Source organism: Pseudomonas sp. DWP3-1-3b3 (assembly GCF_049896305.1).
GTDB classification, from domain to species: domain Bacteria; phylum Pseudomonadota; class Gammaproteobacteria; order Pseudomonadales; family Pseudomonadaceae; genus Aquipseudomonas; species Aquipseudomonas azotoformans_A.
This window is the reverse complement of record NZ_JAFCUA010000006.1, coordinates 171,939-229,609: the sequence shown is the minus strand read 5'-3', so window position 1 is coordinate 229,609 and position 57,671 is coordinate 171,939. Positions and strand designations below refer to the sequence as shown.

Below are 57,671 nucleotides of genomic sequence, written 5' to 3'. Positions count from 1 at the left end.
CTCGACCGCCTGGGCGAGCAGGCGCGGAATAAATGCATCCAGCCGCTCACGCCCCAAACGCTGCATGGCGCGCAATTGCGGGCTGTTGCGCAGGCCGGCCAACGCCTTGAGCGCCTTGGTCGCATCAGTAAAGCCGCCTTCAGCCAATTGGCGGCAAGCCGCTTCTTCATCTTGGGATTCTTCCCACAGCGGCAACCACTCACCGCCCACCACCAACTCGCTTTCTTCGCCCTCTTCTTCATCAGGATCGGCGATCACCTGACGGAAATGCCAATCCACCCGACCGCGCCAGTACGTCAGGCGCTCGTGGAAGGCGGTCCAGTCGGCAAAGCCCAACATAAAGGCTATGCGCGCCTGATCTTCCGGGCTGTCCGGGAGCATTTGCGTCTGCCGGTCGGCAATCGCCTGGATCGCGTGTTCGGTGTAACGCAGGAATTCGTAGCCATTGCGCAACTCGGCGATCACCGCCGGCGGCAGGTAGCCCTGGCCTTCCAGGGTGCCGAGCACCTTGAGCAACGGGCGTTGTTGCAGGCTCAGGTCACGACCGCCGTGGATCAGTTGGAAGGCCTGGGCGATGAATTCCACTTCACGGATACCGCCCGAGCCCAGCTTGATGTTGTCGGCCATGCCCTTGCGCCGCACTTCCTGCTGGATCAACTGCTTCATGGTGCGCAGCGCTTCGATGGCGGAGAAGTCCAGGTAGCGGCGATAGACAAACGGTCGCAGCATGTCCAGCAACTGCGCACCCGCCACCTGATCGCCAGCCACCACGCGCGCCTTGATCATGGCGTAGCGTTCCCAGTCGCGGCCCTGGTCCTGGTAGTACTGCTCCAGCGCATTGAAACTGAGCACCAGCGCACCCGCTGAACCGTAAGGCCGCAGGCGCATGTCGACGCGGAACACAAAGCCGTCGACGGTCATCGGGTCGAGGGCCTTGATCAGCTTTTGACCCAGGCGGATGAAAAACTCCTGGTTGTCCAGGGAGCGCTTCACTCCGACCGTTTCGCCGCCCTCGGGGTAGGCGAAGATCAGGTCGATATCCGACGACAGGTTCAGCTCCACCGCGCCGAGCTTGCCCATGCCCAGGATCACCATGTGCTGCGGCTCGCCGCTGCGCCGGCCGGTGGGCGTGCCGAACTGCACGCAGTGGCGTTGGTACAGCCATTGGTAGGCCTGGTCGATGCTGGCGTCGGCCATGTCGGAGAGGTCGCGGCAGGTTTGCACCAGGTCCGCCTGGCGGGTCAGGTCGCGCCAGATGATGCGCACCTGCTGGCGCGTACGCTGGCGACGCAGCACACGGCCCAGCTCATCTTCTGTTTCGGCTTGTTGCACGGCGCCAGCAATTTGCCCGCACAGCTCATCAGGGGCGAAACCACGGTCCAACTCGCCCCAGGCCACCAGTTCGAGCAACATCAAAGGGTCACGAACACTCTGTTCAATGACGAAATCACTGGCCGCGCACACGCGGGCGAAGTCGGCCCACCGTTGCGGCGTCCACGCAGAAAGTCCATGATCGTCGTCCAGCGCGGCCACTGCGTCACGAAATGACTGCTCGGCCCGCTGGGCTTTTGGCAAGAGAATCGCCGGTAGTTCGGCGAGTGTTGGAAGGCTCATGGTCTATCCTTGTTCGGCGCGTAAATGGCGTGTGGCTGTGAACGCAAGAACCACGCTCTATGAAGGACTGTCGAACAAAGGTTAGAAATAGCTGAAATTAATTTCATTTTGGCAGCCAACATCAAACATTCACCTTTTCTTGTTCGCAAAAGATCAACAATAACGATTATGCTCACCAGCCAGACCGAGCCATACGCTCAGTCTTGTGTAGTTTTACTACTCGTATATACATTCGAAAGGCTGAAATGGCCGACGATTTGTAGTAAAACTACAGGACGCCGAAGCAACCTTCGGCCATCCAAGAATTTATGTCGTCTGCCCACAAGGCCAGTCGCAAACTTCAGGCAACCGATTCTGGTAGCCTTTCCGCCCTGGAGCAAGCCATGCAAGACCTCGATCCCGTCGAAACCCAGGAATGGCTGGACGCCCTGGAATCGGTTCTCGACAAAGAAGGCGAAGACCGTGCTCACTACCTGATGACCCGTATGGGCGAACTCGCGACCCGCAGCGGCTCGCAACTGCCTTACGCCATCACTACGCCATACCGCAACACCATCCCTGTTACCCACGAAGCACGCATGCCTGGCGACCTGTTCATGGAACGCCGCATTCGCTCGCTGGTACGTTGGAACGCCATGGCGATGGTAATGCGCACGAACTTGAAAGATTCGGACCTGGGCGGTCACATCTCCAGCTTCGCTTCCAGCGCAACCCTGTATGACATCGGCTTCAACTACTTCTTCCAGGCCCCGACCGACGAACACGGCGGCGACCTGATCTACTTCCAGGGCCACACTTCTCCAGGCGTTTACGCCCGTGCGTTCATGGAAGGCCGCATCACCGAAGAACACATGAACAACTTCCGCCAGGAAGTGGACGGTAACGGCCTGTCGTCGTACCCGCACCCTTGGCTGATGCCTGATTTCTGGCAGTTCCCGACCGTTTCCATGGGTCTGGGCCCAATCCAGGCGATCTACCAGGCGCGCTTCATGAAGTACCTGGAAGCCCGTGGCTTCATCCCTGAAGGCAAGCAGAAAGTCTGGTGCTTCCTGGGCGACGGCGAGTGTGACGAGCCGGAATCCCTGGGCGCCATCTCCCTGGCTGGCCGCGAGAAGCTGGACAACCTGATCTTCGTCATCAACTGCAACCTGCAGCGCCTCGACGGCCCGGTTCGCGGCAACGGCAAGATCATCCAGGAACTCGAAGGCGTGTTCCGCGGTGCTCAGTGGAACGTGACCAAAGTCATCTGGGGCCGCTTCTGGGACCCACTGCTGGCCAAGGACGTCGACGGCATCCTGCAACGTCGCATGGACGAAGTCATCGACGGCGAGTACCAGAACTACAAAGCCAAAGACGGCGCGTTCGTGCGTGAACACTTCTTCAACACGCCTGAACTCAAGGCAATGGTTGCAGACCTGTCCGACGACGAGATCTGGAAGCTCAACCGTGGCGGCCACGACCCGTACAAGGTCTACGCGGCGTACCACGAAGCGGTCAACCACAAAGAACAACCGACCGTCATCCTGGCCAAGACCATCAAGGGTTATGGCACCGGTGCCGGCGAAGCGAAAAACACTGCGCACAACACCAAGAAAGTCGATGTCGACAGCCTGAAGTTGTTCCGCGACCGCTTCGACATCCCGGTCAAGGACGAAGAGCTGGAGAACCTGCCGTTCTTCAAGCCGGAGCCAAACAGCGCCGAAGCCCGTTACCTGGCCGAGCGCCGCGCCGCACTGGGTGGTTTCGTGCCTCAGCGTCGCGCCAACAGCTTCAGCGTACCGACGCCAGACCTGAGCACCCTCAAGGCTATCCTCGACGGCTCGGGCGACCGTGAAATCTCCACCACCATGGCTTTCGTGCGCATCCTGGCGCAACTGGTCAAGGATAAGGAAATCGGCCCGCGCATCGTGCCGATCATCCCGGACGAAGCCCGTACCTTCGGTATGGAAGGCATGTTCCGTCAGTTGGGCATCTACTCCTCCGTCGGCCAGCTCTACGAGCCAGTCGATAAAGACCAGGTGATGTTCTACAAGGAAGACAAGAAGGGCCAGATCCTCGAAGAAGGCATCAACGAAGCGGGCGCCATGAGCTCCTTCATCGCTGCCGGTACTTCGTACTCCAGCCACAACCAGCCGATGCTGCCGTTCTACATCTTCTACTCGATGTTCGGCTTCCAGCGCATTGGCGACCTGGCGTGGGCAGCAGGCGACAGCCGTACCCGTGGCTTCCTGATCGGCGGTACTGCCGGTCGTACCACGCTGAACGGCGAAGGCCTGCAACACGAAGACGGTCACAGCCACATCCTGGCTGCCACCATCCCGAACTGCCGCACCTTTGATCCAACCTACGGCTACGAGCTGGCGGTGATCATCCAGGACGGCATGAAGAAGATGACCGAAGAGCAGCAGGACGTTTTCTACTACATCACCGTGATGAACGAGTCCTACCAGCAGCCTGCAATGCCGGCTGGCGTGGAAGAAGGCATCATCAAGGGCATGTACCTGCTCGAAGAAGACACCAAGGAAGCAGCGCACCACGTACAGCTGATGGGCTCCGGCACCATCCTGCGCGAAGTGCGTGAAGCGGCGAAGATCCTGCGTGAAGAGTTCAACGTCGGCGCTGACGTATGGAGCGTGACCAGCTTCAACGAACTGCGTCGCGACGGCCTGGCCGTAGAGCGTCACAACCGCCTGCACCCTGGCCAGAAGCCACAGCTCACCTTCGTTGAAGAGTGCCTGAATGGCCGTAAAGGCCCGGTGATCGCTTCGACCGACTACATGAAACTGTTTGCTGAACAAATTCGCCAGTGGGTCCCGTCCAAGGAATTCAAAGTCCTGGGCACCGACGGTTTCGGTCGCAGTGACAGCCGCAAGAAGCTGCGTCACTTCTTCGAAGTCGACCGTCACTTCGTGGTGTTGGCAGCCCTGGAAGCCTTGGCTGACCGTGGTGAGATCGAACCCAAGGTGGTGGCAGACGCTATCGTCAAGTTCGGGATCAACCCGGAAAAACGCAACCCACTGGACTGCTGAGGAGACTTTTTGTGAGCGAACTCATTCGCGTACCTGACATCGGCAGCGGTGAAGGTGAAGTAATCGAGCTGTTTGTGAAGGTCGGCGACACCGTCGAAGCCGACCAGAGCATCCTGACCCTGGAATCGGACAAGGCGAGCATGGAAATCCCTGCTCCCAAGGCCGGCGTGGTCAAGAGCCTGAAAGTGAAGCTGGGCGACCGCCTGAAAGAAGGCGACGAACTGCTGGAACTGGAAATCGAAGGTGCCGCTGATGCGGCCCCTGCGGCAGCGCCTGCTGCCGCTGCTGCACCTGCACCCGCTGCTGAAAAGCCGGCTGCCGAGGCCCCTGCGGCCCCGGCTGCTGCTCCGGCCGCAGCCTCTGTTCAGGACATTCACGTCCCGGACATCGGTTCGTCGGGCAAGGCCAAGATCATCGAACTGCTGGTCAAGGTCGGCGACACCGTCGAAGCCGACCAGTCGCTGATCACCCTGGAGTCCGACAAGGCCTCCATGGAAATCCCTTCGCCGGCTGCCGGCGTAGTGGAAAGCATCGCGGTCAAGCTGGAAGACGAAGTCGGCACTGGCGACTTCATCCTCAAGCTGAAAGTACAAGGCGCTGCACCTGCTGCTGCTGCGCCGGCCCCGGCCGCCGCTCCCGCCGCCAAGGCTGAAGCTGCACCGGCTGCTGCGCCTGCACCTGCTGCAAAAGCCGAGGCCGCACCGGCTCCTGCTGCTGCCGCACCTGCGCCAAGCGGTGCCAAGGTTCACGCCGGCCCTGCCGTGCGTCAGCTGGCCCGTGAGTTCGGCGTTGAGCTGAACGCTGTGTCGGCCACCGGCCCGCACGGTCGCGTGCTGAAGGAAGACGTGCAGGTCTACGTCAAGGCCATGATGCAGAAAGCCAAGGAAGCTCCGGCTGCCGGCGCTGCTACCGGTGGTTCGGGCATTCCGCCGATCCGTACCGTGGACTTCAGCCGCTTCGGTGAAATCGAAGAAGTGCCGATGACCCGCCTGATGCAAATCGGCGCGGCCGGTCTGCACGCCAGCTACCTGAACATCCCGCACGTGACCCAGTTCGACCAGGCCGACATCACCGACCTGGAAGCTTTCCGCATCGCGCAGAAAGCCGTGGCCGAAAAGGCCGGCGTGAAACTGACCGTGCTGCCGCTGCTGCTCAAGGCCTGCGCACACCTGCTCAAGGAGCTGCCGGACTTCAACGCCTCGCTGGCGCCAAGCGGCAAGGCGATCATCCGCAAGAAATACGTGCACATCGGCTTTGCCGTCGACACTCCGGATGGCTTGTTGGTACCGGTCATCAAGAACGTCGACCAGAAGAGCCTGCTGCAACTCGCTGCCGAAGCCGCTGCACTGGCTGCCAAGGCCCGCGACAAGAAGCTCACCCCGGACGACATGCAGGGCGCGTGCTTCACCATCTCCAGCCTCGGTCACATTGGCGGCACTGGCTTCACGCCAATCGTCAATGCGCCGGAAGTGGCGATCCTGGGCGTGTCCAAGGCCACCATCCAGCCTGTGTGGGACGGTAAAGCGTTCCAGCCGAAGCTGATGCTGCCACTGTCGCTTTCCTACGATCACCGTGTGATCAACGGCGCTGCTGCGGCTCGCTTCACCCAGCGCCTGAGCCAGTTGCTGAACGATATCCGCACCATCCTGCTGTAAGCACGAACAGGCCTCCCGTTCACCCGGGAGGCCTGGTTGCACCGATTTTCGAGCGCCACGCTCGTACCTCAACCCCGCCACTTGGCGGGGCTTTTTTTGCCGGTTTATTGGACAACAAAAACAGGCTTGTACACCTTCCATCACCCCGACTGTAGAAATCCCTCTCGCGGCCGATAACACCCTTATAGCACTTAGCCTTCATCCTCTCTTGTCAGCCCGCGCCGCATGATGCAACCTTGCCGCAGGCAACAGAAAAGAGGGCGTGAGCCCGGCGCCGTGCGCGTAATTTCAAGTGAGTTTCCCCCATGAAAAGCCAACCCGATGTCGCCCGTATGGCGGCCGAGGTAGTGACGCAGTTACCGGTGCCTTCGCGCCTCGGTATGCTGCGTTTCGAGCGGCTGAATGAGGCAAGCTGGGCCCTCCTTTACCTCGACCCCAATTGCGAACGCCAATTCGGCCTGCCGGCGGTCGAGCTGTGTGCCTTGATCGGCACGCCCTACGCCAGCCTGATGGAGCCCCAGGCGCGTTATCAACTGCACGACACCATCCAGCAGCAACTGACCCAGAGCCCGCATTACCTGGTGCGCTACACGCTGCACACCAGCGACGGGCCGCTGAGCCTGCTGGAGATGGGTGAAGCCTATAAACAACACAATCGTCACCTGCTGCGCGGCTACCTGATGGTGGTCGACGGCCTGTTCAGCGAGATTCCCACCGCTGCCCCGACGGCAGACCTGGAGAACCAGAACAGCCGCCTGCAGATCGCCCTGGAGCTCAACCAGCGCGCCCAGCAGGAACAATTGCAGCACCTGGAGCGGGTGCGCGCCCAGCAGGAGCTGATCCTGCTGCTGGCCCGCCAGCGCTACACAGCTAACAATTCGCTGCAAGAAGCCGCCGAGCTGATCACCCGCAGTGCCTGTGATATCTACCAGATTGACTGCGCCAGCATCTGGAACCTCGAAGGTCAGCGCCTGGTGCCGATCTCGGCCTACCACCGCGCCGACGGGCAGCACCACCTGCCTGAATCCATCGATGCCAGCTGCTTCCCGGACTATCTGGAAGCCTTGCACAGCAGCCGGGCGATCGACGCCACCAATGCGCTGCGCGACCCACGCACCCGGGAAATGGCCGACAGCCTGCGCGACAAAGACATTCACGCCATGCTCGACGCGAGCATTCGCGTCGACGGTCATGTAGTGGGCGTGCTGTGCCTGGAGCAAAGCGGCAGCACCCGCGCCTGGCAGGCTGACGAGATCGCCTTTGCCGGCGAGCTGGCCGATCAGTTCGCGCAGGTCATCAACAACCACAACCGCCGTACGGCGACCAGCGCCCTGCACCTGTTCCAGCGCGCCGTGGAACAAAGTGCCAACGCCTTTCTGCTGGTCAATTGCGACGGCGTGGTGGAGTACGTCAACCCGAGCTTTACCGCGATCACCCAGTACAGCGCCGAAGAGGTCCACGGCCATCGCCTGGCCCAGTTGCCGGCGCTGGAAAACCTCAGTGAATTGCTGTTCGACGCACCGTCAGCCCTGGCCAAGAGCAACAGCTGGCAGGGTGAATTCAAGAGCCGGCGCAAAAACCTCGAACCCTACTGGGGCCAGCTGTCGATCTCCAAGGTGTATGGCGACAACCGCGAGTTGACCCACTACATCGGCATCTACGAAGACATCACCCAGACCAAGCTGGCCCAGCAGCGCATCGAGCGCCTGGCTTACACCGACAACCTGACCAACCTGGGCAACCGCCCGGCGTTCATCCGCAACCTTGACGAACGCTTTGCCCGCGACAGCGACAGCCCGATCAGCCTGCTGCTGGTGGACATCGATAACTTCAAGCGCATCAACGACAGCCTTGGCCACCAGACCGGCGACAAGCTGCTGATCAGCCTCGCGCGGCGTCTGCGCAACAGTCTGAGTGCCGGTGGCAGCCTGGCGCGGTTTGCCAGTAACGAATTCGCGGTGCTGCTCGATGACACCGACCTGGAGAGCGGCCAGCAGGTTGCCAGCCAGTTGTTGGCGACGCTCGACAAACCGATGTTCGTCGACAACCAGTTGATCAGCGTCACCGGCTCCGTGGGCCTGGCCTGCGCACCACTGCATGGCCGTGACCCGCAGACCCTGATGCGCAACGCCGGCCTCGCCCTGCACAAGGCCAAGGCGAACGGCAAACACCAAGTCCAGGTGTTTACCGAAGCACTGAACGCCGAGGCCAGCTACAAGCTGTTCGTCGAGAACAACCTGCGACGCGCGCTCACCCAGAACGAGCTGGATGTGTTCTACCAGCCCAAGCTGTGCCTGCGCAGCGGCCGTCTGCTGGGCATGGAAGCGCTGCTGCGCTGGAACCACCCGGAAAAGGGCATGATCCGCCCCGATCAATTCATCAGCGTGGCGGAAGAGACCGGCCTGATCATTCCCATCGGCAAATGGATCGCCCGCCAGGCCTGCCGCATGAGCAAGCAACTGAGCGCCGGTGGCATGGGCAACTTGCAGGTGGCGATCAACCTGTCGCCCAAGCAGTTCTCCGACCCGGACCTGGTGGCCTCGATTGCCGCGATCCTCAAGGAAGAACAGCTGCCGGCCAACCTGCTGGAGCTGGAACTCACCGAAGGCCTGCTGCTGGAAGCCACCGAAGACACACGCCTGCAGCTTGATCAACTGAAAAGCTTTGGCCTGACCCTGGCCATGGACGACTTCGGCACCGGCTACTCGTCGCTGAGTTACCTGAAAAAATTCCCCATCGACATCATCAAGATCGATCGCAGCTTCATCCACGAAATCCCGGACAACCAGGACGACATGGAAATCACCTCGGCCGTGATCGCCATGGCCCACAACCTTAAGCTCAAGGTCGTGGCCGAAGGCATCGAGACCGCCGAGCAACTGGCGTTCCTGCGCCGGCACCGTTGCGATGTGGGCCAGGGTTACCTGTTTGACCGGCCGATCCCCGGTGCAGAGCTGCTGGCGATGCTCAAACGCTATCCGCGCGGGCCAATCGCCTGACAGCGCCGTAACACTCGGGCACACTGGCTGTCTGAATCTTTACCGCTAACTCAACCTGACGAGAGGACTGATCATGGTCTTGCGCTCGGAAATTCTGGTGAACAAAAACGTGCTGCCCACTCAAGAACAAGCTCTGCCTGGCCGTGAAACCCCGATGAACCTGCCGGAAACGCATTTCGTCAACGGCAATCCGCTGCTGGGTCCATTCCTGGACGACGTCGGCTTTGCGATCTTCGGCCTGGGCTGCTTCTGGGGTGCGGAGCGCCGGTTCTGGCAGCGCGATGGTGTGGTCAGCACCGTGGTCGGTTACGCCGGCGGCTACACGCCGAACCCAACCTACGAAGAAGTCTGCTCGGGCCTGACCGGCCACAGTGAAGTGGTGTTGGTGGTGTATGACCAAGCCAAGGTGAAGTACGAGGACCTGCTGAAGATGTTCTGGGAACTGCACAACCCGACCCAGGGCATGCGCCAGGGCAACGACATCGGCAGCCAGTACCGCTCGGTGATCTACGCGACCACGCCGGAGCAACTGGCGGCGGCGCAGGCGAGCGCCGAGGCTTATCAAGGTGAGTTGACCAAGGCTGGCCTGGGCACCATCACCACCGAAATTGACCAGGCGCCGACGGTGTACTTCGCCGAAGCGTACCACCAGCAATACCTGGCGAAGAATCCGCAGGGGTACTGCGGGATTGGCGGCACGGGCGTGACCTGCCCGATCTAAGGCCAGCGCAATTCAACATGTGGGAGCGGGCTTGCTCGCGAATGCGGAGTGTCAGCCACTAATCACCTGACTGATACACCGCATTCGCGAGCAAGCCCGCTCCCACATTTGGTTCTGTGTTTGGCTTGCGAGTTGACTACTCAGCGATCAACCAATCCATCTGCCACCCGCCCTGGGTCTGACCCAGCTTCTTGGACAGCCACGGCAGCAGCTCGCGCAACTCCTCCTCCAAGCCCCACGGCGGGTTGGCAATCGCCAGGCCCGAGCCCGTCAGGGTGTTGGGCGTGTCCAGCGGATGCACCAGCAATTCCACGCGCAGCAACTTCGGCGCACCGGTGCCGGCCAGGTCCTGGTAGAAACGGCGCAACATGCGCTGGTCTTTCACCGGGTACCAGATGGCGGCGACGGTCTGGCGCATGCGGCTCACGGCTTCCTTGAGGGAAGCGGCGCAGCGTTGCATCTCGTCGAGTTTTTCGAACGGCGGATCGATCAGCATCAAGGCGCGTTTTTCCGGCACCGGCAGCAAGGCACGCGGTACATGCCAGCCTTCACCGAGGTGAACCTTCACCCGACGATCACCCTTCATGTTGTCCTTGAGCAGCACGCCGTCTTCCGGGTGTTTTTCATTGAGCAACACGCGATCCTGGGAGCGGGTAAGGCGTCGCGCCAGTTCCGGCGAGCCAGGGTAGTAACGCAACTGGCCGTCCGGGTTCATCTCATGCAGCACGCGCATGTAATCGGCGGTCAGCGGCGGCAGGTCACTTTGGCCCCACAGGCGCGCAATGCCTTCCAGGTATTCACCGGTGCGGTTGGCCTGGTCGCCCTGTAGGTCGTACAGGCCGATCCCGGCGTGGGTATCGAGGTAGGCGAACGGCTGCTCCTTGCGCGACATCAGGGCAATGAGGCGGGTCAAGGTCAGGTGTTTGAAGACATCGGCGTGGTTGCCGGCGTGAAAGGCGTGACGATAATTCATGGTTGCTCCTGCGCAGGGGGCGAAGTTTACCTTTTACGCGGGCGTTGGTGCAGTGCGGTGTGCCGGGCGGTGCTTAAGTCGAAGGGGGGCGCTGGCTTCAACTCGACTCTGAAGCCAGATAGTCCGCCAAACCCTGATGACTGACATCCCGGCGACGCGCGAAGTAGGCGACCTTGTGCCGCAAGGTCGTCGGCAGGAACGCGGTGTGGAGGTCGGGGCGCTGCTCTTCGAGCCCTTGCAGGAGGTTATCGATCAGGGTTTGCGGCGATTGCTCGGCCAGATGTTGCAGTAACGGCGCAGGCACTCGCCACCACGGGCTCGCTTTGGCGGCAGTGACCGGGCCGGTGGCAACGGTCAGCGACTGGCCGTTGATCACGTAGCGCTGGAACACCGGCAATAGCTCATTGCCCGCCTGCTGAAGCGTCGGCAGAAATTGAGCACCATCCCAGAACCGTAAGAACACTTCCTGGCCATCGGGCAGGTACACCTTGGTCAATCCTTGCAGGTATGCAATCACGGTTTCCAGCGGATGGGTCGATAGGGCCAACCACCCCCAATCCGTAGAGTCAGTGGAAGCGGCCCATTCCAGGAAAGAACTGCCCGGCTCAACGATGCCTACATAGGGCATGACCTCGTCCCATGCCGCATAGGCCGTGCCGGCCCAAACCGGATGTAACGGGCCGGCGGCGAGCGCCCGCCAGGCTTCAAGGGGTTTGGCATCGCTGGCAGCGCCCAGCACTGCAAACATCTGTTCACCAGGCAACATAGGTTGATGCATCTTCGTAAGTCCCTTTAAAAGTCAGATGGGGCCGCACTGGCCGTTTTTGCAACGCTCGCATTCCTCGCAAAACGGCGCGCTGCGCTTCAGGCTGGCCACTTGCACGCGGCTGAGCGGAGCGGGGATCACCGCCAGCAATGTTTCCTTCAGTCCAGGCGTTAACGGCGCTGCAGTCGCTGCGGGCGCATTGCCAAGCTGGATTGGCACACTGCTGAAAATCCCGCCCGCAGACAGCGTGATCGACTGCCCACCCGCCTGAATCGTGACGGTTGCGCCACCCTCGATCACAACGCTTTGCCCCGCTCCTATCTGGATGGTCTGCCGTGCCCTCACCTGCCGCGAACCGCCCACCATCAAGTGGTCGTCTTGCTTCAGCTCGGTCAGACGGTTGCCATGGATAATGCGCAGCTCCTCACCTTGCATTTCGTGATGCGACTCACCGTCCACCTTTACCCGAAGGTCATGCAGCACGTGCTGCGTCCAATCCCGCTGGGCGCGCAGGTAGATTTCCTCGGCCCCCTTGCGGTCCTCGATGCGCAGTTCGTTGTAGCCACCCCCACCAGGGCTGCTCTGGCTGCGGAAGATGCTGCGGGTCTTGTCGGCCGGCAAATCGAGGGGAGTCTGGGTGGCGGCATTGGGCAGGCAGCCCATGACCAGCGGCATATCCATGTCGCCGTTGACGAAGCCCACCAGCACTTCCATACCCACCCGAGGGATCAATACCGCCCCATAACGATCATGCGCCCAGCCGCTGGCAACCCGCAGCCAACAGCTGGAATGGTCGTTGTGTTCGCCGTCGCGATCCCACGCCAATTGCACCTTGACCCGACCGTATTCGTCGCAATGGATTTCGCTGTCGGCAGGGCCGGTCACCACTGCGTTCTGGTAACCCGCTATTTGAGGCCGAGACATAATCAGAGGTGTTCGAAACGCTACGTCCCAAGGCGTTACAACAAAGTCATTGCTGTAGCCTTGAGGCGACTCATCGCCCACAGACTCCTCAAGCACCTGAGGTTGGTGCCCTACATGGTGCAACTGGGTAACCAGCCACAAATCATTCCATTCCTGACGCGGGTGCCCAGTCATCTTCAAGAACTGCCCTGTCACCAACGCCGGCTGGTCGCTAGCGCCACTGGCCTGACGGTAATCGCTGCGATGACGCTCCAGCAGTCGTTGCGCCAGGTACTTGCCACGCTCACGATCCGTGAAATGCCCAGGGTAGCGCTGGTCATCCAGGGAGGGCTGTAGCCGACTGGATGCTTCGCTTTCCAACGTCAGGCCCGGCTTCTGGAAATCGTAGTCCCGCAGGCTAACGCCAGTGGTACGCGTCTTCAGCCGCAGCATAAAACGCTTGATCGCCGGCTCGTCGGCAACCATCCCGGTACCAGGCGAATACGGCGTGGCTTGATCCGGTCTGGCAAAAACGCTTTGATCGTCGCCAAATACCAACAGGTGCCGTTCGGAGCTGTGCTGGAAGTGATAGTGAATGCCCGATTCGGCACATAGGCGCTGAATGAACTCCAGATCGGTTTCACCGAACTGAACACAGTATTCACACTGCGGATACTTGCCGCTCAGTTGAAACGCAAAGGCATCACTTTGGATAGCCTGAGCCTCCAATACCTGCGCAATGATCTCGGGCACCGTTTTCTTCTGAAAAATCCGCTGATGGGTGCTGTGTTCCAGATAAGCCAACTGCGGCACCAGCGTGATCTGGTAACGGGTAAGGCGTCTGCCCGAATCGCCCTGCGCCACCCGATACACCAGGCCATGAATCCCATGACCATGGGCGTCAAACCCCAGGAACGCTTGGCGGTGTAGCAGGCTCTCAAGGTCTTGATCGGATTGTTCGCTGACCAGCTCAAGGTCAAAGCGAAAAGGCAGGCTGATGAATTCATCTCCCATGAACCCGTGGACCTGGAATTCACTGGGCTCCCCATCGAGGGTCAGGGTAAAGGCGCTTTGATTGGCAGGAGCGAACATCCGGTGTTTCTCTGCTAGGTGTGGAGGACCGATTCTGCATCACGGCTCCCCCTGGCCGAGCAGGTCGCCGCTAAATCAGTAAAGCCCTACACAAACGCGTCTGAATCCTCTTCTGACCGATGTAAAACGCACGCAAAAAAAGGCCCGCAATCCGTAGGACGCGGGCCTTTCTTTCAACTCACTTGGCGCTAAACACCCAGCGAATTACTTATTGAGGTTGTAGTCTTTTTCCGCAGCATCAAAACGCTCGACCATACCGGCAGTCGGTGCGCCCATCTTGCTCACGAAGTAGATCGCCAGGCTGGCGAAAATAAAGCCTGGGATGATTTCGTACAGACCCAGCAGTTCGAAGTGTTTCCACACAATCACAGTGATCGCGCCAACCAGGATACCGGCCAGTGCGCCGTTGCGGGTCATGCCTTTCCAGATCACCGAGATCAGCACCACAGGACCGAACGCGGCACCGAAGCCGGCCCAGGCGTAGCTCACCAGGCCCAGTACGCGGTTTTCCGGGTTGGCAGCCATGGCGATGGCGATCAGTGCAACCAGCAGCACCATCAGGCGACCGACCCATACCAGCTCAAGCTGGGAGGCGTTTTTGCGCAGAAAGGTCTTGTAGAAGTCTTCGGTCAAGGCGCTGGAGCACACCAGCAATTGGCAGCTCAAGGTGCTCATCACGGCCGCCAGGATGGCCGACAGCAGCACCCCCGCAATCCACGGGTTGAACAGCAGCTTGGCCAGTTCGATGAACACACGCTCGTGGTTCTCGTTCACGGGACCTGCCACTTCCGGATGCGCAGAGAAGTAGGCAATACCGAAGAAACCCACCGCCACGGTGCCGCCCAGGCACAGGATCATCCAGGTCATGGAGATGCGACGCGCGTTGGCAATCGACTTCACCGAATCCGCCGCCATGAAACGCGCGAGGATGTGCGGCTGGCCGAAGTAACCCAGGCCCCAGCCCATCAGCGAAATGATGCCGATGAAGGTGGTGTTTTTCAGCATGTTGAAGTTGTCAGGGTTCTTGGCTTCGATCGCCAGGAACGTGGTGTCGACGCCACCGGTGGCCAGCAGCACGATGATCGGCGTGAGGATCAGCGCGAAAATCATCAGCGTGGCTTGTACGGTGTCGGTCCAGCTCACTGCCAGGAAACCACCGACGAAGGTGTAGGCAATGGTCGCTGCAGCACCGGCCCACAGCGCAGTCTCGTAGGACATGCCGAAGGTGCTTTCAAACAGGCGGGCACCGGCGACGATGCCGGAAGCGCAGTAAATGGTGAAGAACACCAGGATCACCACGGCGGAGATGATCCGCAGCAGGCCGCTCTTGTCTTCGAAACGGCTGGAGAAGTAATCCGGCAGGGTCAGGGCGTCGCCGTTGTGTTCGGTCTGGACCCGCAGGCGACCGGCGACGAACAGCCAGTTGAGGTAGGCACCGACGATCAAGCCGATGGCGATCCAGCTTTCCGACAGGCCAGACATATAGATCGCACCCGGCAGGCCCATCAACAACCAGCCGCTCATGTCGGAAGCGCCGGCCGACAAGGCAGTCACCACGCTACCGAGGCTGCGACCGCCCAGGATGTAATCGGAAAGGTTGTTGGTGGAGCGATAGGCCATGAAGCCAATCAGCACCATTGCTGCGATGTAGATCACGAACGTGATCAGGGTTGGATTACTAACGCTCATAAGAGTGACGCCCTGGCTTTGTTTTTATGTAGCAGCGGTCTGTCAGACGGCCACCCACTGGAAGTAGGTAGACGTAGCTGCGTGCCGCGCATTTATGACTGACGTTTCCCCAGGAAAGCCGTCAGCCGATGAACCGACTCGTTGAGGTGGTTGCACCTTGGGCGCGAATGCTATTCAACAAAGCAAATAAGGTGCAACCAGTTTCGTGAGAATAAGTTGCACCTGGATATGTTTTGCGGAAAACAGCCTGTTTTTGCTCCTTTTCGGAGCAAGAACAGCCGATCTCAGAAGCAAACGCACCAAGGCGGAGCGAAATCCGTCGGCGGTGTGTTTTTTTCCCGATCACCATCGAAAATTTCCTGAACAAAAAGGGTTGCACCCGGTTGCACCTCTGCATGCGCAAAGCTAATCTTGCCGCCAGCTGATGCCACTCGGTAGTGGCACCCATGAGGATAAGAAAATGGCTACGACCACCCTTGGGGTCAAACTCGACGACCCGACCCGCGAGCGCCTGAAGGCTGCCGCGACCTCCATTGATCGCACGCCGCACTGGCTGATCAAGCAGGCGATTTTCAATTACCTGGAGAAACTGGAGGGTGGTGCAACCCTGACCGAACTCAATGGTTTGAGCAGCAAGGACGCCGACGATGCGGGCGAGGTCCAGACCGACCACGCCCACCAATGCTTCCTTGAGTTCGCCGAGAGCATCCTGCCGCAATCCGTATTGCGCGCCTCGATCACTGCCGCTTACCGCCGCCCCGAGCCGGAAGTGGTGCCGATGCTGATCGAGCAGGCCCGCCTGCCGGCGCCGATGGCCGAAGCCACCAATAAGCTGGCGGCCTCGATCGCTGAAAAACTGCGTAACCAGAAGAGTGCCGGCGGCCGTGCCGGTATTGTTCAGGGCCTGCTGCAGGAGTTTTCCCTGTCGTCCCAGGAAGGCGTGGCACTGATGTGCTTGGCCGAAGCGCTGCTGCGTATCCCGGACAAGGGCACCCGCGACGCACTGATCCGCGACAAGATCAGCACCGGCAACTGGCAGCCGCACCTGGGCAACAGCCCGTCGCTGTTCGTCAACGCCGCGACCTGGGGCTTGCTGCTGACCGGTAAACTGGTCGCCACCCACAACGAAGCGGGCCTGACCTCGTCCCTGAGCCGCATCATCGGCAAGAGCGGCGAGCCGATGATCCGCAAGGGCGTCGACATGGCGATGCGCCTGATGGGCGAGCAGTTCGTCACCGGCGAAACCATTGCCGAGGCCCTGGCCAACGCGAGCAAGTTCGAAGCCAAGGGCTTCCGCTACTCCTACGACATGCTCGGTGAAGCCGCGCTGACTGAACACGACGCGCAGAAGTACCTGGCCTCGTACGAACAAGCCATCCATTCGATCGGCAAAGCGTCCCACGGCCGTGGGATTTATGAAGGCCCGGGCATTTCCATCAAGCTGTCGGCCCTGCACCCGCGCTACAGCCGTGCGCAATACGAGCGCGTGATGGACGAGTTGTACCCGCGCCTGCTGTCCCTGACCCTGCTGGCCAAGCAATACGACATCGGCTTGAACATCGACGCCGAAGAAGCCGACCGGCTGGAGCTGTCCCTGGACCTGCTCGAACGCCTGTGCTTCGAGCCGCAACTGACCGGCTGGAACGGCATCGGTTTCGTGATCCAGGCCTACCAGAAGCGTTGCCCGTATGTGATCGACTACGTCATCGACCTGGCGCGCCGCAGCCGCCATCGCCTGATGATCCGCCTGGTAAAAGGCGCGTACTGGGACAGCGAGATCAAGCGCGCCCAAGTCGAAGGCCTGGAAGGCTACCCGGTCTACACCCGCAAGGTGTACACCGACGTTTCCTACATTGCCTGCGCACGCAAACTGCTGTCGGTGCCGGAAGTCATCTACCCGCAGTTCGCCACGCACAACGCCCACACGCTGTCGGCCATCTACCATATTGCCGGTCAGAACTATTACCCCGGCCAGTACGAATTCCAATGCCTGCACGGCATGGGCGAACCGCTGTACGAACAGGTTGTCGGCAAGGTTTCCGAAGGTAAGCTGAACCGTCCGTGCCGCGTGTACGCACCGGTTGGCACCCACGAAACGCTGCTGGCTTACCTGGTGCGTCGCCTGTTGGAAAACGGCGCGAATACCTCGTTCGTCAACCGCATTGCCGACCAGTCCATCTCCATTCAGGAGCTGGTGGCCGATCCAGTGGCCAGCATCGAGCAAATGGCCACGCTGGAAGGCGGCTTCGGCCTGCCGCACCCGCGCATCCCCTTGCCGCGTGACCTGTACGGCAGCGACCGCGCCAACTCGGCCGGTATCGACCTGGCCAACGAACACCGCTTGGCGTCGCTGTCCTGCGCCTTGCTGGCCACCGCGCACAACCACTGGAAAGCGGCGCCGATGCTCGGCTGCGCCTCCAGCGAGCAACCCGCCGCACCGGTACTGAACCCGTCCGACCTGCGTGACGTGGTCGGTCACGTACAAGAAGCCACCGTTCAAGACGTCGACAACGCGATCCAGTGCGCCATCAGCGCCGGTCCGATCTGGCAGGCCACCCCGCCCGCCGAGCGCGCCGCCATCCTGGAACGTGCCGCCGACCTGATGGAAGGCGAGATCCAACCGCTGATGGGCCTGCTGGCTCGCGAAGCCGGCAAGACCTTCGCCAACGCCATCGCCGAAGTGCGTGAAGCCGTGGATTTCCTGCGCTACTACGCGGTGCAGGCACGTAACGACTTCACCAACGACGCCCACCGCCCGCTGGGCCCGGTGGTCTGCATCAGTCCGTGGAACTTCCCGCTGGCCATCTTCAGCGGCCAAGTCGCCGCCGCATTGGCTGCCGGCAACCCGGTACTGGCCAAGCCTGCCGAGCAAACCCCGCTGGTCGCCGCGCAAGCCGTGCGCATCCTGTTGGAAGCCGGTATTCCGGAAGGCGTGCTGCAACTGCTGCCGGGCCAGGGCGAAACCGTCGGTGCCCGCCTGGTGGGTGATGATCGCGTCAAAGGCGTGATGTTCACCGGCTCCACCGAAGTGGCGCGCCTGCTGCAACGCAATGTCGCCGGCCGCCTGGACGCCCAGGGCCGCCCGATCCCGCTGATCGCCGAAACCGGTGGCCAGAACGCGATGATCGTCGACTCCTCGGCGCTGACCGAACAAGTAGTCATCGACGTGGTGTCCTCGGCCTTCGACAGTGCCGGCCAACGCTGCTCGGCCCTGCGCGTGCTGTGCCTGCAGGAAGATTCGGCAGACCGTGTCATCGAAATGCTCAAGGGCGCCATGGCGGAATGCCGTTTGGGTAACCCGGAGCGCCTGTCCGTCGACATCGGCCCGGTGATCGACGCCGAAGCCAAAGCCGGCATCGAGAAACACATCCAGGCCATGCGCGACAAAGGCCGCAATGTGTACCAGGTAGCGATTGCCGACGGTGAAGAGATCAAGCGTGGCACCTTCGTGATGCCAACCCTGATCGAGCTGGAAAGCTTCGACGAACTGCAACGCGAGATCTTCGGTCCGGTGCTGCACGTGGTGCGCTACAAGCGCAAAGAGATCGACCAGCTCATCGGCCAGATCAACGCTTCCGGCTATGGCCTGACCCTGGGCGTGCACACCCGTATCGACGAGACCATCGCAAAGGTGATCGACAACGTCCATGCCGGTAACGTCTACGTGAACCGCAACATCGTCGGTGCTGTGGTCGGCGTGCAACCGTTCGGCGGCGAAGGCCTGTCGGGCACTGGCCCGAAAGCCGGTGGCCCGCTGTACCTGTACCGCCTGCTATCGACGCGCCCTACGGATGCCATCGAGCAATCCTTCGTACGCGGCGACGCATTGGCCGCACCGGACGTGCGCCTGCGTGACGCCATGAGCCAGCCGCTGACCGCCCTGAAAACCTGGGCTGACAGCAATAAGTTCAGCGACCTGAGTGCCCTGTGCAGCCAGTTCGCCGCGCAATCGCAAAGCGGTATCACCCGCCAACTGGCTGGCCCGACTGGCGAACGCAACAGCTACGCCATCCTGCCCCGCGAGCACGTACTGTGCCTGGCGGAAGTGGAAGGCGACCTGTTGACGCAACTGGCGGCAGTGTTGGCTGTGGGCGGCTCGGCAGTATGGCCCGAATCCGACCTGACCAAGGCCTTGTTCCCACGCCTGCCTAAAGAGATTCAGGCGAAGATCAAGCGCGTGGCCGACTGGACCAAGGACGACGTGGTGTTTGATGCAGTTCTGCATCACGGTGATTCCGATCAATTGCGCGCGGTGTGCCAGCAAGTGGCGCAGCGTGGTGGGGCGATTGTCGGGGTGCATGGCTTGTCGCAGGGCGAGACGGCGATTGCGCTGGAGCGCTTGGTGATCGAGCGGGCGTTGAGCGTTAACACCGCTGCGGCGGGCGGTAACGCCAGCCTGATGACCATCGGCTAACGGTAAACCCTGTGGGAGCTGGCTTGCCAGCTCCCACAGGAACCGAGTTTGTTCTGGCCTTCCATCACCCAAATCAATCTTGCTATCCACCCTCCATTCGCGCACTTAGACTCAGGCCAATTCCTCTAAAGGTAAGCCGCCATGTCCGAGACGCTGCTCAGTTCCCGCAATCTGGCTTTCGAGCTGTACGAAGTCCTCGATGCCGAGGGTCTGACCCAGCGCGAGCGGTTTGCCGACCACAATCGTGAAACCTTCGACGCGGCCATCAGCACCGCCCGCACCATCGCGGAAAAGTACTTCGCCCCGCACAACCGCAAGAACGACGAAAACGAACCGCGCTACGAAGACGGCCAGGCCATCCTGATCCCGGAAGTGAAACCCGCCGTGGACGCCTTCCTGGAGGCCGGCTTTCTCAACGCCGCGCGCAGTTTCGAAGCCGGTGGCATGCAACTGCCGACCCTGCTGTCCCAAGCCTGTTTTGCGCACTTCCAGTCGGCCAACGCGGCATCCACTTCCTATCCATTCCTGACCATGGGCGCCGCCAACCTGATCGAGAGCTTCGGCACTGAGGATCAGAAACGACGCTTCCTGCAACCGATGATTGACGGCCGTTTCTTCGGCACCATGGCCCTCACCGAACCCCACGCCGGTTCTTCGCTGTCAGATATTCGTACACGCGCAGAGCCTGCGGCTGACGGCAGCTATCGACTCAAAGGCAACAAGATCTTCATTTCCGGCGGCGACCACCCGCTGTCGGAAAACATCGTGCACATGGTGCTGGCCAAACTGCCGGACGCGCCGGCCGGGGTAAAGGGCATTTCGTTGTTTATCGTGCCCAAATTCCTGGTCAACGACGACGGCAGCCTGGGCGAGCGCAACGATGTATTGCTGGCGGGGCTGTTCCACAAGATGGGCTGGCGCGGCACCACGTCTACCGCGCTGAACTTCGGCGATCACGGGAACTGCGTCGGCTATCTGGTGGGCAAGCCGCACCAGGGGTTGAGCTGCATGTTCCAGATGATGAACGAGGCGCGGATTGGTGTCGGCATGGGCGCGGTCATGCTCGGTTACGCCGGCTACCTCTACTCCTTGGAGTACGCCCGCGAACGCCCGCAAGGTCGCCTGCCCGACAGTAAAGATCCCACGACCGCACCGGTCTCGATCATTCAGCATGCGGACATCAAGCGCATGCTGCTCACCCAAAAATCCTACGTGGAAGGCGCCTTCGACCTCGGCCTCTACGCCGCGCGGCTGTTCGACGACACCACCACCTTGGTCACCGAAACCGAGCGCAAGCAAGCCCACGAACTGCTGGACCTGCTCACGCCCATCGTCAAATCCTGGCCGTCGGAGTTCTGCCTCAAGGCCAACGAGTTGGCGATCCAGATTCTCGGCGGCCACGGCTACACCCGCGAATACCCGGTGGAGCAGTATTACCGCGACAACCGCCTGAACCCGATCCACGAAGGCACCCATGGCATCCAGTCCCTGGATCTGCTCGGGCGCAAACTGGCGCAGAACGGCGGCGCGGGCTTGAAGCAACTCATCCGACTGATCGCCGAAACCGGCGCCCGCGCCCAGGAATACCCAAGCCTTACCGCGCTGAGGGAACCGCTGGAACAACTGGTCAACCGCCTGCAAAGCGTCACTCTCGGTTTGCTGACGGATCTCGCCCACGGCAAGGTCAACAGCAGCCTGGCGAACTCAGCGCTGTACTTGAAAGTGTTCGGGCATACGGTGATTGGCTGGCGCTGGCTGGAACAGGCGATTCACGCCGAAGCAGGCTTGGCCAAGGGCAATGCGGCGGATGTGGCCTTCTATAAAGGCAAGCTCCAGGCCGCCCGGTACTTCCTGACCTGGGAAGTGCCGAGCTGCCATCATGAACTGGCAATCTTGGAGGCCCGTGATGACACGTGCCTCGGCATGCAAGATGAGTGGTTCTAAGGCGTTCCGATCGCCTTGGAAATCACATCGACCGTGGCGCTGACTTGCTCTTGGTAACGGTCGAGTTCCTGCTGGTGCGCCTGCTGCATTTCGATCTGCTCGGCGCACAGGTTCAGCGCCGCCAGCACCAGTAGCTTGTCACCGATCAGGGTCGGGTACTTCTTCTTGGTGGTGGCCAGGGACGCCTTGAGCAGGGTCACGGCGTGCATCAGGGTTTTCTCTTCCCCGGTCGGTGCCTTGATCGAGTAATCCTCTCCGAGAATCGAAACGACCTTTATCCCTTCACTCATGCGCCGACAGGCCCTGCGCTCACACGCTCAACCAGCGCCTGGATACGCGCAGCGGTGGCGCCGTGCTTTTCTTCCTGCTCCATCAGGTTCAGTTGCAGGCTGTCGTTCTCATCCTTGGCGCGGGCCAGTTCCGCCTTGAGGGATTCGTTGGTGCCCAGCAGGTCCTGGTTCTGCTGTACCAGGTCGCTGACCAGTTGTTCCAATTGGCTGAGGGATGCTTCTAACATTTTGATTTCTCGGGCTTTTTCAAAGGGCGGTGACGATAAAGAAAATTCACCTCGGATGCCAGGGTTATCCCCGGCGCGCAGCCCGATTTTTAAGGGCCGGGCCGCACTTTCGAGCCTTAGTGACTGCATTTACCGGATCTGGTTCCTGAATCCGCGAAACCCCTCGTCAGATGCGACAAAACCGCACACGCCCCTTTAGACTTTAGTCGTACGACCGATAGAGAGGGACACCCCGTCTCATGGCCGCACGGATCGCGCTTCTCCCCCAGGATTCCCGCATGTCGCTTCGTAATATGAATATCGCTCCGAGGGCCTTCCTCGGCTTCGCGTTTATTGGCGCGTTGATGTTGTTTCTCGGTGTGTTTGCCCTGAACCAGATGAGCAAGATCCGTGGCGCCACCGAAGACATCACCCTGTCCAGCGTGCCGAGCATTCGTGCCCTCGATGAATTTACCCAGCTGACCCTGCGATTGCGGGTGCTGTCGTACCGCCTGCTGACCAACCGCGAGCCGGAGGTTCAGCAAAAGACCCTGGAAGCCTTTGAACTGCGTAACCAGCAGATTCGCACCGCCCAGGGCATCTACGAAAAACTCATCGAGAGCAGCGAAGAGCGCTCAACCTACGACGAATACGTGCGCCTGCTGGGCCAGTACCATCAGATTGAAGAGCGCATGAAGAGCCTGTCGCGCGCCAATCAAGTGGAGGAACTGCGCGCCCTGCTCAACACCGAACTGCTGAGCAACTCCGAGCAGGTCAACGCAGTGCTCACCCGTCTGCTGGACATCAACAACAAGATGGCCCTGGCCACCAATCAGCAAGCCGAAGACCAATACAACCTGGCCTTTGACCTGGTGGTCGGCCTGCTGGTGATCGCCACGGCGTTGACCCTGCTGTTCGCCTGGCTACTGACCCGCAGTATCACCCTGCCTATTTCCCAGGCACTCGAAGCCGCCGAAGAAGTGGCCGAAGGCAACCTGACGCGTCCGATCAAAGTCGACGGTAACGACGAAGCCGGGCGCCTGCTGGCCGCCATGGCCAAGATGCAGGACAAGCTGCGCGACACCCTGCAACGCATCGCCGGGTCAGCGACCCAACTGGCGTCGGCTGCCGAGGAACTGAACGCCGTCACCGACGAAAGCGCCCGCGGCCTGACCCAGCAGAACAACGAAATCGAACAAGCCGCCACGGCGGTGAACGAGATGACCAGCGCCGTCGAAGAAGTCGCCCGCAATGCGGTGAGCACCTCCGAAGCTTCGCGCAACGCCACCACCTCCGCCGGCGATGGCCGTGACCTGGTGCAGGAAACCGTCAGCGCCATCGAACGCATGAGCGGCGACGTGCAAGCCACGGCCACACTGATTGGCGACCTGGCCAATGAGTCGCGCGACATCGGCAAGGTGCTGGATGTGATTCGCGGCCTGGCCGACCAGACCAACCTGCTGGCCCTGAACGCAGCGATTGAAGCGGCGCGTGCCGGTGAAGCCGGTCGCGGTTTTGCGGTGGTGGCCGATGAAGTGCGCGCCCTGGCCCATCGCACGCAGCAATCGACCAGCGAGATCGAGCGGATGATCGGCAGTATCCAGGCCGGCACCGAGCACGCGGTGGATTCGATGCGCAACAGCACCGAACGCGCCGAATCGACGCTGAACATCGCCAAAGGCGCCGGCATGTCGCTGGATACCATCAATACCGCGATTGTCGAGATCAATGAACGCAACCTGGTGATCGCCAGCGCGGCGGAAGAGCAGGCCCAAGTGGCGCGGGAAGTGGATCGCAACCTAGTGAATATTCGTGACCTGTCGGTGCAATCAGCGACCGGCGCCAGCCAGACCAGTGCGGCGAGCAGTGAACTGTCGCGCCTGGCGGTGGACTTGAACGGAATGGTCGGCCGCTTCCGCCTCTAACTGACCCCGACCGACTGTAGTGAGCGGGCTTGCCCCGCGCTGGGCTGCGAAGCAGCCCCAAAACCAGTCACCGCATACTGTCTGTAAACATGAGGTGTTCCTGTTGGGGCTGCTCCGCAGCCCAGCGCAGGGCAAGCCTGCTCACTACAAGGGCCCTGCCCACCACAGCAAGCCAGCTTCCACATTAACCCTGCACGAATCAGAAAAAGCTTTTTGACAGTGCAGCAATTCAACAGGTTAGAATCGCTGGCACGCAGACTGCATGGTCAGTTTGCGCCCCGTCTTGTTTGCTCATGGAGTACTGCCTTTGAATGCGACGACCATCAACAGCCTGTTCTTGATCGGCGCGTTGCTGGTGAGTGCGAGCATTCTGGTGAGTTCTCTTTCGTCCCGCCTGGGTATCCCGATCCTGGTGATCATCCTGGCTGTTGGCATGGTCGCCGGCGTCGATGGCGGCGGCATCATCTTCGATAACTACCCAACCGCCTACCTGGTGGGCAACCTCGCCCTGGCCGTGATCCTGCTCGATGGCGGTTTGCGCACACGGGTGGCGAGTTTCCGCGTGGCACTCTGGCCGGCGTTGTCGCTGGCCACGGTGGGGGTGTTGATTACCACCGGCCTCACCGGCATGGCTGCGGCCTGGCTGTTTGACCTCAATATCATCCAAGGCTTGTTGATTGGCGCGATTGTCGGCTCCACGGACGCAGCGGCAGTGTTCTCGCTGCTCGGCGGCAAGGGCCTCAACGAACGGGTCACTGCCAGCCTGGAAATCGAATCCGGCAGCAACGACCCCATGGCGGTGTTCCTCACCGTCACCTTGATCGACATGCTGGCCAGCGGCCAGACCGGCCTGCACTGGAGCCTGCTGACGCACTTGGTGCGTGAGTTCGGCATCGGCGGCGTGGTCGGCCTGGGCGGCGGCTGGCTGATGCTGCAAATGGTCAACCGCATCAACCTGGCCACTGGCTTGTACCCGATCCTGGTGATCGCCGGCGGCCTGTTCGTGTTCGCGGTGACCAACGCTTTGCACGGCAGCGGCTTCCTCGCCGTGTACCTGTGCGGCCTGGTGATCGGCAACCGCCCTGTGCGCAGCCGTCATGGCATTTTGCATATGCTCGACGGCATGGCCTGGTTGGCACAGATCGGCATGTTCCTGGTGCTGGGCCTGCTGGTCACGCCCCATGACTTGCTGCCCATCGCCCTGCCGGCCCTGGGCCTGGCGCTGTGGATGATCCTGTTTGCACGGCCGCTGTCGGTGATGGTCGGCCTGCTGCCGTTCAAGGCGTTCCACGGACGCGAAAAAGCCTTTATCGCCTGGGTCGGCCTGCGCGGCGCGGTGCCGATCATTCTGGCGGTGTTCCCGCTGATGGCCGGCCTGCCCCACGCGCAGCTGTACTTCAACCTGGCGTTCTTTATCGTGCTGGTGTCGCTGCTGGTGCAGGGCACGAGCCTGCCGTGGGTGGCCAAGCTGCTCAAGGTCACCGTACCGCCGGACCCGGCGCCGATTTCCCGTGCCGCCCTGGAAGTGCACGTCACCAGCGAGTGGGAGTTGTTCGTCTACCGCCTGGGCGCGGAAAAATGGTGCATCGGCGCCGCCCTGCGTGAGCTGAAAATGCCCGAAGGCACGCGGATCGCTGCACTGTTCCGTGGCCAGCAACTGCTCCATCCGTCGGGTAGTACCGTGCTGGAAGTCGGCGATTTGCTCTGCGTGATCGGCCATGAACACAACCTGCCGGCCCTGGGCAAACTCTTCAGCCAGGCGCCGCAACGCGGTCTGGACCTGCGTTTCTTCGGCGACTTCGTGCTGGAAGGCGACGCCCAGCTGGGCGCGGTTTCCGCGCTGTACGGCCTGAAGCTGGAGGGCATCGACCCGGATATGCCGCTGAGCAGTTTCATCACCCAGAAAGTCGGCGGCGCGCCCATCGTCGGCGACCAGGTGGAATGGAACAACACCATCTGGACCGTCGCGGTCATGGACGGGAACAAGATCGGCAAAGTGGGCGTCAGATTCCCCGAAGGAAGTCGCCCGGGCCCCGGACTCTTCCTCTAAACTGCGGGGCGACGACGCCCCCGATTCTTCACCTTGCAAGACCGGTCTCTATGCCTACCCTGCGCACGTTCCTCGCCACTGCCCTGCTGGGCCTGACCCTTTGTGTCGGCACCGTTCACGCGGCCGACCCGCCCAGCGCCGACGCCATCCAGCAAACCCTGGACAAGCTGCCCGACCGCAAGCTGCCCGACGCCGACATGAAGGCGCTGCAGACCATCCTGCAGCAGACCCTGACCTACCTGGGCAACAAGCAGGATTACGAGCAGCGCCTGGTCGACCTCAAGCGCCAGCTGGAAGACGCGCCGCGCGAGACCGCCGACAACCAGCGCGAACTGACCCGGCTCAAGGCCACCAAAATCATCCCGGTCGCCCAGCGCTACGCCACCCTGCCGGTGCCGCAGCTGGAGCAACTGTTGGTGCAGCGCACCACCCAGCAAGGCGACCTGCAAAAAGAACTGGCCGACGCCAACAGCCTGTCCATTGCCGCCCAGACCCGTCCCGAACGCGCCCAGACCGAAATCAGCAGCAGCCAGACGCGCATCCTGCAGATCAATTCGATCCTCAAGGCCGGCAAGGACAACGGCAAGGCCCTGACCGGCGACCAGCGCAACCAGCTCAACGCCGAACTCGCCGCCCTCAACGCACTGATCCCGTTGCGCCGCCAGGAACTGGCCGGCAACAGCCAACTGCAAGACCTGGGCAACAGCCAGCACGACCTGGTGATGGAAAAAACTGCGCGCCTGGAACAAGAAATCCAGGACCTGCAAACCCTGATCAACCAGAAGCGCCTGGCCCAATCCCAACAAACGGTCACCCAACAGTCCATCGAAGCGCAAAAAGCCGGCGGCAGCAGCCTGCTCGCCACCGAGAGCGCGGCCAACCTGAAGCTGTCCGACTACCTGCTCAAAAGCACCGACCGCCTCAACGATCTGACCCAGAAGAACCTGAAAACCAAGCAACAACTCGACACGGTGACCCAGAGCGACTCGGCCCTGGACGAGCAGATCAACGTGCTCAAGGGCAGCCTGTTGCTGTCCAAGATTCTCTACAAACAGAAACAAGCCTTGCCACGCCTGACCGTGGACCGCGACCTGGCGGACGACATCGCCAACATTCGCCTGTACCAGTTCGAGGTCAACCAGCAACGCGAACTGATCAGTTCGCCGAGCGCCTATGTGGATAACTTGCTGGCGAACCAAGCGCCAGAAGACGTCACCCCGCAGCTGCGTCGCACCTTGCTGGAACTGGCGATCACCCGCAGCGACCTGCTGGAGCGCCTGAGCCGTGAGCTGAGCGCGCTGCTCAATGAATCCATCACCCTGCAACTGAACCAGAAACAACTGCTCAGCACCGCCACCACCCTGCGCGCGACGCTGGATGAGCAGATGTTCTGGATCCCCAGCAACAAGCCGCTGGACACCGAATGGCTGGAAACGGTGCCGGCGCACCTGAGCAAGCAAGTCGCCACCTTGCCCTGGGCGTCCAGCGTCAGCGAACTGTATGACGGCCTGACCCAGCGCCCATTGCTGTTCCTGCCGCTGCTGCTGTTGATTGGCGCGCTGCTGTGGCGCCGTAAAAACCTGTACCAGCGCCTGAACAAGGTGCATCTGGACATTGGCCACTTCAAGCGCGATAGCCAGTGGCACACGCCCCAGGCCATCCTGATCAATATCCTGCTGGCGATGCCGGTTTCCCTGGGCTTGGCGCTGTGCGGCTACGCGCTGCAGATCGACGCCCGTGGGCAGAACGCCAACCTTGGCTCGGCCCTGCTGCAGATCGCCCAGGCCTGGCTGGTGTTCTACACCGCTTATCGCATCCTGGCGCCGGGTGGCGTGGCGGAGCTGCACTTTCGCTGGGAAAAACCCCAGGTCGAATTCCTGCAAGGCTGGGTACGCAAACTCGGGCTGGTGGTATTGGCCCTGGTGGCCGTGGTGGCCATTGCCGAGCACCAACCGGCGGCGCTGGCCGACGATGTGCTGGGCATTGGTGTGGTACTCACCTGCTACGCGCTGATGGCCTGGCTGCTCGGGCGCCTGTTGCTCAACAGCCCGACCCATGAAAAAGCCTCACTGTTCCGCAAGGCCGTGGGCCTGTTGTTTACCGCGCTGCCGGTCGCGTTGTTTATCGCCGTGTGCTTTGGCTACTACTACACCGCGCTCAAGCTCAGTGACCGCCTGATCAACACCCTGTACCTGCTGATGTTCTGGCTGGTGATCGAAGCCACCTTCGTTCGCGGCCTGGGCGTTGCCGCCCGACGACTGGCCTATGCGCGTGCCCTGGCCAAACGCCAGGCCGCCAAGGAAGCCGGCGACGGTGAAGCAGTGATCGAAGAACCGACCCTGGACATCGAACAGGTCAACGAACAATCCATGCGCCTGATCCGCCTGGCCTTGCTCGGCGGTTTTATCGCGGCGCTGTACTGGGTGTGGTCGGACCTGATCTCGGTGTTTTCGTACCTGGATAACGTCACGTTGTACGAATACACCAGTGGCACCGGCGCCAATATCAGCATGGTGCCGATCAGCATCGGCGACTTGCTCGGCGCGCTGATCATCATCGGCATCACCTTCGCCCTGGCGCGCAACCTGCCCGGCCTGCTCGAGGTGCTGGTGCTGTCCAAGCTGGACCTGGCCCAGGGCAGTGCCTATGCGACCACCACGCTGCTGTCGTATGTGATTGCCGGCGTCGGTTTCGTCTCCACCCTGTCCACCCTCGGCGTGAGCTGGGACAAGTTGCAATGGCTGGTGGCGGCGCTGTCGGTGGGCTTGGGTTTCGGTATGCAGGAAATCTTCGCCAACTTCATCTCCGGCATCATGATCCTGTTCGAACGCCCGGTGCGCATCGGCGACACCATCACCATCGGCAACCTGTCGGGCACGGTGAGCAAGATTCGCATCCGCGCCACCACGATCACCGACTTTGATCGCAAGGACATCATTGTCCCGAACAAAACCTTCATCACCGGGCAACTGATCAACTGGTCGCTGACCGACACCATCACCCGCGTCACCCTCAAACTCGGCGTGGACTACGGCTCCGACCTGGACCGCGTGAAGGAACTGCTGCTCAAGGCCGCCCGCGACAACCCTCGGGTACTGAAGGAGCCAGAGCCCCACGTGTACTTCCTCAACTTCGGCGAAAGCACCCTCGACCACGAACTGCGCATGCACGTGCGCGACCTGGGCGACCGCAACCCGGTGATCGACGAAGTGAACCGCTTTATCAATCGCGAGTTCAAGAAAGAGAGCATCAACATTTCGTTCCGCCAGATGGAGGTCTACCTCAAGAACCTCCACGGCCAGGAATACAAGTTGGTGGAAGTCGACACCCCACCCGCCAAGCCCGCCAACGACGGCGGCGTGCAGGAACCACCGCCGAGCAAACTCGACTAACCGCGCTATCCCCAGCAGAATGCTCGGACATTCTGCTGGAGATGGCCGGTGAAAGCCCTCGACGAACTGACCTTCGACAACCGCTTCGCACGCCTGGGCGACGCGTTCTCGACCCACGTATTGCCTGAGCCCCTCGACGCGCCGCGCCTGGTTGTGGCGAGTGAGGCCGCCCTGGCCCTGCTCGACCTTGATCCCGCCGTGGCCGAAACACCGGTATTTGCCGAGCTGTTTGGCGGGCACAAGCTGTGGGCCGAGGCGGAACCCCGGGCGATGGTCTATTCCGGGCATCAATTCGGCGGCTACACCCCGCAACTGGGTGACGGCCGTGGCTTGTTGCTGGGCGAGGTGTACAACGAAGCCGGCGAGCACTGGGACCTGCACCTCAAGGGCGCCGGCATGACGCCCTACTCACGCATGGGCGATGGTCGCGCGGTGTTGCGCTCGTCGATCCGCGAGTTCCTGGCCTCCGAAGCGCTGCACGCGCTGGGCATCCCCAGCAGCCGTGCGCTGTGCGTGATCGGCTCCGACACCCCCGTGTGGCGCGAGAAGCAGGAACGCGGCGCGATGGTATTGCGCATGGCACACAGCCATATCCGCTTCGGACATTTCGAATACTTCTACTACACCAAAAAGCCCGAGCAGCAAGCGCTGTTGGCCGAACACGTATTGAACCTGCACTACCCCGAGTGCCGCGAACAGCCCGAGCCGTACCTGGCGATGTTCCGCGAAATCGTCGAGCGCAATGCCGAGCTGATCGCCAAATGGCAGGCTTACGGCTTCTGCCACGGCGTGATGAACACCGACAACATGTCGATCCTGGGCATCACTTTCGACTTCGGGCCGTTTGCGTTTTTGGATGACTTTGACGCGCACTTCATCTGCAACCACTCGGATCACGAAGGGCGCTATTCCTTCAGCAATCAGGTGCCGATTGGGCAGTGGAATTTGAGTGCATTGGCGCAGGCGCTGACACCGTTTATCAGCGTCGATGCGTTGAAGGAAGCACTTGGGTTGTATCTGCCGCTTTATCAAGCGAACTACCTGGACCTGATGCGCCGCCGCCTGGGACTCACCACCGCCGAGGACGATGACCAACACTTGGTGGAGCGTCTATTGAAGCTGATGCAGAACAGCGGCGTGGATTACACCCTGTTCTTCCGCCGCCTGGGGGATGAGTCGGCGGCGTTGGCCGTGGCGCGGTTGCGCGATGACTTTGTCGATCTGGCCGGGTTTGATGCCTGGGCCGAGCAGTACAAGGCGCGTGTTGCACGGGATGGTGACTACAGCGAGGAACAGCGCCGTGCGCGGATGCACGCGGTGAACCCGCTGTACATCCTGCGCAACTACCTGGCGCAAAACGCCATCGCGGCCGCTGAATCCGGGGATTACAGCGAGGTGCGGCGGCTGCATGAGGTGCTTTCCAAGCCGTTTGAGGAGCAAGCAGGGATGGAGCAATACGCACAGCGTCCGCCGGATTGGGGGAAGCATTTGGAGATTAGTTGCTCGTCGTGAAAGGACATATTCAGAAATAAAGACCGGACGCGCCTGACATCATTAAACATCTCTTCGCATTAGGGTCGCCTTGTTGCAATCACGCAACGAACCTTAAGCAGATATGAAATGGAGGTGCGTCATGGGCGTCGATGTTCCAAACCTGGAATCGGTGTGCGATCACGCTACACCCGATAAATATTCCGCTGTTCGTCTACATATGGACCTGTCCTTCCCTCATCACGAGCTGTCTCAAGTCAATCATTGGCTGGAGCAGCACGCCTGGAAAGATCTTGAGCTGTTTTTGATCGAGCGATACCCGCAGCACAGGGAGGTCATTGAGCTTTGGCTCGAAGGCAGCCAAGCCAGGGCTGAGGCTAATGAGCCAATCCCCGCTCTTCGTGCAGTGAATACGTAGCAATGACAGGGAGGGATGGAGCACCAGCCAGTGACCACAGCCTTTAACGTCGTGGTGGCCAGGACGCTGGTCAGCGCTGTTGTATTCGATGCTTTGGTCCCTCTTTCACCGTTCATAGCCCAAGACATGGGAATGCCCCCGGCATACTTTCAAAGTGTGCTCGCGCTATGCCTGACCGTTTTTGCAGTAGGTCAGTTGATTTCAACATCGCTGATCAACCGGATCGGCGCTTCACGGAGCCTCGCAACCGGCTCAACGCTGGCGGCTTGTTCTTGCATCTCGGGAGTGCTGGCATCCAACGGACTGGCACTATCAATCGCCTTCATTTCAATGTTCGCAGCCAATGCATTAGCGACCACAGCATCACGTGTGTGGCTTCGCCAGCATCTTGGGCCAACAAAATTCCAAACCGTGACCGCATACCTCTATGGCGGAATTAGCACGCTCGCGACGCTGAGTCCGGTGATATTGATGCTTAGCGCCTCGGTTTGGGGTTGGCGTTATGCATTCGGTTCGTTGGGTGTTGCTCTGTTGATCTTTAGCCTTGCGCTGCTCCCCAGGCCCCTTCAGGAGCCGATAAGCCCTTCAAGCTCAAAAGCATCAGGCCCACTTTGGAAGCAACCAACGTTCATCAGCGCATTGCTGATGGGAGTGCTGATCCAAAGTTCGTTCACCCAACTGAACCTCAGTAAAGCATTCATTCTCGACGGTGTATTTCTACTATCTACCACGACCATCAGTGTGATCCTCTCGGCCTGGGCAATGCTGATCGCTTTGGCATTCTTCGCTGCAGGAAAATCGGTTACACGTTTTACCCAGACGGTTCGCCTCAAGGCAGGTTTGTTTGCGCAAGGCCTTGGCGCCATAGGAATGGGGGTTGCCTGGTATCAGGTCGATCTGACGCTTTATTTACTTGCCGCCGCGGCAACCAGTATTGCCTTTTGTACTCTGCTTCCATTAACCACCGCCTGGGCACTCGGCGTTGTGCCTTCACAACAAGCCAGCGCCTCGGCAATACTCGGAAGCACTACAGTCGCCGCAGCCGGCCTGACCAGTTGGTTGGCAGCCCAGATGCACACTTCGTTGCTTTCACGCTGATGATTGTTTTGGGAGCGTGCGCGCTAGGCTCGCTACTGATGAGACGTGTATTACCGACGCAAGGAAATGCGCCATGAAGTTCGCATAGCGATCGCGGACTTCAGCGTCGATCAAAACGAATACAAGTTTCTGATTATCGAAAACAGCTCCGACACGCTTGCTGGCTGCACCAGCCTGTTCTTCCACGATCTGCGTCGTCCGTACATAACTGATCGAGTGCCACAGCCAGCCTGTCATAGGCTGCCTCGGTTTGCGGTTTGGTCAGCAGTGATGAAACATAGGGCCAATGGTCAATGGCCAGTTTAAAGTTGTCGCTCATCATTCATCCCTTTCTTTGGTCTTGATAAACCGAGATTCCGGCTCCAGATTGAAGTCATTGCCCTACTCAGGAGCCTATCGTGTCCGAATCCCTTGTAATCCCCTGCCCCCACTGCAACGGGCTCAACCGCATCCCCGGTGAACGCCTGCGTGATGCGCCCAAATGCGGGCGCTGCAAGCAGCCGGTTTTACTGAACAAGCCGTTTGAGCTGAAGCAAGGCGACTACGCCAGCCAGATCAAAGGCGATTTGCCGTTGCTGGTGGATGTGTGGGCCGACTGGTGTGGCCCGTGTAAATCGTTTGCGCCGGTGTTCGAGCAGGCGGCCGGGCAGTTGGCGGGCAAGTGTCGGTTGGCCAAGCTGGACAGCGAGGCCAATCAGCAGTTGTCGGCGCAGTTGGGGATTCGCTCGATTCCCAGTTTGATTCTGTTCAAAAACGGCCGCGAAGTGGCGCGCCAGAGTGGGGCGTTTCCGTTGCCGCAGTTGATGAGTTGGTTGCGCAGTCAGGGGGTGTGAGCCACCGGGGCTTCACGGTCCATCATCTGGCCGACCAGCAGCACGCCCAGTTCGCTCAATTGGTGGATCGCCAGTGCCACGTCGCGGTGTTCGCCGGTGAGGTCGTTGGACAGGTTGAGCAACAGGGTGCGGACGGAGGAAAAGGTTTCGTAGCTGTTGAGGACTAGGGTTTCGGTGGGGAGGTTGGGTGCCACATTGAAAAGATTAATAGACAAGCATTTGTTCTCTGATAGGGCGGCCACCTTTTCGCTACTAAACGAAGGGCGGCAGCTGTACGCAGGTTAGTAGACCGGAGAACAAAGCAAAGACCGGCGCACCCGAAAGTGCCCTGCGCACAGCCACCATCAGATAGGCGATAAAACGCCATGCTTTTAGGGCGGTGTAAATGCTTTGGTCGGTTGGGCTACTAAACCCGATCACTGAACATTCAGTGACCGAAGAACCTTAAGAGACATCCCTCCAGACGCACAAGCCAGCGGATTCTGGAGTACCTGTAGGCAACGTTACAAGGCTTAACCCCTATAGTCAGACCCTTCCTACACCTCCTGTAAGAAGGATCGACATCGATCACGCGTTTTCCAGCAGGTTATGCAACTCCACAAACTGCTGCGTCAGCTTATGCCGTGGGTCCAGGTGGATCAGCGGCTTGCTCTCCTGGTGCGACTCACGCATGCGCACGGAACTGGCCAGGTACACCGGCAATACCGGCAACCCCTCTGCAATTAGCTCATCGAGCATCTGCTGCGGCAAACTCGCGCGGGCCTGGAACTGGTTGACCACGATGCCTTCCACTTCGAGGCCTTCGTTGTGGTCTTCCTTCAGTTCTTCGATTTCCGCCAGCAGGCCATACAGGGCCTGGCGCGAGAAGCTGTCGCAATCGAAGGGGATCAGCACACGATCAGCAGCAATCAGCGCCGAAACCGCGTAAAAATTCAGAGCTGGTGGAGTATCCAGATAGATCCGGTCGTAATCCTCGCTCAATTCATCCAGCAGCTTTCGCAGCTTGTTGATCTTGTGCTTGGCCTCAAGCTTGGGCTGCAGGTCGGCCAACTCCGAGGTTGCGGTGATGACGTGCAGGTTGTCGAAAGGGGTTTCGTAGATATCCACCTTGTTCTTCTTGGAAAACGGCCCGGAAGACAGGGTTTGCTTGAAAAAATCCGCGATACCCATCGGGATATCGTCGCCGGTCAGCCCCGTGAGGTACTGGGTTGAGTTGGCTTGTGCATCGAGGTCCACCAACAGGGTTCGATAACCTTCGCTGGCGCTGACTGCCGCCAGGTTGCAGGCAATGCTGGACTTGCCAACCCCGCCTTTTTGATTGAACACCACACGCCGCATGGAAAAACCTCCGTGTATCAATGAATGTCCGAGTGTAGAGGGCAAAAGCGCCTGTTAGCTACCTCGTTCATCCATGCACTGCTGCATCACGGGCGATGGGCGACTTGTCTGTCATACGCAACCGACAGATTAAAAAGAACGGTCCGACAATCCAATCAGTCCCCTGGTAAAGGACAATCTGTAAATCCTTTCCACTATTTTGTAATCAACCGTGCACAAATCTTTACCAAAGTTTGCTAGAACCCCACGGCACCGGGATAATGCGCGCCATTCGGCTATTGCTCCCTGTCCCGGTATTCGGGGCCAAAAGTCGCACATGGAAGCCCGCAGGGGCGGGATAACTTCTCAGTGATCAACTTCAACATCGCCCAATGGCGCGCCTGGGCCCCTGGCCTGGAGAGTGCGGACGACTGGCACGCCTGGTGCCAGGCCCCGGTGTTGCTGCCTGCCAGCGATGCCTGCCCTGATGTGTCGTTCCTGCCGGCCATGCAGCGCCGCCGCCTGAGCCGCCTGGCGCGCATGGCGTTCAGCGTGGGTTGGCCACTGGCCGAGGGTTTGCAGGACCTGCCGCTGGTGTTTGTCTCCCGGCACGGCGAGACCCCGCGCACCCTCGACATCCTCAGTGACCTGGCCAACGACCAGCCGCTGTCGCCGACCCAGTTCAGCCTGTCGGTGCACAACGCGGTGATTGGCCTATGGTCGATCCTGCGCAATGAAACCAGCGAAATGACCGCCCTCGCCGCCGCAGGTGACGGACTGGAACACGGCATGCTCGAAGCCGCCGCCTTGCTCAACGAAGGCGCGCCGGCGGTGTTGCTGGTGATCACCGAAGAACAGCCGCCCGAGGCCTACGCCAGCTGGATTGTGGACGTGCCGTTCCCCTACGCCCTTGGCCTGCTGCTGACGCCGGGCGACGAGTGGCATCTGGAACTGAGCAGCGGCACTGTCCAACCCACTCAAACCCAGTGGCCCCACGCCCTGAACCTGCTGCGCACCCTGCTCACCGAACAGGTCGCCTGCCAACATGCCTGGAAGAACCGTGTATGGAACTGGCAACGCAAGCCCTGAACGAGAAACCACGGGACGCCTACTACTGGCGCCTGTTCGCCACCGCCGCCAGCTTCGCGCTGTTCGGGTTCGGTGGGCTGTGCCTGCGTTTGCTGGTATTCCCGTTGCTCAGTTGCCTGCCAGGGGACGCTGCCAAACATCGCAACCGCGCCCGCCACACCATCAGTTGGCTGTTCTGGTTCTTTATTCGCCTGATGCAGCGCGCAGGCGTGCTCACCTACAGCGTCGAAGGCGCGGAAAACCTCGGCCGCCCAGGCCAGATGATCATCGCCAACCACCCGTCGTTGATCGACGTGGTGTTCCTGATCGGCCTTGTGCGCCAGGCCAACTGCGTGGTCAAGCAGAGCCTGTGGCAGAACCCCTTCACCCGTGGGCCGGTGCGCGACGCGGGCTATATCAGCAATGACGGCAGTGCCGAGATGCTCGATGCGGCGGCGGATGCCCTGCGCGGCGGCCAGACCCTGATCATCTTTCCCGAAGGCACCCGCACCACACCCGGCGCGGCGCCTGCCTTTCATCGCGGCGGCGCCGCCATTGCGCTGCGCGGTGCGACAATCATCACCCCCGTGGTGATCAAGGTCAGCCCCACTACGCTGACCAAGGCCGAACCCTGGTATCGCATCCCGAAATGCCGCGTGCACTTCAGTTTGCGGGTGGGTGCCGATATAGAACCACAGGCGTTCGCATCAATGGGACCCGCGCCCCAGGCATCACGCAAGCTCAACGATTACCTGCATCACTATTTTATTAAGGAGCTCGCCGAAGATGAGCGACCAACACCGCCTTGAGCACGACATAAAGACGCTGATCATTGAGGCCCTGGGCCTGGAAGACATCAGCGTCGACGACATCGGCAGCGAGCAGACCCTGTTCGGCGAAGGCCTCGGCCTGGATTCGGTAGACGCCCTGGAATTGGGCCTGGCGATCCAGAAAAAGTACGGTATCAAGATCGATGCCGACGCCAAGGACACCCGCAATCACTTCACCAACGTGGCCAGCCTTGCGGCGTTCGTCACGGCCAGACAGGCAGCTTGAGACCGGACCATGCAAACTCGTGACGATATTTTCAACACCTTGCGCGACGCCTTGGTGGAACTGTTTGAACTGCCGCCGGAACGCGTCACCCTTGACGCCAACCTGTACCAGGACCTGGAAATCGACAGCATCGACGCCGTCGACTTGATCGACCACATCAAGCGCCAGACCGGCAAGAAGATCGCCGCCGAAGAATTCAAGGCCGTGCGCACCGTCAACGACGTGGTTGAGGCGGTGTACCGTCTGGTCACGCCTGCCGCATGAGCCGGCTGATCGGCCTTGGCCTGTTGTTGGCGGGGCTGCTGTACCCCTTTGCGGTGTATTACGGCACCGAACACTTTGCGCCGTGGCAATTCGGCCTGCTGCTCGGCAGTTTGTGGCTGCTGCGCGCACTGACCGGTGCGCGACGCCCCGGCAGCCGCTGGATGGCAGTGGCGGTGATCGTGTTCTGCCTGCTGCTGGCCTGGTTCGACAACCCGCACTTGCTGCGCTGGTACCCGAGCCTGGTCAGCGGGTTCATGCTGGCGTTGTTTGGCTTGAGCCTCAAATACGGCCCGCCGATGGTCGAGCGCCTGGCGCGCATGACCGATCCGGTGCTGCCCCCGCACGCCATTGTGTATACCCGCCAGGTCACCGTGGTGTGGAGCGTGTTTTTTCTGTGTAATGGCCTGCTCGCCGCCGCCCTCACCCTGTGGGCGCCGCTGAGCTGGTGGACGTTGTACAACGGCCTGATCGCCTACGGGCTGATGGGGTTGTTGTTTGCCGTGGAATGGCTTGTACGACAAAGGGTTCGAGGCCGCGTATGAATGGGTTGAAACTTGAGCACTTGCTGCTTGAGCCGCTGGAACAGCGTCCGGTCACCACCGAACCTGCAATGAATCATGCCCAGTTGTGGGCGCAGTCCCTGAGCCTGGCCGCAGGCCTGCAAGCGCGCGGTATCCAGCGCCTGGCCGTTTACCTGGAAGACGCCGGCATGCTGGCGATTGCGCTGCTGGGCGCCTGGCGCGCCGGGGTCAGCGTGTTGTTGCCCGCCGACCTGCAACCTCAGACCCGCCAACGCTGGGACGAGGCCGTCGATGCCTGGCTGACCGAAGCGGCAGACCTGGACGCGCTGTACCAGGCGCCACTGGCTGCTGCCGCGCTCGATCTGGACGCTTGCCAACTGAGCCTGTGCACCTCCGGCTCCAGCGGCGAACCCAAGCGCATCGACAAGACCCTGCGCCAACTGGCCAACGAGGTCGAAGCCCTGGAAACCCTGTGGGGTCAGGACCTCAAGGACGCCTGCATCATCGGCAGCGTCGCCACCCAGCATATCTACGGCTTGTTGTTCCGCGTGCTGTGGCCGCTGTGCGCCGGCCGCACCTTCGTGCGCAAGCAACTGGCCTTCCCTGAAGACTTGCAGCGCGCCAGCCGCGAGCATGCCCGGTTCGCCTGGGTCGCCAGCCCGGCGTTGCTCAAGCGCATGGGCGACAATCTCGACTGGCCGGCACTGAGCCAGGTGTCACGGGTGTTTTCCTCTGGCGGCGCATTGCCGGTGGACGCCGCCGGCAGCCTGTACGACCGCTTGCAACAGTGGCCCACTGAAATCCTTGGCAGCTCGGAAACCGGCGGTATCGCCTGGCGCCAGGGTGCGCAGCCTTGGCAACCGTTTGCCGACGTGCACCTGAGCCAGGACGCCGACGGCGCCCTGCGCATCGCTTCACCGTATCTGCCTGAAGGGCATGTCGAACAAACCGCCGACGCTGCGCGCATCCATGCCGATGGCCGTTTCGAGTTGCTCGGGCGCCTGGATCGCATCGTCAAGCTGGAAGAAAAACGCATCTCCCTGCCCATGCTGGAACACGCATTGATGACCCACCCGTGGGTCGCGGAAACGCGCCTGGGTGTGGTGCAGGAAAACCGCGCGTCCCTTGGCGCGCTGGTGGTGCTGAGTGCTCAAGGCCTGCATGCCTTGCGCAATCAGGGCCGACGCACGCTCACCCAAACCCTGCGCCAGCACTTGAGCCAACATTGCGAAGCCCTGGCGTTGCCGCGTCGTTGGCGTTTACTGAGACAGTTGCCGCTGAACAGCCAAGGCAAACTGCCCCAAGCGCAGGTCGAAGCGCTCTTGTTGGCACCACGACCGAAAGCCCCGGAAGTACTGGAGCAAGTCGAAGCCAATGGCGAATGGACCTTGCAACTGAGCGTCCCGCCAGACCTGGCCTATTTCAGCGGGCACTTTCCGGTCACCCCAGTATTGCCGGGCGTGGTGCAGGTGGAATGGGCGTTCAACCTGGGCCAGCAACTGCTCGATTTACCGGCAACGTTTGCCGGGATGGAAGTGCTCAAGTTCCAGCAACTGGTGCGGCCAGGCGATGCGATCGAACTGCACCTGCGGTTTGATGCGGAACGCGGCAAGCTGTACTTCGCCTATCGCAACGGTGTGGCGGCCTGTTCCAGCGGCCGGATTTTGCTGGAGATGCCAAGTGAATAAGCTTTTGTGGCCTGCAGGCTTGTTGTGGTTGTGGCGAGCGGGCTTGCCCCGCGTTGGGCTGCGAAGCAGCCCCAATCAGATCGCCTCAGTGTGTCAGGCATACCGAGTTGGCAGGTTTTGGGGCCGCTTCGCAGCCCAACGCGGGGCAAGCCCGCTCACCACTGGTTCTCGTCTAGCCAGTGAGAGCTGTCATGCATAACCCCTGCGCCCTGATCCCGGTCTACAACCACGAAGCCGCCGTGCCCGCCGTCGTCCGCAGCCTGTTGAACAGTGGACTGCCGTGCCTGCTGGTCGACGACGGCAGCAGCCCGGCCTGCGCGGCGGTTTTGGCAGAGTTGGCAGTCCTGGAAAACGTCACCCTGCTGACCCTACCCACTAACCAGGGCAAAGGCGGCGCCGTGATGGCCGGTTTCCGCGAGGCGGCACGCCTGGGCTTCAGCCACGCCCTGCAAGTCGACGCCGACGGCCAGCATGACCTGCGCGAAGTTGAAACCTTTATCGACACCTCGCGCCGTCACCCCGACGCGATCATCTGCGGCTACCCCGAATACGACGACAGCGTGCCCAAAGGCCGCCTGTACGCGCGCTACCTGACCCACGTGTGGGTATGGATCAACACCTTGTCGCTGCAGATCCGCGACTCGATGTGCGGCTTTCGCGTGTACCCGCTGGCGCCGGTGCTGGCGCTGATGGACTCGGCCTACATCGGCACGCGCATGGATTTCGACTCCGACATCCTGGTGCGCCTGGCCTGGCGCAACCAGCCGATGCGCTGGCTGCCAACCCAGGTGCATTACCCGGCTGACGGCCTGTCGCACTTCCGGCTGTTCCGCGACAACGTACGCATCTCGGCCATGCACACCCGGTTGTTCTTCGGCATGTTGGTGCGCGCGCCGATGATCCTGTGGCGACGGTGGCAGGCATGAGCGACAGCGGCAAACACTGGGCCGACCGCGAGGAACGCGGCAGCTATTGGCTGATGAAACTCACCGCTTTCGCCGCCAAGGTCCTTGGCCGCCGCCTGTTGAGCCCGGTGCTGTACGGCATCGTGTTGTACTTCTTCCTGTTCGGCCGCACCGCGCGCCGCAGCGCCTGGCAGTACCAGCAGCGCCTGGCCGACTGGAGCGGGCGCGATGAACTGCGCCCCAGCCACTGGAAAGTCTTCGGCCAGTTCATGGCGTTTGCCGACTCGCTGCTCGACAAACTCGACGTGTGGAACGGCAAGCTGCGCCTGGAGCAGATCGAGATCAACGACCCGGCGCAATTGCGCGGGCAACTGCGTGGCGAGCGCGGGCAGATGCTGGTGGGCGCGCACCTGGGCAACCTGGAAGTGTGCCGCGCCCTCGCCGAAATAGGCGAGCAGGTCACCATGAATGTGCTGGTGCACACCAAGCACGCCGAGCAATTCAACCGCCTGCTGGGCGAAGCCGGGGCGACCCATTTGCGCCTGATCCAGGTCAGCGAGTTGGACCCGGCCACCATGCTGCTGCTCAGCCAGCGCCTGGACGACGGCGAATGGCTGGCCATTGCCGGCGACCGCGTGCCGCTGCACGGCGGGCGCACGGTGCGCGTGGATTTCCTCGGCCATGACGCGGCCTTCCCCCAAGGCCCGTGGCTGCTGGCCGGCCTGCTCAAATGCCCGGTGAACCTGCTGATGTGCCTCAAGCACAACGGCCGCTACCGCCTGAGCATTGAGCCGTTCGCTGAATTGATCGAATGGAAACGCAACACCCGCGAGCAGGTCATAGCCCTGTGGACCGCGCGCTACGCCGCACGGCTGGGCCAGTTCTGCCTGGAAGCGCCCCAACAATGGTTCAACTTTTACCCTTTCTGGAAGACCGATGACGACGCATCTTGAGCCGGTAACCTTTGGCGAACGCGCTTTGCGCATCGAAGACGTGTTGGCCCTGGCCAACCGTCAGGCGCCGACCCAACTGCAGGACGATGCAGCCTATCGCCAGCGCATCGCCAAGGGCGCGCAGTTCCTCGACTCGCTGCTGGACAAGGAAGGCGTGATCTACGGCGTGACCACCGGCTACGGCGACTCGTGCGTGGTGGCGGTGCCGTTGCAGCACGTCGAAGCGTTGCCTCGTCATCTGTACACCTTCCACGGTTGTGGCTTGGGCAAGTTGCTCGACGCCCAGGCCACCCGCGCGGTGCTGGCGGCGCGATTGCAGTCGCTCTGTCACGGCGTTTCCGGCGTGCGCGTGGAGCTGCTGGAACGCCTGCAGGCGTTCCTTGAACACGACGTGCTGCCGCTGATCCCGGAAGAAGGCTCGGTGGGCGCCAGCGGTGATCTGACGCCGCTGTCCTACGTGGCCGCGACCCTGTCCGGCGAACGTGAAGTGATGTTCCGTGGCGAACGCCGCCAAGCCGCCGACGTACACCGCGAGCTGGGCTGGGAGCCGCTGGTATTGCGTCCCAAGGAAGCCCTGGCGCTGATGAACGGTACCGCCGTGATGACCGGCCTGGCCTGCCTGGCGTTCGCCCGCGCCGACTACCTGCTGCAACTGGCCACGCGCATCACCGCGCTGAACGTGGTGGCGCTGCAAGGCAACCCGGAACACTTCGACGAGCGCCTGTTCGCCGCCAAGCCGCACCCTGGGCAGATGCAAGTCGCGGCCTGGCTGCGCAAGGACCTGGCGATCGATGCGCCGACCGCGCCGTTGCATCGCCTGCAGGACCGTTACTCGCTGCGCTGCGCGCCCCACGTCCTTGGCGTGCTGGCTGACAGCCTGAACTGGCTGCGTTCGTTCATCGAGATCGAACTGAACAGCGCCAACGACAACCCGATCATCGACGCCGAGGAAGAACGCGTGCTGCACGGTGGGCATTTCTACGGCGGGCATATCGCCTTCGCCATGGACAGCCTCAAGACCCTGGTGGCCAACGTCGCTGACCTGCTCGACCGCCAGCTCGCGCTGCTGGTGGACGTGCGTTACAACCACGGCCTGCCGAGCAACCTGTCCGGCGCGCCAGCCGACCGCGCCATGATCAACCACGGCTTCAAGGCCGTGCAGATCGGCACCAGCGCCTGGACCGCCGAAGCCTTGAAAAATACGATGCCGGCCAGCGTGTTCTCGCGCTCCACCGAGTGCCACAACCAGGACAAAGTGAGCATGGGCACCATCGCCGCCCGCGATGCAATCCGCGTGCTGGAGCTGACCGAGCAGGTCGCCGCTGCCACGCTGCTCGCCGCCAACCAAGGCGTGTGGCTGCGCGCCCAGGCCGAAGATGCACGCCCATTGCCACCCGCATTGGCAGCAATGCACGAAGAACTGGCCAAGGACTTCCCACCTGTCATCGAAGACCGCGCCCTCGAAGGCGAACTGCGCCTGTGCCTGCAACGCATTGCCGAGCAACACTGGAGGCTGCATGCGTAGCCAGGGCGTGCTGCATTGCGACACTGAAATCCTCGTGCCGTTTTTTGACGTCGACACCATGAACGTGGTGTGGCACGGGCATTACGTGAAGTACCTGGAGGTCGCGCGCTGCGCGTTGCTGGACAAGATCGGCCACAACTACACGGCAATGCTCGACTCCGGCTACGCCTGGCCGGTGATCGACATGCAGCTGCGTTACGTACGCGGCGCGGTGTTCGGCCAGACCCTCAACGTGCGTGCCAGCCTGGTGGAGTGGGAGAACCGCTTGAAGGTCAACTACCTGATCACCGACCGAGACAGTGGCGAACGGCTGACCCGCGCCAGCACCGTGCAAGTGGCAGTGGAAATCGCCAGTCGCGAGATGCAATTAGCCTCGCCCAAAGTATTCACCGACGCCGTCGAAAAGGCCCTGTCATGAAATGGATCACCTTTCTGGGTGCGCTGCTGCTGTCGCTGCAAGCCCACGCCTTCGATCTGCAACAGCTCAGCGAGCAGTTGGCCAAACCCAGCGTGATCCACGGCAGCTTCACCCAGGAAAAACACCTGCGCGCGCTGCCCCAGCCCTTGGTCAGCAAAGGCACCTTTGTGCTGGCGAAAGACCACGGCCTGCTGTGGCTGCTGAAAACCCCATTGCAACAGGACTACCGCATCAGCGCCCAGGGCATTGCCCGCCGCGACGCCAATGGCTGGCAACTGCTGCCGAACAAGAGCGCCGGCGCCGAGCAGAATCGCCTGTTCCTCGCCGTGCTCCAGGGCGACAGCAGCGGCTTGCAGCGCGACTTCGACTTGCAGCTGCAAGGCGAGGCGAAGCAATGGAAGCTCACGCTGATCCCGCGTTCACTGTTGCTCAAGCAGGTGTTCACCCAGATCAACATCGACGGCGGCGACTTGGTGCAGACCATCGAACTGCTGGAAACCCAAGGCGACAGCACCGTTTTGCGCATGCAGGACAGCACGGCCAGCCAACCCCTGAGCGAAGTGGAGCAACACGACTTTGCCCAGTGAGCGCATGCTGCCGCGCCTGTTCCTGATCCTGCTGGTGGCCGTGCTGGCCCTGGCCGGCTGGCAATGGCGCCATGGCGCACCGTTGTCGGCCAACCTGATGGAGCTGGTGCCGGGCAACACGCCGGACGCCCTGGAGCAGCAAGCCGAACAGCGCATGCAGGAACCGCTGAACCGCGAGATGCTGGTGCTTGTGGGCCATGCCGACCGCCAGCAAGCCGTGGCAGTCGCGCAACAATTGGGCGAGCGCTGGCAGGCCAGCGGGCTGTTTGAAAAAGTGCAGTGGAACCTGCAAGCCGACTTGCCGGCACTGCGTGAGCAATTGCTGCGCGGGCGCCTGGCGATGCTCTCGGCCAAGGACCGCGAGCAGTTGATCGAACAGCCTGACGCGTTTATCCAGCAGCGCGTGCAAGCGCTGTTCGATCCCTTCACCGGGTTCAGCCTGGTGCCGAGCCAGGACGACTGGCTGGGCCTTACCGGGCGCATCCAGAACAGCCAGCCGCAGCACGGCTCGGTGCAGCTGGATATCGGCAGCGGCGCGTTGATCGCCGATGCCGATGGCAAGAGCTGGGTGCTGCTGCGTGCGCGCACCACCGGCAATGCCTTCGACATGAAACTGCCGCTGCAAGTGGCGGATTTGCTCCAGGCCAGTCGCGCGCAGGCCAGCGAACACGGCGCGCAATTGCTCGCCGCCAGCGGCTTGCTCTACGCCGCCAATGGTCAGCAGCAAGCCACGCGGGAAATTACTTGGGTCGGCGGCGGCGCTACCGTCGGCATCCTGTTGTTGCTGCTGCTCGCCTTCCGCCGCTGGCGGGTGTTGCTGGCCTTTGTGCCGGTGCTGGTGGGCATGCTGTTTGGCGCGGTGGCCTGCGTGGCGCTGTTCGGCCATATGCATGTGATGACGCTGGTGCTGGGCTCCAGCCTGATCGGCGTGGCGGTGGATTACCCGCTGCATTACCTGTCGAAAAGCTGGAGCATGCAGCCGTGGCGCAGCTGGCCGGCGCTTCGCATCACCTTGCCGGGGTTGAGCCTGAGCCTGGCGACCAGTTGCATCGGCTACCTGGCGCTGGCCTGGACGCCGTTCCCGGCGTTGACGCAAATCGCCATCTTCTCCGCCGCTGGCCTGGTCGGTGCCTACCTGTCCGCCGTGTGCCTGCTGCCGGCGCTGCTCAAGGGCGTCGAACTGCGCCCGGCACAATGGCCGCTGCGTGTCGCCGAATGCCTGTGGTTGGTGCGCGAGTCGCTGCTCAAGCGCGTGCCAAGCCCGATACTGCTGGCGCTGGTGCTGCTGTTTTGCGCCGGTGGCCTGTGGCACCTGAACAGCAAAAACGATATCCGCCAATGGATCGGCGCGCCGCCGCAATTGCTGCAAGAAGCGCAGGCCGTGGCGCGGATTACCGGATTCCAACCCACCAGCCAGTTCTTCCTGGTGCGGGCGGACAACCAGCAACAGCTGCTGGAGCGTCAGAGCGCGTTGGCGCAGCGCCTGGATCAGTTGGTGAACATGGACAAGCTCCAAGGCTACCTGGCGCTCAATCAATTGGTCAGCCAGCCAGCCGAACAGCAACAACTGCGTGGTGCGCTGAACAACCTGGCGCAACACTGGCAGCCGCTGCTGGACCTCGGCGTACCCGCCAGCGCCCTGCAAGCCGAAGTCGCGCACCTGCAAGCGCTGCCTACCCAAGACATCGACGCCGCGCTGGCCGGTCCCATGGCCGAGCCTTGGCGCACGCTGTGGCTCGGCCAGGTCGACGGTGGCGTGGCGGCCATGGTCAGCCTGCAAGGCCTGAACAACCCCGCTTTGCTGCGTGTGCAGGCGCTGGACTTGCCCGGCGTGCAATTGGTCGACCGATTGGGCGACTTGAACCGGGTGTTCGCCGACACGCAGATCAGCGCCGCTGAATTGAAGTTGATGTCTTGCGTGCTGATCGTGTTGCTGCTGATCCTGCCGTTCGGCTTCAGCGGGGCCTTGCGCATCGTCGCCTTGCCGCTGCTGGCAGCCCTGTGCAGCCTGGCCAGCCTCGGTTGGCTCGGCCAACCGCTGACGCTGTTCAGCCTGTTCGGCCTGCTGTTGGTCACGGCCATCAGCGTCGATTACGCGATCCTGATGCGCGAGCAAATCGGCGGCCCTGCGGTCAGTCTTTTAGGAACATTGTTGGCCGCGCTGACGACCTGGCTGTCGTTTGGGCTGCTGGCGGTGTCCAGTACACCGGCGGTGAGCAATTTCGGCTTATCGGTCAGCCTGGGCCTGGCATTCAGCTTTATGCTGGCACCCTGGGCCGGGCAACAGAAACACGCCTTATGAATGTGATTATCGCCAATGTGGCAAGGAGCCCTCGTGCCCACAGTTGAAATGGAACGTCGCCAGGTGGTGGTGATCGGTGCCGGTCCGTCCGGGGCCATCGCCGCCGCGCTGTTAAAGCGCAAAGGGCATGATGTATTGATCATCGAGCGCCAGCATTTCCCACGGTTCTCGATTGGCGAAAGCCTGCTGTCCCACTGCATCGACTTCATCGAAGAAGCCGGGATGCTCGACGCCGTACAGGCCGCTGGGTTCCAGGTGAAAACGGGCGCCGCGTTCGCCTGGGGCGAGCGTTACAGTGCATTTGATTTCAGTGACACCTTCAGCAACGGCAAGCCGACCACCTTCCAGGTGCAGCGCGGCGAGTTCGACAAGTTGCTGGCCGATCAAGCCGCGCTGCAAGGCGTAGAGATCCGCTACGGCGAAACCATCGTCGGCGTGGACTTCCAGGGCGAATCCCGTTACCTGCACGTACGCCGCGAGAACGGCACCGAGTACCACCTCAAGGCCAAGTTTGTGCTCGACGCCAGCGGCTATGGCCGCGTGCTGCCGCGCCTGCTGGACCTGGATCTGCCGTCCGACTTCCCCGTACGCCAGGCCGTGTTCACCCACGTCGAAGACCGCATCGAACATCCAGGTTTTGATCGCAGCAAGATTCTGGTGACCACCCATCCCACCCAGCGTGATATCTGGTTCTGGACCATTCCGTTCAGTAACGGGCGTTGCTCGGTGGGCGTGGTCGCGGCCAAGGAGCATTTCGACGGTCGTGATGGCGACCTCGACGCCTGCCTGCGCGGCTTTATCGCCGAAACCCCAAGCCTTGCCGGCGTGCTGCAAAACGCCGTGTGGGATACACCGGCGCGTACCCTCGGCGGCTACGCGGCCAACGTCAAAACCCTGCACGGGCCGGGTTTTGCCTTGCTGGGCAATGCGGCGGAATTCCTCGACCCGGTGTTTTCGTCCGGGGTGACCATCGCCATGCGTTCGGCGAGCATGGCAGCCGCTGTGTTGCACCGTCAGCTCAAGGGCGAAACCGTCGACTGGGAAAGCGAGTTCGCCGTGCCCTTGAAACGCGGCGTGGACACCTTCCGCTGTTACGTCGAGGGCTGGTATGCCGGGACGTTCCAGGATGTGATCTATCACCCGGACAGCTCGCCGGAGATTCGCCGGATGATCTGCTCGATCCTCGCCGGCTACGCCTGGGATGAGCGCAACCCGTTTGTCAGCGAGCCCAAGCGGCGGTTGCGGATGCTGTCGGAGATTTGTGCGAGTGAGCCGGTATGACTAGCCAGTACCTGAGTAAAAACTACGTCGAGGAAACCAGGTTCGGCTTCTGGTTCCTGCGCAGCCACACCTGGCAGCACCATGTGCTGCGCGTGGCGATCAACGACCTGCGCGGCCTGTTTACCGACCCCTTGCCAGAGGCGCCCGTATTGCTCGACGCCGGTTGTGGCCAGGGCAAGTCGTTCCAGTACTTGCAGCAGGTGTTCGCCCCCGAGCGCCTGATCGGCCTGGATGCCGACCCGCACAGCCTGGAGCTGAGCCGTGCAGAAGCCCAGCGCCAAGGCTTGGCCATCGAACTGATCGGCAGCGACTGCGCCACCTTGCAAGTGCCGGACGCAAGCGTCGATATCCTGTTCTGCCACCAGACCTTCCACCATCTGGTCGAGCAACACCGCGCGCTCAAGGAGTTCTACCGTGTGCTCAAGCCGGGCGGTTATCTGCTGTTTGCCGAATCCACCGAAGCCTATATCGACACCTGGGTGATTCGCTGGCTATTCCGCCACCCGATGCATGTGCAGAAAAGCGCCGAGGAGTACCTGGAGATGATTCGTGAGCAGGGTTTTGAATTTGGCCCGCAGAACGTCTCGTACCCGTACTTGTGGTGGAGCCGCTCCAGCGATTTCGGCCTGCTGGAACGCTGGGGCCTGCGTAAGGCGCCACCGGTGGGCCAGCGCGAGGAAACATTGGTCAACTGCGTGGCACGCAAACCGCTGACGAGTGCTGCCCCATGATGCGCATGCTGTTGATCGGCTGCCTGTTGCTGCTGAGCGCCTGCGCCAGCCAGCCGCCGCTGCCGGAGAAACCCCCGACCCTGGCCTTGCCGCTGCAATTGCATGTGCAACGCCTAGCCGACGGGCAGAGCCAGGACTGGCTGTTGGTGATCCAGCGCGAAAGCGGCGGTATTCGCTGGTCGATGATGGACCCGCTGGGCATCCCCCAGGCCCGACAAAAACTGATCGATGGCGAGTGGCAGGCCGACGGCTTGCTGCCGCCCAATCCCCAGGCGCGCGAGCTGTTTGCCGCGTTGCTGTTTGCACTGGCGTCGGCGGATGACCTGCGCGCGCTCTACCCGACCGCGCAAGCCATGGACCTGACGCGCACCCTGCCGGGGCATTGGCAGATCGTGTATCAGTCGTCCGAGGTCTTCAGCGTGAACATGACCGGCCAGCCGTTGAGCTATCGCATCACGCCGCTCGGGGCCGCCCGATGAGCGCCTACCTCAACGCCCTGGGCGTGATCTGCGCCCTCGGCCGTGGCCAGGATGAAGTCAGCCGCAGCCTGTTTGCCGGCGACTGCTCCGGTATGCGCGCCGAAAGCGGCTGGGTGCCGGAACGCGTGTTGCCGGTAGCCGGAGTGCACGGCGAGTTGGCGACCATCCCCGCCGAACTGGGCCAGCAAAGCAGCCGCAATAACCAGTTGCTGCTGGAAGCGGCGTTGCAGATTGAGGGCGATATCCGCCAGGCGATCCACACCTACGGCGCATCGCGCGTCGGCGTTGTACTCGGCACCAGCACCTCGGGCATCGACGAAGCCAGTCGGGGCATCGCGCATTTTCTGCGGGAACACCGGTTCCCCGGCGACTACGACTACCAGCAGCAGGAACTCAGCGCCCCGGCGAATTTCCTCGCCGACTGGCTGCAACTGAGCGGCCCGGCCTATGTGATCTCCACCGCCTGCACCTCCAGCGCCCGCGCCTTGATGAGTGCCCAGCGCCTGCTGGACCTGGGCGTGTGCGATGCGGTGATCTGCGGCGGCGTCGACAGCCTGTGCAAGCTGACCCTCAACGGTTTCAGCTCATTGGAAGCAGTGTCGAACGAGCGCTGCAATCCGTTCTCGGTGAACCGCAACGGCATCAACATCGGCGAAGCGGCCGTGCTGTTCCTGATGAGCAAGCAAGCCGCGCCAATTGCCTTGTTGGGCAGCGGCGCCAGTTGCGATGCGCACCATATCTCCGCGCCCGAGCCCACCGGCAAAGGCGCATTGCAGTCGATGCGCAAGGCCTTGGCCAGCGCCCGATTGCAGCCTGAGCAGATCGGCTACCTGAACCTGCACGGCACCGCCACCCAACATAACGACGCCATGGAAAGCCTGGCCGTCGCCAGCCTGTTTCCGAACGGTGTGGCCTGCTCGTCGACCAAACCCATGAGCGGTCACACCCTCGGCGCAGCCGGGGCGCTGGAAGCGGCGTTCTGTTGGTTGAGCCTGGCTCACAACCGTGTCCCGCCCCACGTGTGGGACGGCCAGGCCGACCCGGCCCTGCCCGCCTTGCAGTGGGCGCAGGCCTCGGAAACCCTGGGAAAGCGCTGCCTGATGAGCAATTCATTTGCCTTCGGCGGCAACAACGTCAGCCTGATTATCGGAGAGGCCCCATGATTGCTTGGCCACTCGCTGAACTGCTGCCCCATGCGGGCGACATGATCCTCATCGACCAGGTGCTGTCGTTCGATGAAGAGCAGATCCACACCCGCGTCACCGTCAAACCCGGCGGCCTGTTCAACCGCCCGGACGGCAGCCTGCCGGCCTGGGTCGGCATCGAGTTGATGGCGCAAAGCGTCGCCGCCTACGCCGGTTGCCGCGCGCGCCAGAAAGGCGAAGCGGTGGAACTGGGCTTCCTGCTCGGCACACGTAAGTTCGAATGCAACGTGGAGCACTTCCCGGCGGGCGCCGAGTTGGCGATCCACGGCCTGCGCTCCCTGGAAGACGACAACGGCATGGGTGTGTTCGAATGCCACCTGACCGGCGACGGGATCCAGGCCAGCGCCCGCTTGAACGTATTTCGACCGCCCCAGGCGGCCAACTATTTAGATGAATCGAAGGACGTAACGCCATGACTGAATCCGTACTGGTCACCGGCTCCAGCCGTGGCATCGGCCGCGCCATCGCCCTGCGCCTGGCCCAGGCCGGGCATGACATCGTGCTGCATTGCCGCAGCGGCCGTAGCGACGCCGATGCGGTGCAGGCCGAGGTTGAAGCCCTGGGCCGCAAGGCGCGGGTGCTGCAATTCGATGTGGCGGATCGCGCGACGTGCAAAGAAATTCTTGAGGCCGATGTAGAGCAACATGGCGCCTATTACGGCGTGGTGCTCAACGCCGGCCTGACCCGCGACGGTGCATTTCCGGCGTTGTCGGAAGACGATTGGGACGTGGTGATGCGCACCAATCTCGACGGTTTCTACAACGTGTTGCACCCGGTGATGATGCCGATGATTCGTCGTCGCGCGGCTGGGCGCATCGTGTGCATCACCTCGGTTTCCGGACTGATCGGCAACCGCGGCCAAGTCAACTACAGCGCCTCCAAAGCCGGCCTGATTGGCGCAGCCAAGGCCCTGGCCATTGAGCTGGGCAAGCGCAAGATCACCGTCAACTGCGTCGCCCCCGGCTTAATCGACACCGCCATGCTGGATGAAAACGTGCCGGTGGAAGAACTGATGAAGATGATCCCCGCGCAGCGCATGGGCACCCCGGAAGAGGTGGCCGGTGCGGTGAACTTCCTGATGTCGGCCGAAGCCGGTTACATCACGCGCCAGGTCTTGGCCGTGAATGGAGGCCTGTGCTGATGAAACGCGTCGTAGTGACCGGCATGGCCGGCATGACTTCCCTGGGCGGCGATTGGGCGACCATTTCCGCCAACTTCCGCGCCAACCGCAGCGGCATCCGGCGCATGGATGAGTGGGACCGCTTTACCGAACTGAACACGCGCCTGGCCGGCCCGATCGACGATTTTGTCGTGCCCGCGCACTGGACGCGCAAGCAACTGCGCAGCATGGGCCGGGTGTCGCGCCTGGCAGTGTGGGCGGCGGAGCAGGCGTTGCAGGACGCGGGCTTGCTGGGCGACGAGTCGATCAAGGACGGGCGTATGGGCGTGGCCTGCGGCTCGTCTACCGGCAGCACTGACGAGATCAAGGCGTTCGGCAACATGCTGCTGAACTCGGTGGCCGAGGGGCTGAATGCCAACTCCTATGTGCGCATGATGCCGCACACTACGGCGGCGAATATCAGCATCTTCTTTGGCCTGACCGGGCGGCTGATCCCTACATCAAGCGCTTGCACCAGCGGCAGCCAGGGCATTGGTTATGCCTATGAGGCGATCAAGTTCGGCCGTCTGCCGCTGATGCTCGCCGGTGGCGCCGAGGAGTTGTGCCCCACCGAAGCCATGGTGTTTGACGCGCTCTACGCCACCAGCCTGAAAAACGACGCGCCGCAGACCAGCCCGCGCCCCTACGACAGCGGCCGCGACGGCCTGGTGATCGGCGAAGGCGGCGGCATGCTGGTGCTTGAAGAACTGGAACACGCGTTGGCCCGTGGTGCGCATATCCACGCCGAGCTGGTCGGTTTTGGCAGCAATGCCGACGGCCAGCACACCACCCGCCCGGAACAGAAAACCATGCGCCGCGCCATGGAACTGGCCCTGGAAGATGCCGGGCTGGAGCCCTCCGCTATCGGCTACGTGAACGGGCATGGCACCGCCACCGACCAGGGCGATATCGCCGAAACCCTGGCCACCAGCAGCCTGTTCGGCAGCCGCATGCCTATCAGCTCGCAGAAGAGTTTCCTCGGTCACACCTTGGGCGCGTGCGGTGCGCTGGAGTCGTGGTTCAGCATCGAGATGATGAACCGCAACCAGTACGTGCACACCTTCAATCTGGATTCGGTCGACCCGCAATGCGGCGAGCTGGATTACCTGCAAGGTGAGTTCCGCGAGATGCACCACGACTACGTGATGAACAACAACTTTGCCTTTGGCGGCGTCAACACCTCGCTGATCTTCCGCCGCTGGTCCTGACTTTTAAATCGATTGGAGAATACGGAATGTCTTCCTTGCTGCGCGTCACCTTGATCACGCTGGCCCTGTTGGTCACCGCCGGTTGTACCAACAAGCCGATCCTCAATACCCAGCACGACCTGCCGGCCGACGCCCAGGTCAGCGAAGAAAAAATGAAAACGGTGATCGTCAACGCCCTGCAAAAACGCGAGTGGACGGTACAACGCCTGAGCCCGCAACTGGTGCAAGCCGAAATCAACGTGCGTAACCAGTACTACGCAGCCATCGACATCCGCTACACCCGCAACAGCTACGCCATCACCTACCGCGACAGCCGCGACCTGGGCTACAAGGACGGCAAGATCCATCGCAACTACAACCGCTGGGTGAACAACCTGGATAGCGACATCATGGCGGGGTTGCGCAGCAATGGCGTGAATGAGGCGGGGTCGGCGGCGCAGTTGTTTGAGCAGACGGGTACGTCGAAGTAAAACCAGAGTCAACGCCCCCCGTGGTGAGCGGGCTTGTTGTGGTGAGCGGGCTTGCCCCGCGCTGGAGTGCGAAGCGCTCCCAAGATCTTTGGGGCCGCTACGCAGCCCAGCGCGAGCAAGCTCGCTCACCACAACAGCCTGCCTGCCGGAGGCTATTGGGCAGCCTTGCGCGTCAACAACTCCACAAACGCCTCTGCCATCGGCGTCTGCGCGCCCTTGCGTTGCACCAGCCACACCGCCGTCATCGCCTCCTGATCCAGCAGCGTGCGATACACCACACCATCGATCCGAATGCGCTGGTAGGACGCCGGCAGTACCGATACGCCCAAACCCGCCGCCACCAGGCCGATGATGGTCATCGCCTCCCCGGCCTCCTGGGCAAAGTGCGGGCTGAAGCCGGCATCACGCGCCAGGCTGAGCAACTGGGCATAGAGACCACTGCCGTAGGTGCGCGGGAAAAACACGAACGGTTCCTGCGCCAGTTGCGCCAGGTGCAAGCCACGTTCACTGCCCTCCACCAAAGGATGACCGGCGTTCAACACGGCCACCAGCGGCTCACGCATCAACTCGACCACGCTCAGAGAATCCGGCAACGGCAGCGGCCGCATCAGCCCTACCTGAATCGACTCATCCACCAGCGACTCGGCCACTTCAGTACTGCTCATCTCCTGCAGGTTCAGATGCACCGCCGGGAACGCCTGGCGAAACGCAAAGATCGCCTGGGGGATGCTGGAGTTGAACGGCGCCGACGAGGTGAAGCCAATCTTCAATTCGCCCAGCTCACCCAACTGCGCCCGGCGCGCGACGTCCGCCGCCTTGTCGACCTGTGCCAGCACCAGCCGCGCCTCGTGCAGGAACAATCGCCCCGCTTCACTCAGCTCGACCCGACGATTGGTACGCTCAAACAACCGCGCCCCCACCTCCTGTTCCAGCGCCTGGATCTGCTGGCTCAGCGGCGGTTGCGAGATGCCCAGCACCTGCGCGGCCCGGCCGAAATGCAGTTCTTCGGCGACGGCGATGAAGTACCGCAAGTGACGCAATTCCATGGGAGCCTCATTAGGTCGTCAAAGCTATCAAACAGGTCGAACAATATATTGGAAAGAATCATTAGGGAGCTATATTCTTTTTTGCATTGCCTGTCCTGGCACGCTCTTCCTCCCCGAGGTCCCCGTGAAAGCTGCTGTCGCTCCACTCGCTCAAGACGTCCCGCCCACCGCCCTGGATGAGGTGGTGGCCCAGCTCAATGACGAGTTCATCGAAAAAGGCACGCCGATGTTCATGCGCACGGTGCTGGCGCTGTTCTCCGGTGGTTTCGCCACCTTTGCGCTGCTGTATTGCGTGCAGCCGATGATGCCGGCGCTGTCCCACGAATTTTCCATCAATGCGGCACAAAGCAGCCTGATCCTGTCGGTGGCCACGGCGATGCTGGCATTCGGTTTGCTGATTACCGGACCGATTTCCGACCGCCTGGGTCGCAAGCCGGTGATGGTCTCCGCGCTGTTCTGCGCCGCATTAGCCACCATCGCCAGCGGTCTGATGCCGACCTGGGAAGGCATCCTGTTCATGCGTGCACTGGTGGGCTTGTCGCTGAGCGGCCTGGCCGCCGTGGCCATGACCTACCTGAGCGAGGAGATCCATCCGCAGCACATCGGCCTGGCCATGGGTTTGTACATCGGCGGCAACGCGATTGGCGGCATGAGCGGGCGCCTGATCATCGGCGTGTTGATCGACTTCGTCAGCTGGCACACCGCCATGCTGATCATCGGCGCCCTGGCGCTGATCGCCGCCACGGTGTTCTGGAAAATCCTCCCGGAATCGCGCAACTTCCGCGCCACCAGCCTCAAGCCGCGCAGCCTGGTGGATGGCTTCGTCATGCACTTCAAGGACGCAGGCCTGCCGTGGCTGTTCCTCGAAGCGTTCCTGCTGATGGGCGCGTTCGTGACGATGTTCAACTACATCGGCTATCGCCTGCTGGCCGATCCCTACGACCTCAGCCAGGCGTTGGTCGGCTTGTTGTCGCTGGTGTACCTCTCGGGTATCTACAGCTCGGCGAAAATCGGCTCCCTGGCCGACCGCCTCGGCCGCCGTCGCGTACTGTGGGGCACCATCGTGCTGATGCTCGCCGGTATGGCCCTGACCCTGTTCACGCCACTGTGGCTGGTGGTACCGGGCATGCTGATCTTCACCTTCGGCTTCTTCGGCGCCCACTCGGTGGCCAGCAGTTGGATCGGCCGCCGCGCGGTGAAAGCCAAGGGGCAGGCGTCGTCGCTGTACCTGTTCTGCTACTACGTGGGGTCGAGTATTGCGGGGACGGCAGGCGGGTTCTTCTGGCACTTTGCCGGATGGAATGGGATTGGGGCGTTTATCGTGGCGCTGCTGATCGGAGCGTTGCTGGTGGCGTTGAAGCTGGCGAAGTTGCCGCCGCTGGGAGACGTGAAGGTCTAAGGCTATTTTGCTTTTATGTGGGAGCTGGCTTGCCTGCGATAGCGATAGTGAATTCACTACTGCTATCGCAGCGGTGCGACGATTCGACAAGCAAGCTCCCACATTTTGATTTGTGTTCAGCCATGAAAAGGCCCGGCATTTGCCGGGCTTTTTCATTTACTCGTGGTACTGCGCGGACAGTTCGTGCACCGCTTGCAGGAAGGCACCTGCATGCTCCGGGTTCACTTCCGGGGTGATGCCATGGCCGAGGTTGAACACGTGCCCAGTGCCTTTGCCGTAGCTGGCGAGGATGCGGCCAACCTCGGTGCGGATAGCTTCTGGCTTGGCGTACAGCACGGTCGGGTCCATGTTGCCTTGCAGCGCAACGCGGTTGCCCACGCGCTGGCGAGCTTCGCCAATGTCACAGGTCCAGTCCAGGCCCAACGCATCGGCACCGGCGTCGGCAATGCTTTCCAGCCACAGACCGCCACCCTTGGTGAACATGATCACGGGAACCTTGCGGCCTTCGTGTTCGCGGATCAGGCCGCTGACGATTTTGCGCATGTAGGCCAGGGAAAACTCCTGGTACGCCGCCGCCGACAGGTTGCCGCCCCAGGTGTCGAAGATCTGCACGGCTTGCGCACCGGCCATGATCTGGCCGTTGAGGTAGGAGGTAACCGACTGCGCCAGCTTGTCCAGCAGCAGGTGCATGGCTTGCGGGTTGTCGTAGAGCATGGCCTTGGTCTTGCGGAAGTCTTTCGACGAGCCGCCTTCGACCATGTAGGTGGCCAGGGTCCACGGGCTGCCGGAGAAGCCGATCAGCGGCACGCGGCCATTGAGCTCGCGGCGGATGGTGCTGACGGCGTCCATCACGTAGCCGAGGTCTTTGTGCGGATCAGGGATCGGCAGGGCTTCGATGTCGGCCAGGGTGCTGACGACTTTCTTGAAACGCGGGCCTTCGCCGGTTTCAAAGTACAGGCCTTGGCCCATGGCGTCAGGGATGGTGAGGATGTCGGAGAAGAGGATGGCCGCGTCCAGTTGTGGGTAGCGGTCCAGCGGCTGCATCGTGACTTCGCAGGCGAACTCCGGGTTCATGCACAGGCTCATGAAGTCGCCGGCGTTGGCGCGACTGGCGCGGTATTCCGGCAGGTAGCGGCCGGCTTGGCGCATCATCCACACAGGGGTGACGTCCACGGGTTGCTTGAGCAGGGCACGAAGGAAACGGTCGTTCTTGAGGGCAGTCATGTCGGCATCCGCAAAAAAAGTGCGGGCATTTTCTCAGAGCCAGACGCAAAAGGCACGGTATGAGCCGTGCCTTTTGTCTATCGGGTCAATTTGTCGCGGGTATCAGGGCTCAGACGCCCAGGTAATCCAGGATCCCTTCGGCAGCATTGCGCCCTTCGAAGATCGCCGTCACCACCAGGTCAGAACCACGCACCATGTCGCCACCGGCGAAGATCTTCGGGTTGCTGGTCTGGTGCTTGTACTGGCCTTGTTCCGGGGCAACGACGCGGCCCTGGCTGTCGGTCTGGATTTCAAACTGTTCGAACCACGGCGCCGGGCTCGGGCGGAAACCGAAAGCGATGACCACAGCATCCGCCGGGATGATTTCTTCGGAACCCGGGATCGGCTCAGGGCTGCGACGGCCACGGGCGTCCGGCTCGCCGAGACGGGTCTCGACCACCTTCACGCCTTCGACGCGGTCTTCACCAACAATTGCGATCGGCTGGCGGTTGTAGAGGAATTTCACACCTTCTTCCTTGGCGTTCTTCACCTCTTTGCGCGAGCCCGGCATGTTGGCTTCGTCACGACGATAGGCACAGGTCACCGACTTGGCGCCCTGGCGGATCGACGTACGGTTGCAGTCCATCGCGGTGTCGCCACCGCCGAGTACCACGACCTTCTTGCCTTTCATGTCGACGAAATCTTCCGGCGACTTTTCAAAGCCCAGGTTGCGATTCACGTTGGCGATCAGGAAGTCCAGCGCGTCGTACACGCCCGGCAGGTCCTCACCGGCAAAACCGCCCTTCATGTAGGTGTAGGTGCCCATGCCCATGAACACGGCATCGTATTCTTCGAGCAGTTGCTCCATGGTCACGTCTTTGCCGATTTCGGTGTTCAGGCGGAACTCGATACCCATGCCGGTGAACACTTCACGACGGTTGCTCAGTACGGTTTTTTCCAGCTTGAACTCGGGGATACCGAAGGTCAGCAGGCCGCCAATTTCCGGGTTCTTGTCGAACACTACCGGGGTCACGCCGCCACGCACCAGCACGTCGGCACAGCCCAGGCCGGCAGGGCCGGCGCCGATGATGGCGACGCGCTTGCCGGTCGGCTTGACCTTGGACATGTCCGGGCGCCAGCCCATGGCGAACGCGGTGTCGGTGATGTACTTCTCCACCGAGCCGATGGTCACCGCACCGAAGCCGTCGTTAAGGGTGCACGCACCCTCGCACAGACGGTCCTGCGGGCACACCCGGCCGCACACTTCCGGCAGGGTGTTGGTCTGGTGCGACAGCTCGGCGGCGGCGAGGATGTTGCCCTCGGCCACCAACTTGAGCCAGTTGGGAATGAAGTTGTGCACCGGGCACTTCCATTCGCAATACGG

At 61.8% G+C, this 57,671-nt stretch carries 47 protein-coding genes and 1 pseudogene (2 of these 48 cut by a window edge); 35 read left to right on the top strand and 13 right to left on the bottom strand.

Annotated features, from left to right (window positions below; all coding sequences use genetic code 11):
• Positions 1 to 1,614, bottom strand: the 5' portion of a protein-coding gene (gene glnE / locus ACP7BX_RS20110) for a bifunctional [glutamate--ammonia ligase]-adenylyl-L-tyrosine phosphorylase/[glutamate--ammonia-ligase] adenylyltransferase (protein ID WP_426129307.1). Its footprint begins 1,326 nt before the window's first position; the window shows 1,614 of its 2,940 coding nt (coding positions 1–1,614); the start codon lies at positions 1,612 to 1,614; the stop codon falls past the left edge of the window.
• 383 nt (positions 1,615 to 1,997) lie between these two features.
• Between glnE and aceE the strand changes: the two genes are divergently transcribed.
• The 4 genes from aceE (at position 1,998) to msrA (ending at position 10,018) form a co-directional block, all read left to right on the top strand.
• Positions 1,998 to 4,643 (top strand): pyruvate dehydrogenase (acetyl-transferring), homodimeric type, encoded by a 2,646-nt coding sequence (aceE, locus tag ACP7BX_RS20105; RefSeq protein WP_177001629.1) that lies wholly within the window; start codon positions 1,998 to 2,000, stop codon positions 4,641 to 4,643.
• Positions 4,644 to 4,654: 11 nt separating this feature from the next.
• Positions 4,655 to 6,298 (top strand): dihydrolipoyllysine-residue acetyltransferase, encoded by a 1,644-nt coding sequence (gene aceF / locus ACP7BX_RS20100; RefSeq protein ID WP_426129309.1) that lies wholly within the window; start codon positions 4,655 to 4,657, stop codon positions 6,296 to 6,298.
• A gap of 305 nt (positions 6,299 to 6,603) precedes the next feature.
• Complete coding sequence (locus tag ACP7BX_RS20095; protein ID WP_426129311.1) at positions 6,604 to 9,297, top strand: putative bifunctional diguanylate cyclase/phosphodiesterase; 2,694 nt, start codon at positions 6,604 to 6,606, stop codon at positions 9,295 to 9,297.
• Between the two features lie 73 nt (positions 9,298 to 9,370).
• Positions 9,371 to 10,018, top strand: a complete 648-nt coding sequence (gene msrA / locus ACP7BX_RS20090) for a peptide-methionine (S)-S-oxide reductase MsrA (protein ID WP_426129313.1) — start codon at positions 9,371 to 9,373, stop codon at positions 10,016 to 10,018.
• Positions 10,019 to 10,154: 136 nt separating this feature from the next.
• Here msrA and ACP7BX_RS20085 read toward each other — a convergent pair whose 3' ends face one another.
• From ACP7BX_RS20085 to putP, 4 genes are all read right to left on the bottom strand, one after another.
• Positions 10,155 to 10,991 (bottom strand): 23S rRNA (adenine(2030)-N(6))-methyltransferase RlmJ, encoded by an 837-nt coding sequence (locus ACP7BX_RS20085; RefSeq protein WP_426129315.1) that lies wholly within the window; start codon positions 10,989 to 10,991, stop codon positions 10,155 to 10,157.
• 97 nt (positions 10,992 to 11,088) lie between these two features.
• Entirely contained in the window at positions 11,089 to 11,769 is a 681-nt protein-coding gene (locus tag ACP7BX_RS20080) for a DUF4123 domain-containing protein (protein WP_426129317.1), read from the bottom strand.
• Positions 11,770 to 11,790: 21 nt separating this feature from the next.
• Positions 11,791 to 13,752 carry a type VI secretion system tip protein VgrG gene (locus tag ACP7BX_RS20075; RefSeq protein ID WP_426129319.1) on the bottom strand — a complete coding sequence of 654 codons (1,962 nt, stop codon included), beginning with the start codon at positions 13,750 to 13,752 and terminating at the stop codon, positions 11,791 to 11,793.
• A 204-nt stretch (positions 13,753 to 13,956) separates the two neighbouring features.
• Entirely contained in the window at positions 13,957 to 15,441 is a 1,485-nt protein-coding gene (gene putP / locus ACP7BX_RS20070; protein ID WP_314524735.1) for a sodium/proline symporter PutP, read from the bottom strand.
• 460 nt (positions 15,442 to 15,901) lie between these two features.
• Between putP and putA the strand changes: the two genes are divergently transcribed.
• Positions 15,902 to 19,855, top strand: a complete 3,954-nt coding sequence (putA, locus tag ACP7BX_RS20065) for a trifunctional transcriptional regulator/proline dehydrogenase/L-glutamate gamma-semialdehyde dehydrogenase (protein WP_269132644.1) — start codon at positions 15,902 to 15,904, stop codon at positions 19,853 to 19,855.
• Positions 19,856 to 19,996: 141 nt separating this feature from the next.
• A complete protein-coding gene (locus ACP7BX_RS20060; protein WP_426129322.1) occupies positions 19,997 to 21,799 on the top strand; it encodes an acyl-CoA dehydrogenase in 1,803 nt (600 codons plus the stop codon).
• Here the strand turns inward: ACP7BX_RS20060 and ACP7BX_RS20055 are convergent.
• Complete coding sequence (locus ACP7BX_RS20055) at positions 21,796 to 22,089, bottom strand: cell division protein ZapA (RefSeq protein ID WP_426129324.1); 294 nt, start codon at positions 22,087 to 22,089, stop codon at positions 21,796 to 21,798. The two genes, ACP7BX_RS20060 and ACP7BX_RS20055, sit on opposite strands and share 4 nt — an antisense overlap.
• Entirely contained in the window at positions 22,086 to 22,316 is a 231-nt protein-coding gene (locus tag ACP7BX_RS20050) for a hypothetical protein (RefSeq protein WP_016977201.1), read from the bottom strand. Before ACP7BX_RS20050 ends, ACP7BX_RS20055 begins: the two co-directional genes overlap by 4 nt.
• Positions 22,317 to 22,555: 239 nt before the next feature.
• Between ACP7BX_RS20050 and ACP7BX_RS20045 the strand changes: the two are divergent.
• From ACP7BX_RS20045 to ACP7BX_RS20015, 7 genes and pseudogenes are all read left to right on the top strand, one after another.
• Positions 22,556 to 23,317: pseudogene (locus ACP7BX_RS20045) on the top strand (MCP four helix bundle domain-containing protein); the annotation flags it as partial.
• Positions 23,318 to 23,347: 30 nt separating this feature from the next.
• The gene (locus ACP7BX_RS20040) at positions 23,348 to 24,220 is read left to right on the top strand and encodes a methyl-accepting chemotaxis protein (RefSeq protein ID WP_370694346.1); all 873 of its coding nucleotides are present in this window, start codon (positions 23,348 to 23,350) and stop codon (positions 24,218 to 24,220) included.
• Between the two features lie 307 nt (positions 24,221 to 24,527).
• Positions 24,528 to 26,270, top strand: coding sequence for a potassium/proton antiporter (locus ACP7BX_RS20035; protein ID WP_016977199.1), 1,743 nt, complete (start codon positions 24,528 to 24,530; stop codon positions 26,268 to 26,270).
• Between the two features lie 50 nt (positions 26,271 to 26,320).
• Complete coding sequence (gene mscK / locus ACP7BX_RS20030; protein ID WP_033897792.1) at positions 26,321 to 29,662, top strand: mechanosensitive channel MscK; 3,342 nt, start codon at positions 26,321 to 26,323, stop codon at positions 29,660 to 29,662.
• A 48-nt stretch (positions 29,663 to 29,710) separates the two neighbouring features.
• Complete coding sequence (gene selO / locus ACP7BX_RS20025) at positions 29,711 to 31,174, top strand: protein adenylyltransferase SelO (RefSeq protein WP_426129327.1); 1,464 nt, start codon at positions 29,711 to 29,713, stop codon at positions 31,172 to 31,174.
• Positions 31,175 to 31,295: 121 nt separating this feature from the next.
• On the top strand, positions 31,296 to 31,571 hold the full coding sequence (locus ACP7BX_RS20020; protein ID WP_426129329.1) for a hypothetical protein: 276 nt from the start codon (positions 31,296 to 31,298) through the stop codon (positions 31,569 to 31,571).
• A gap of 30 nt (positions 31,572 to 31,601) precedes the next feature.
• Positions 31,602 to 32,669, top strand: a complete 1,068-nt coding sequence (locus ACP7BX_RS20015) for an MFS transporter (protein ID WP_426129331.1) — start codon at positions 31,602 to 31,604, stop codon at positions 32,667 to 32,669.
• On the opposite strand, the gene ACP7BX_RS20010 is transcribed toward ACP7BX_RS20015, so the two are convergent.
• Entirely contained in the window at positions 32,661 to 32,906 is a 246-nt protein-coding gene (locus tag ACP7BX_RS20010; RefSeq protein ID WP_426129333.1) for a hypothetical protein, read from the bottom strand. The genes ACP7BX_RS20015 and ACP7BX_RS20010 overlap by 9 nt on opposite strands.
• Positions 32,907 to 33,067: 161 nt before the next feature.
• Here ACP7BX_RS20010 and trxC point away from each other — a divergent pair, with 161 nt between their 5' ends.
• A complete protein-coding gene (gene trxC / locus ACP7BX_RS20005; RefSeq protein ID WP_314524708.1) occupies positions 33,068 to 33,502 on the top strand; it encodes a thioredoxin TrxC in 435 nt (144 codons plus the stop codon).
• Here trxC and ACP7BX_RS20000 read toward each other — a convergent pair.
• The gene (locus ACP7BX_RS20000; RefSeq protein WP_038846472.1) at positions 33,490 to 33,717 is read right to left on the bottom strand and encodes a DUF6124 family protein; all 228 of its coding nucleotides are present in this window, start codon (positions 33,715 to 33,717) and stop codon (positions 33,490 to 33,492) included. The genes trxC and ACP7BX_RS20000 overlap by 13 nt on opposite strands.
• 352 nt (positions 33,718 to 34,069) lie before the next feature.
• Positions 34,070 to 34,840 (bottom strand): ParA family protein, encoded by a 771-nt coding sequence (locus ACP7BX_RS19995; protein WP_314524703.1) that lies wholly within the window; start codon positions 34,838 to 34,840, stop codon positions 34,070 to 34,072.
• Between the two features lie 348 nt (positions 34,841 to 35,188).
• On the opposite strand from ACP7BX_RS19995, the gene ACP7BX_RS19990 reads away from it, so the two are divergent.
• From ACP7BX_RS19990 to ACP7BX_RS19895, 20 genes are all read left to right on the top strand, one after another.
• A complete protein-coding gene (locus ACP7BX_RS19990) occupies positions 35,189 to 35,908 on the top strand; it encodes a beta-ketoacyl synthase chain length factor (protein WP_426129336.1) in 720 nt (239 codons plus the stop codon).
• On the top strand, positions 35,884 to 36,696 hold the full coding sequence (locus ACP7BX_RS19985) for a lysophospholipid acyltransferase family protein (RefSeq protein WP_178954250.1): 813 nt from the start codon (positions 35,884 to 35,886) through the stop codon (positions 36,694 to 36,696). Before ACP7BX_RS19990 ends, ACP7BX_RS19985 begins: the two co-directional genes overlap by 25 nt.
• Positions 36,674 to 36,943, top strand: coding sequence for a phosphopantetheine-binding protein (locus ACP7BX_RS19980; RefSeq protein ID WP_014716603.1), 270 nt, complete (start codon positions 36,674 to 36,676; stop codon positions 36,941 to 36,943). The genes ACP7BX_RS19985 and ACP7BX_RS19980 overlap by 23 nt, the downstream gene beginning before the upstream one ends.
• A 9-nt stretch (positions 36,944 to 36,952) precedes the next feature.
• A complete protein-coding gene (locus tag ACP7BX_RS19975) occupies positions 36,953 to 37,207 on the top strand; it encodes an acyl carrier protein (protein WP_016979215.1) in 255 nt (84 codons plus the stop codon).
• Complete coding sequence (locus ACP7BX_RS19970; RefSeq protein WP_177074583.1) at positions 37,204 to 37,749, top strand: hypothetical protein; 546 nt, start codon at positions 37,204 to 37,206, stop codon at positions 37,747 to 37,749. Before ACP7BX_RS19975 ends, ACP7BX_RS19970 begins: the two co-directional genes overlap by 4 nt.
• Complete coding sequence (locus tag ACP7BX_RS19965) at positions 37,746 to 39,416, top strand: AMP-binding protein (protein ID WP_426129339.1); 1,671 nt, start codon at positions 37,746 to 37,748, stop codon at positions 39,414 to 39,416. The genes ACP7BX_RS19970 and ACP7BX_RS19965 overlap by 4 nt, the downstream gene beginning before the upstream one ends.
• A gap of 191 nt (positions 39,417 to 39,607) precedes the next feature.
• The gene (locus ACP7BX_RS19960) at positions 39,608 to 40,342 is read left to right on the top strand and encodes a glycosyltransferase family 2 protein (RefSeq protein ID WP_177109904.1); all 735 of its coding nucleotides are present in this window, start codon (positions 39,608 to 39,610) and stop codon (positions 40,340 to 40,342) included.
• On the top strand, positions 40,339 to 41,274 hold the full coding sequence (locus tag ACP7BX_RS19955; RefSeq protein WP_016979211.1) for a glycosyl transferase: 936 nt from the start codon (positions 40,339 to 40,341) through the stop codon (positions 41,272 to 41,274). Before ACP7BX_RS19960 ends, ACP7BX_RS19955 begins: the two co-directional genes overlap by 4 nt.
• Positions 41,258 to 42,799, top strand: coding sequence for an HAL/PAL/TAL family ammonia-lyase (locus ACP7BX_RS19950; RefSeq protein WP_033897781.1), 1,542 nt, complete (start codon positions 41,258 to 41,260; stop codon positions 42,797 to 42,799). The genes ACP7BX_RS19955 and ACP7BX_RS19950 overlap by 17 nt, the downstream gene beginning before the upstream one ends.
• A complete protein-coding gene (locus ACP7BX_RS19945; RefSeq protein ID WP_178954253.1) occupies positions 42,792 to 43,217 on the top strand; it encodes an acyl-CoA thioesterase in 426 nt (141 codons plus the stop codon). Before ACP7BX_RS19950 ends, ACP7BX_RS19945 begins: the two co-directional genes overlap by 8 nt.
• A complete protein-coding gene (locus ACP7BX_RS19940) occupies positions 43,214 to 43,804 on the top strand; it encodes an outer membrane lipoprotein carrier protein LolA (protein ID WP_426129343.1) in 591 nt (196 codons plus the stop codon). Before ACP7BX_RS19945 ends, ACP7BX_RS19940 begins: the two co-directional genes overlap by 4 nt.
• Positions 43,794 to 46,106 (top strand): MMPL family transporter, encoded by a 2,313-nt coding sequence (locus ACP7BX_RS19935; RefSeq protein WP_426129345.1) that lies wholly within the window; start codon positions 43,794 to 43,796, stop codon positions 46,104 to 46,106. The genes ACP7BX_RS19940 and ACP7BX_RS19935 overlap by 11 nt, the downstream gene beginning before the upstream one ends.
• A gap of 33 nt (positions 46,107 to 46,139) precedes the next feature.
• Positions 46,140 to 47,387, top strand: coding sequence for an NAD(P)/FAD-dependent oxidoreductase (locus tag ACP7BX_RS19930; protein ID WP_426129347.1), 1,248 nt, complete (start codon positions 46,140 to 46,142; stop codon positions 47,385 to 47,387).
• Positions 47,384 to 48,118: a class I SAM-dependent methyltransferase gene (locus tag ACP7BX_RS19925; protein WP_426129349.1), complete on the top strand. Its 735-nt coding sequence runs from the start codon at positions 47,384 to 47,386 to the stop codon at positions 48,116 to 48,118. The genes ACP7BX_RS19930 and ACP7BX_RS19925 overlap by 4 nt, the downstream gene beginning before the upstream one ends.
• Positions 48,115 to 48,597 (top strand): hypothetical protein, encoded by a 483-nt coding sequence (locus tag ACP7BX_RS19920; protein ID WP_426129351.1) that lies wholly within the window; start codon positions 48,115 to 48,117, stop codon positions 48,595 to 48,597. The genes ACP7BX_RS19925 and ACP7BX_RS19920 overlap by 4 nt, the downstream gene beginning before the upstream one ends.
• Positions 48,594 to 49,760, top strand: a complete 1,167-nt coding sequence (locus ACP7BX_RS19915; RefSeq protein WP_426129353.1) for a beta-ketoacyl-[acyl-carrier-protein] synthase family protein — start codon at positions 48,594 to 48,596, stop codon at positions 49,758 to 49,760. The genes ACP7BX_RS19920 and ACP7BX_RS19915 overlap by 4 nt, the downstream gene beginning before the upstream one ends.
• Positions 49,757 to 50,218, top strand: coding sequence for a hotdog family protein (locus ACP7BX_RS19910; RefSeq protein ID WP_095014398.1), 462 nt, complete (start codon positions 49,757 to 49,759; stop codon positions 50,216 to 50,218). Before ACP7BX_RS19915 ends, ACP7BX_RS19910 begins: the two co-directional genes overlap by 4 nt.
• The gene (gene fabG / locus ACP7BX_RS19905) at positions 50,215 to 50,943 is read left to right on the top strand and encodes a 3-oxoacyl-ACP reductase FabG (protein WP_426129355.1); all 729 of its coding nucleotides are present in this window, start codon (positions 50,215 to 50,217) and stop codon (positions 50,941 to 50,943) included. The genes ACP7BX_RS19910 and fabG overlap by 4 nt, the downstream gene beginning before the upstream one ends.
• Positions 50,943 to 52,169 carry a beta-ketoacyl-ACP synthase gene (locus tag ACP7BX_RS19900; RefSeq protein WP_033897771.1) on the top strand — a complete coding sequence of 409 codons (1,227 nt, stop codon included), beginning with the start codon at positions 50,943 to 50,945 and terminating at the stop codon, positions 52,167 to 52,169. Before fabG ends, ACP7BX_RS19900 begins: the two co-directional genes overlap by 1 nt.
• Before the next feature lie 26 nt (positions 52,170 to 52,195).
• On the top strand, positions 52,196 to 52,639 hold the full coding sequence (locus ACP7BX_RS19895) for a hypothetical protein (RefSeq protein ID WP_426129357.1): 444 nt from the start codon (positions 52,196 to 52,198) through the stop codon (positions 52,637 to 52,639).
• A gap of 152 nt (positions 52,640 to 52,791) precedes the next feature.
• Here the strand turns inward: ACP7BX_RS19895 and ACP7BX_RS19890 are convergent, their stop codons facing one another.
• On the bottom strand, positions 52,792 to 53,685 hold the full coding sequence (locus ACP7BX_RS19890) for a LysR substrate-binding domain-containing protein (protein ID WP_426129359.1): 894 nt from the start codon (positions 53,683 to 53,685) through the stop codon (positions 52,792 to 52,794).
• A gap of 124 nt (positions 53,686 to 53,809) precedes the next feature.
• On the opposite strand from ACP7BX_RS19890, the gene ACP7BX_RS19885 reads away from it, so the two are divergent.
• Positions 53,810 to 55,084 (top strand): MFS transporter, encoded by a 1,275-nt coding sequence (locus tag ACP7BX_RS19885; protein WP_426129361.1) that lies wholly within the window; start codon positions 53,810 to 53,812, stop codon positions 55,082 to 55,084.
• 156 nt (positions 55,085 to 55,240) lie between these two features.
• Here the strand turns inward: ACP7BX_RS19885 and hemE are convergent, their stop codons facing one another.
• Together hemE and ACP7BX_RS19875 are read right to left on the bottom strand one after the other, a co-directional pair.
• Positions 55,241 to 56,308, bottom strand: a complete 1,068-nt coding sequence (gene hemE, locus ACP7BX_RS19880) for a uroporphyrinogen decarboxylase (protein WP_252993379.1) — start codon at positions 56,306 to 56,308, stop codon at positions 55,241 to 55,243.
• 109 nt (positions 56,309 to 56,417) lie between these two features.
• Positions 56,418 to 57,671 carry the 3' portion of an FAD-dependent oxidoreductase gene (locus tag ACP7BX_RS19875; protein WP_177011634.1) on the bottom strand. It continues 165 nt past the right edge of the window, so the window shows 1,254 of its 1,419 coding nt (coding positions 166–1,419); its start codon lies off the right edge, out of view; it ends in the stop codon at positions 56,418 to 56,420.

What these genes read in the sequence shown, in the direction of transcription:
- ACP7BX_RS19925 (WP_426129349.1), top strand. Translation starts at nt 47,384, where the DNA reads ATGACTAGCCAGTACCTGAGTAAAAACTACGTCGAGGAAACCAGGTTC.
- aceE (WP_177001629.1), top strand. Translation starts at nt 1,998, where the DNA reads ATGCAAGACCTCGATCCCGTCGAAACCCAGGAATGGCTGGACGCCCTG.
- ACP7BX_RS20020 (WP_426129329.1), top strand. Translation starts at nt 31,296, where the DNA reads ATGGGCGTCGATGTTCCAAACCTGGAATCGGTGTGCGATCACGCTACA.
- ACP7BX_RS20075 (WP_426129319.1), bottom strand. Translation starts at nt 13,752, where the DNA reads ATGTTCGCTCCTGCCAATCAAAGCGCCTTTACCCTGACCCTCGATGGG.
- ACP7BX_RS19950 (WP_033897781.1), top strand. Translation starts at nt 41,258, where the DNA reads ATGACGACGCATCTTGAGCCGGTAACCTTTGGCGAACGCGCTTTGCGC.
- ACP7BX_RS20080 (WP_426129317.1), bottom strand. Translation starts at nt 11,769, where the DNA reads ATGCATCAACCTATGTTGCCTGGTGAACAGATGTTTGCAGTGCTGGGC.
- ACP7BX_RS19945 (WP_178954253.1), top strand. Translation starts at nt 42,792, where the DNA reads ATGCGTAGCCAGGGCGTGCTGCATTGCGACACTGAAATCCTCGTGCCG.
- ACP7BX_RS19980 (WP_014716603.1), top strand. Translation starts at nt 36,674, where the DNA reads ATGAGCGACCAACACCGCCTTGAGCACGACATAAAGACGCTGATCATT.
- ACP7BX_RS20010 (WP_426129333.1), bottom strand. Translation starts at nt 32,906, where the DNA reads ATGACAGGCTGGCTGTGGCACTCGATCAGTTATGTACGGACGACGCAG.
- putA (WP_269132644.1), top strand. Translation starts at nt 15,902, where the DNA reads ATGGCTACGACCACCCTTGGGGTCAAACTCGACGACCCGACCCGCGAG.
- ACP7BX_RS19915 (WP_426129353.1), top strand. Translation starts at nt 48,594, where the DNA reads ATGAGCGCCTACCTCAACGCCCTGGGCGTGATCTGCGCCCTCGGCCGT.
- hemE (WP_252993379.1), bottom strand. Translation starts at nt 56,308, where the DNA reads ATGACTGCCCTCAAGAACGACCGTTTCCTTCGTGCCCTGCTCAAGCAA.
- ACP7BX_RS19900 (WP_033897771.1), top strand. Translation starts at nt 50,943, where the DNA reads ATGAAACGCGTCGTAGTGACCGGCATGGCCGGCATGACTTCCCTGGGC.
- ACP7BX_RS19955 (WP_016979211.1), top strand. Translation starts at nt 40,339, where the DNA reads ATGAGCGACAGCGGCAAACACTGGGCCGACCGCGAGGAACGCGGCAGC.
- ACP7BX_RS19985 (WP_178954250.1), top strand. Translation starts at nt 35,884, where the DNA reads ATGGAACTGGCAACGCAAGCCCTGAACGAGAAACCACGGGACGCCTAC.
- mscK (WP_033897792.1), top strand. Translation starts at nt 26,321, where the DNA reads ATGCCTACCCTGCGCACGTTCCTCGCCACTGCCCTGCTGGGCCTGACC.
- ACP7BX_RS19940 (WP_426129343.1), top strand. Translation starts at nt 43,214, where the DNA reads ATGAAATGGATCACCTTTCTGGGTGCGCTGCTGCTGTCGCTGCAAGCC.
- putP (WP_314524735.1), bottom strand. Translation starts at nt 15,441, where the DNA reads ATGAGCGTTAGTAATCCAACCCTGATCACGTTCGTGATCTACATCGCA.
- ACP7BX_RS20085 (WP_426129315.1), bottom strand. Translation starts at nt 10,991, where the DNA reads ATGAATTATCGTCACGCCTTTCACGCCGGCAACCACGCCGATGTCTTC.
- ACP7BX_RS20050 (WP_016977201.1), bottom strand. Translation starts at nt 22,316, where the DNA reads ATGTTAGAAGCATCCCTCAGCCAATTGGAACAACTGGTCAGCGACCTG.
- ACP7BX_RS19970 (WP_177074583.1), top strand. Translation starts at nt 37,204, where the DNA reads ATGAGCCGGCTGATCGGCCTTGGCCTGTTGTTGGCGGGGCTGCTGTAC.
- ACP7BX_RS19995 (WP_314524703.1), bottom strand. Translation starts at nt 34,840, where the DNA reads ATGCGGCGTGTGGTGTTCAATCAAAAAGGCGGGGTTGGCAAGTCCAGC.
- ACP7BX_RS19895 (WP_426129357.1), top strand. Translation starts at nt 52,196, where the DNA reads ATGTCTTCCTTGCTGCGCGTCACCTTGATCACGCTGGCCCTGTTGGTC.
- ACP7BX_RS19920 (WP_426129351.1), top strand. Translation starts at nt 48,115, where the DNA reads ATGATGCGCATGCTGTTGATCGGCTGCCTGTTGCTGCTGAGCGCCTGC.
- ACP7BX_RS20055 (WP_426129324.1), bottom strand. Translation starts at nt 22,089, where the DNA reads ATGAGTGAAGGGATAAAGGTCGTTTCGATTCTCGGAGAGGATTACTCG.
- ACP7BX_RS19975 (WP_016979215.1), top strand. Translation starts at nt 36,953, where the DNA reads ATGCAAACTCGTGACGATATTTTCAACACCTTGCGCGACGCCTTGGTG.
- ACP7BX_RS20095 (WP_426129311.1), top strand. Translation starts at nt 6,604, where the DNA reads ATGAAAAGCCAACCCGATGTCGCCCGTATGGCGGCCGAGGTAGTGACG.
- ACP7BX_RS20060 (WP_426129322.1), top strand. Translation starts at nt 19,997, where the DNA reads ATGTCCGAGACGCTGCTCAGTTCCCGCAATCTGGCTTTCGAGCTGTAC.
- msrA (WP_426129313.1), top strand. Translation starts at nt 9,371, where the DNA reads ATGGTCTTGCGCTCGGAAATTCTGGTGAACAAAAACGTGCTGCCCACT.
- ACP7BX_RS19960 (WP_177109904.1), top strand. Translation starts at nt 39,608, where the DNA reads ATGCATAACCCCTGCGCCCTGATCCCGGTCTACAACCACGAAGCCGCC.
- fabG (WP_426129355.1), top strand. Translation starts at nt 50,215, where the DNA reads ATGACTGAATCCGTACTGGTCACCGGCTCCAGCCGTGGCATCGGCCGC.
- ACP7BX_RS19890 (WP_426129359.1), bottom strand. Translation starts at nt 53,685, where the DNA reads ATGGAATTGCGTCACTTGCGGTACTTCATCGCCGTCGCCGAAGAACTG.
- ACP7BX_RS19910 (WP_095014398.1), top strand. Translation starts at nt 49,757, where the DNA reads ATGATTGCTTGGCCACTCGCTGAACTGCTGCCCCATGCGGGCGACATG.
- ACP7BX_RS19965 (WP_426129339.1), top strand. Translation starts at nt 37,746, where the DNA reads ATGAATGGGTTGAAACTTGAGCACTTGCTGCTTGAGCCGCTGGAACAG.
- ACP7BX_RS20040 (WP_370694346.1), top strand. Translation starts at nt 23,348, where the DNA reads ATGGCCAAGATGCAGGACAAGCTGCGCGACACCCTGCAACGCATCGCC.